This is a genomic window from Bacteroidota bacterium, from assembly GCA_018816945.1.
Taxonomy (GTDB): Bacteria; Bacteroidota; Bacteroidia; order Bacteroidales.
Genome location: JAHIVC010000018.1, coordinates 1 through 57,671, shown reverse-complemented (window position 1 = coordinate 57,671; position 57,671 = coordinate 1). Strand labels below are relative to the sequence as shown.

Below are 57,671 nucleotides of genomic sequence, written 5' to 3'. Positions count from 1 at the left end.
TTGATTGGGATTTCTTGCCCTTAACAATTTCAAACCCTTGATTAGGTTGCCAGTTCTTAAACTCTCTGAAATAATATTTATTTGGGTCTTTTACAAAGTGGAGTATTCGTTCAATGGTTGGAAGAAGCCTGCCTTTTACTGTTTGGGGTTTTTGGTTGGTTTTTCGCCAAATCCACTCGTCAACAAAGAACCAACCATCCTTCATCATTTCAATGGCAAACTTGTAGATTGCCATGCAATTTTTACCATCATTATATGAGTCTGCCATTATCACAAAGAGGCTTCCTGTTTCCTTTAGTTTAGGACGAACGCCACTGAAAACCTTAACCTGATTCCTAACATACTCATCCACATTCTCCTCTTGTCCATGTGGAACCATACCTTCGGGGTTTGTTCCGTCAGGGTAATTTCTTTGACCGAAATAAGGGTTGGATGTCGTAGCACAATCAATACTGTTATCAGGAATATCGGAGAGATTTTCGTTGGTTTTGTTAAATAGTTCAAAATGATTGCCCTTTATATAATCCATAGCTTCAGTAAGGGCGTTGGTTCCCTGTTCAGCTTTATCGGCTTTGTAGGCCTTCATCTTGTCATAGGCTTGGTTGACCAACATTTCCCCACTCTCAAGCCGTTCCATTAACCTAAACCCTTTGGCCTCCTCGTCACCATTCTCTTCAAAATCCCTAATGGCAAAAATTCTTCGAAGCGAGGTTGCCGAGATATCACATCCAATAATCTCACAGGCAATCCCAAACCTATCTTTACCTGCAAGGGCGAAATCATCATTACCAAGCGTTAAATCACCAATAGTCTCACGTTTTTTACCTTGTGATTTTCCCAAAATACCGAGAATGAGTTCCGCATGGTCGCAGAGTTCTTTATATGACCTTTTGGTTCTAAAATTCCTCAGAACTAATTGGTCGTTAATCTGCTCATCGGTGTATTCCAGCACTTCCACACGGATGGTCTTAAATCCCAACTCTTTTGCTGCGTAATATCTGCCTGCCCCATCTATGATGTTCAAGAATTCATCACGTTCGACCACCTTGACAGCTTCAAGTTGTCCGATGACATTCATTGTTAATTTTAAACCCTCAAGGTTTTTGTTCTTATAAACTTCTTTTACTAATGGGTGTAACTGAACCTTGTCCAGTTCTGTATCAAAAATTATTGTTTTCATTTTCTTTTTATTTATATGTTATATTGATTGTTTGACATAGTTTTTAAACATACCAATGGCCGTCAGGATTGATTTCAATCCGTGTATGTCATCACACTGTTATGACATAGTTTTGGGTCAAAAAAAACAGAATTCCTAAGGAACTCGCTTATTGACCTCCGTTTGCCATTTGACTTGTAATCTCACTCCCTTTGGCAGGAATATAGAACTCGATGAATAGTTAAAATTGAAGACCGACACCTCTGAACAATGTTCAAAGCGATATCGAATATCTCCCCTTCTATTTTAAAAATGTAATATGGCATAGTATAAAAATGATATGGTTTTTAAATAAAAATTATATATCTCCCTCATCCCTCCTTCTTAGAAGAGTTTCACTCATTTTACTTTTGGCTAGCTCCTTCGCTTTTATATTCAAAGTATCATCCCCAAAATCAGATGCTTTACCAAGATAAATCTTAACCTCTTTATTCTTGCCCCCAGCTAATGGCCAAAAGGTCTTTGCTGTGAAATACTCGATATCCGTCTTTTTATCCCTTGTTCTGGCGACGTAAACTGTTGGTTCAGCAATTATCCATTCCTGTTTATAGTTCAGAATAGCCTCTTCAATCTCATTCAAAGCCGTTCTATACTTTTCAGCAAGTAATCGCAGATGGTCAAATGCTATGGCAACATTTTTGGGCTTCCTGTTGTAAACAAAACCATCTTGTACAGCAATTAATCTTTCTAACTCCTCAAATCCTTCAAGAATTCCCGGAACATTCGTCTGTGTTTTTTTACGACTCATAATAGATTATTTTTCAAAACTATGGCAAAGATATGTAATGACATACTCATTTCCAAATATTTTTGAAACATTTTTTTACTAAACCTCTAAACAATAGGAATATCAATGAAAACAGAATTTCTATTGGTATTGAAATTTTAGGTTGGAATGCAAGGTTTAACTTTAAATCGTACGACAGGAAGTTGGTTATTCGCGGTTTTTAGAATGGATGGTATAATTCAGTTTTTTTAATGAGATTCAGTTTTTTTTCAATTATGATGTATTTATTATTAGTTAAGGGTTGATTTTTTCGAATATTTTATTTATATTTTACATCAGAGGTAAACCTCAATTATTACGGCTAATGCCAAACAAAATAAAGAATTAATGGTCGGTTAAACGTATGACAGTTGCGTTAATTCTTTCAATCGCTCTACAATGGGACTCATCCAAAGAGCAACCTGAGAACAAAGGGATTTAAGGTAAGGATGACGAGCAACCGAACGGCTTGACAGGTGATTCCAGCCCCCAGCACACGGCGTTGATTAGGGGGAGCAACTCAAAAGACATATTTTGAGAGTTCGTTCTAGCCTTTGGTGATAACTAAAGGACTAGACGAACGCAACAATCTAAAAGCCACTTTTTTACTAGAGCACTAAGTACTAGAAAAGAATACTAGAAAGGAATACTAGAATACAAATACTAGAAATAATACTAGAAAATACTAGCATATATATGACTAGTAGAAAATAAAAAAATCAGATTGTTTTGTTCCGGATATATTATTAATCTTATTCCCATCTTAGCCAGGAAATTATTTAATTATAAGATAACAAACATCAACAATGCCCTCCCAAAATTGATTTTAATGAACTATGTTAGAAGATAAGGAATCAGAAGAACAACACCCTCATTTAACATTAATATCTCTTAAATCATCCTCAAATTGCTCCTTTAATAATGTTTATATGGTTTTTATTCGTGTTTTTTATCGTAGCAGACAATTAGGTGTAAATGTTATTTAATTGTGTCAATTAGTATTATGAAATCCTGCTAGTGTTGTCAATAACTAAAGTATTGTTCGACAATGTGTTACAAAATTTAACAGTCAATTATATCAATAGAAGTGAACCCTTTGATAAAGAAGAACATTTTTTATTAAAAATCGAGATTTTGTAGCACAATCAGATATTTATATGGATATGAAGAATAAGAAAAAAACCAAACACCTGAGCATCCGTCTTACAGTCCAGCAATATCAAAATTTGATTGAGCTGTTAAAAAAGGAACGAATCACTAAATCCGAAGTGGTCAGGCTCGCCTTAGCAGATTACTTAACAAAATAACCATTATAAAATAATAAGAAGATTATGAGCAATAGAAACACTGACATATCAAATGAAAACGATGAAAGAGACCGATTGTATTTCGATTTTGAAGACCATTTCAATATGAACGAGATTTCAGAAGAGAAGATTCAATTCGCTAAATATTATTTAGAAGACAAAATGGGAATTGATTTAGAGGAAGACCCAGTAATCGTATTCTCCTCAATAAATGGTTCAGTGTTCGGGTATTTGGTGGCACATATCGTGGATGAATATTTATTGCAAAAGAAAAAATCTGAAGACGGGATGTGAATCTCCTTCCCGGTTTGTAAAGTATTATAATTATGAAAGATATCATGAATCTATACAAAATCTTACACCAGCAGAGGTGTATTATGGAAGGGCAGAAAGTAAGTTAAGAAAACGAAAAAATGTCAAAGACAAAACTTTAAATGCAAGAAAAAAACAATATCAGAAAAATCAATTAACTTTGAATTAATACTCTCTTAGTTTTTGACTCTAAAAGTTCAAATTTACTTGGCGACGTATATATTAAGAAAGAGGCTGATTTCAATAATGACGGTTATACAGACATATTAGTAGAGATTATTACTGCATGTGGTGGAAATTGCTGTGGTAACAGTTTCAAAATCTTCTGCTATGATGGTCAAACCTTTAGAGAAACTAAGGAAGTTGGTTATGTTTGGGATGGGATTGAAATTGCTGAATCAAGTGTTGGCTACAATTTCATTGTAGAAACAGTTCATGAAGGAATCATGAATACAGATATGTGTAATGATAAAATAGAAGCTATTCCCTATAAGAGTCCTCCGGGTTTCACTCAAATAGTGAAATAGCTGAAAATAAAGAATTATTTTTACGTGAAGTTAATAAGAGTGAAATTCTAGTAATACAATTTAAAAAAAATTATGGCAGATTATTGTAATATTTGTACAAGTCAACTATTATATCGTGACCTTGAATCAACCGACGTTCATGATGTAATGAAGGATTATCGATTATTATCTGGTAGCGATATTAACATTAATGAAATATTTAATAAAGCTATTAAACCAGAGATGGAGGATTTTCTATCAAATGAAAATTTGGTTTTAGAAATAGGTGGAATTTGTGAGTATTGTGGACTCGTGAGATTATCAGTAGAAAAGAAAAATGATATAATTTATCTTGTCGCTTGGTGTTTTAAATACGATGAGAATAAAAATGATAGGCTGGGGAAATACTATATTGCGATTATTAATAATAATGAATTGGATTATCAAGAAAATGAAATAATAAAATACTACGAAGAGTAATAGCAATAATCGATCTTCTAGCTTTAAATAGTCCTATTTATAGGGAGGGCTACAATTCTATAAATAATATCCCTAGCATGTTATACGTCGGACTTGGGTTGACTTACAATATCATAATATTTAGTAGCCCATTTATCTACACCTGTCTTATTCAATATAGAATTCTGGTACTGCTTCAAAACAATTACTTCTGAGGAGAAAAAATCACTACATACCCCATAATCCCTTCCTCTTTTGATTTTCTAGATATAGGCCTTCTATGGTCAATCAGTCTGGCTTTTCCAATTTGATAGCACATATCGTGGTCGAATACGAAAAGTTTATTGAAAAAACCTGAAGTGGATATGGATCTCCTTCCCGGGTTCTCGTGGAAACTAGTATTGCACAGCCTTCAACTTGAAATACACCCCAATTCTATTCGATGTGCAAACTGATCTTCGACAAATAGATCTTCCGGGATCAGGATAGATTTTTTATCCTGTTTAACTTCCTGAAGTGTGATACAAAATATCTTAATAAAAAGTAATGCACTTTTAATTTAAATTAACCAGCTGGATATTAGGCAGAATGGCATAAATGTGTTACATTTATATTAGGATTAAATATAGCACGATATGAAGATAAAATACAATAGAGTTTCAACCATAAATCAGAGTGGAAATAGATTCAATGCTGATACAGATAAATACGACCTCGTACTTTTCGATAAAATAAGCGGCTCCATACCATTTAGGGAAAGACCCAAAGGAAAGGAACTCGTGAAGCTTGTTGAAGATAATAAGGTAAGTGAAATTCACATTGAAGAATTGAGTCGCATAGGTCGTTCAGTAGGGGATTGTATTTCAGTCTGCGAATGGTTAGACTCAAAAGGAGTGAACATAATAGTCCGAAATCTTGGTTTGCAATCTCGTCCAGATGGTAATCCGAATCCTGTGTGGAAGATCATTTGTGCAACCATGAGTTCGCTTTATGCTATGGAATTGGAAAATATTTTAGAAAGGACGAGTACTGGACGCATGGTATATGTTCAGAATGGCGGTGTCCTTGGTAGGCCTCGTGGAACAAACGAATCCGAAAAGGAATTCTTAAACAAAAAGACAAGTGTTTCTGTTGTTAAGTCATTAAAGAAAGGATTGAGCGTTCGTGAAACAAGTAAAGTAAATGGAGTCTCAACTCGAACGGTAATGAAAGTAAAAAAATCTGCACAAAAACATGAAATCTTGGGGTAATCCTAGTTCAAATCTTTAACTCCATAATCCAAATTACCCTTTCCTGCATTTTCCTATCAAAAAAACGGTCTTTTTTTTGGTCTTAGGATCTGCGATCCATCTCGCCTAAATTGTTCCGGATCTCCATCCATACAAATCAAACAGCAAACCATCCTTGTAGATGACTTGTATTTATTGGGTTTACAGACTAATTGTAGGTTACAGGAATGGGGTATATGGATTATTTGCTGTTTGAGTTTCGACTTTTCCCGGTGACCATCCTCCCTCCGCCCCGGCCATGGGCTCCCCACCCGGGCTACCGCCGTACCGCCCCTCAGTATAGTTGTTTCTAGGGGGGGTGATTAATTGGGTATAATCCCGTATGTGAAATAAAAATTTTTGGGCCAGAAATCTCAAAAACCGGTTTTCTTTAGATAATTAAATTGAAAATTTTGGGACATTTTCTTAAAAACTGAGAAGGATTTATAGATTCTTCGTTCGTTTTATTATTTACAGATTAGGCGTTAAGGCAGACAAAATCTATAGCTGGCCTTGAATCTGCTTTGGCATAAAATAGCGACCAGCCATAGAGCAGGAATATAAAACTTTGTCTATTTGAACAAAGCACAATATTCATCCTCAATTTTCATTTTTTCAATCAGAAACTCTGTCCAACCTTTTGTATATCTATATTGTCCCGAAGGTTCATCATAAATACAATATTTGGTATTTGTATTTGAAGGGGTTGCATCACCATTATCAGGTCTTACAGAATATTTTTTCCAACATTTTGTATGTGTATAATGATTGAATTTGTTTTTAATCATTTTGTTCTTGGTTATTTTAGGATTACCTATTCCAAGTTGAACAATTTCCACAACTTTACCTGGCATTAATAAATCTTTACCCGAAACTGGTCGTTCTTTAACTTTTACTAGAGCTGCAATCCTGTTAGCATTTCTTTTTTCTTCTTCTGATAATTCATCATAACGAATAAATTGTATTGGTAATGAATCAGCAGATTTATGATTTACAACTTGTAATAAAAAAGCTTTAAAAGAATACTGACCGCTCTCGAGAATTTCTGTTGAAAGTGAAGAACGATATTGATTGATAAAATCCTTTACCTTTTTTGCATCTGGGTTTGATTTTACAGCATCTACAAGACCACGGGGAGATGGAAATAATTGTAATGAAAACGATAAACTTTCACGTATGCAATAATCAACACCAAATTCCTTTTCAAGAATTTTATCATAATTAAGAAGCATAGCCTGACATTCCGCAAATAAATCAGAATCTATTTCGGGCAAAGATTTGTGTTCAATCTTGTTTCGTAATGGAATGAAAAACTCTAGATTGCTTTTAATGGGATTTTGAGTATCAGATTTAAAATATTCCTTTAAACATTCATTGAGGTTCCAGTAACAGAAGTCATTTTCTATGATTTTAAAGCGATTACTACCTTCCTCCCTTCTGAATGGTTTTATTTTTTTTCTAAAAAATATGGCATGAAATAATGAAGTCCAAGAAATTACCATAAGCACAATATACCCTCCTGAACGGAACTTTATTGCTGGCTTATTGTATGTTTCAATAGCCAACAATGCCGAATCTCTTGATTTTTCAAGGCTTTGTTTTACATTGTATGGTAAACCTCTCGACATTATTCAATGACTCTTATCGTTTCATCCCCACTTATATTCCTTATTTTAATTCGTTTCGGTTTGGTATCACTTACTATTTTACCATCCCAAAACTCTTTTGATTTAACTCCGTCTTTAATGACATAGCCAAGTTTGTTAATCTTTATTTCGGTTGTGCTGTGCCATTGTCCTTCGGTATTTTTACAATCAAGGGCAATGAGCTCAATAAGTTCTAATCCTTCGTTGCTAATATTGATTGGTTCAAATTTTTTGCCTTTGATTACGGATTGTAAATTCCCTTTTTGGTTGAACTCTCCAATTTTTTGAATTAATCGGTCGCTTATCAATTTTGTAATTTCGGTTGTAAAAACACCTTTGGTTTCACTGGTCGTAAACTCAATAATATCTTCAATTACTACGTCGTGAAGCAGGTTTTTAAGGTCTTTTAGTTCAACTTCAATTTCGGTGGCGTTATTGTCTTTTATGAATTTTTCTAATGCTTTTTGGTCGTCAATGTCGATGTAATAAACGATTACTTTTTTTGCATTCACTTCTAAGTTTTGCAATTCCTGATTAATGATGGTATTAATTGTTGGAATATCCAAAACCTTTTCTTGTGTGTTGAGCAAATTAGGAACATACACAGGCACAATTCCTTCTTTGCTCTTGGAAATGGCACCAAACCAAAAATTACTAATTCCTTTTACTCCTTTTTGTAAGCCTGGAATAAGTATTGCTAGTTTATCCATTGTTTGCTGTGGATTACGGAATAAACTCACACCGTCTTTAATTTCAAATATTTGAAAATTTGCCTTTGCTTCTTTTAGCCTATCTCTTACGGTTTGTATACTATTGATGCCAATATCGTTATGAATAAATTTTCTGCCTAAGTCGTTTGCCGATTTTGCGGTTACTCCACTGCCACCAAAAAAATCTGCGATTATCATATTTTTATTGCTACTGGCTTTTATGATTCGTTGTAATAAAGCTTCTGGTTTTTGAGTTGCATAATCCAATCGTTCTTTTGCCATTGGGTTTACAATAGGTATATCAAGCCATAAATTTTGAATTAGTTGACCTTGATATGTATCCGCATAAATTTTTCGATAAATTCTACCTGTACCATTTTCGGGTATTACAAGTTCATTGTTATTAAATAGCTCTTGCATTCTTGTTTTGCTATATAACCAACCATTTTCAGGAGGTTCTATGCCATTAAATACATATTTTAGATTCGGACGGAATAATGAGTTAACAAGAGGTGATTTCATGTATTTTCGACCATCACCATCATCATAAACAAATCTTTCGGCAAGATAATTTTGGGTATTTTCATCTTCTAAAGAATACTCTGCATTAAAAACATATTCATCACCAATGCAGTACCAAAATATTGTATCATTTGTTATTCCAAATTGTTTTGAAGCATAAGAAGTTGCTAATTTTCTTCTCCAAATAATTTCATTAACAAAATTATCCTCTCCAAAAACCTCATCCATCAATATTTTTGCATAATGTGAAATATGCCAATCAAGATGTAAATAAATACTTGCAGTATCACTCATCACGCTTTTTATTGCCATCAGATTTTCATACATCCAATTCAGGTAATCTTCCTTTTGCCAAATATCGCCATACATCTTTTCCTCAAATGCTTTGAGTTCATCAATATCCATTTCTTGTTCGGCTGCTGCTACTTTTTCAGCAAGTTTTGGGTTTTTACGCAAATACACCTTTTTAGCATAATCTGCACCACTAGCAAAAGGTGGGTCAATATAAACCAAGTCCACTTTAATTCCTTTTTCTTTGAGGTAAGCACAAGCTGAAATACATTCGCCACGGATTACCAAATTTTCAGATGGTTCGCCAACGGTCTCCAATTGCTCTACTTCGTAATAGGGCATTCCCCGTTTTATTCGGTCGTAAACTTTGTCGTTTTCGCGGTAACGCAAAACTCGTTGACTACGTGTAATATTGTCTAAAATGGCTTGTCCTTCAACCGTGTTCGGGTAATACGGGATGTATTTTACTGGCATATCTTAATCATTAAAAAAGTTGTTAATTTTATTGTTCAATTTTGTGATGTTGGCTACTATGTTTTTACTATCCTCCAAATAAAGGAAGTCGAAACGATGATACCCGAATTTTTCTTGATTGAGTTTTAAAAACTCAGTTTCCACATAGTTTTTCTTTTTCTGAAAAACCTTGTCTTCTGCATATAAAGCACCTTTGGTTTCAATAAGCAGGGCTTTGTGAATTTTATCTTTTTCGGTTCGCTTTATTATCAAAAAGTCGGTTGTGTATTTTCCTATGTTTTTCCAATACTTACCTTCTTTAGCAAAGCAGTTAATTACAAATTCCGTCAAACCACGTTCGCCATTGTAATAAATTTCTAATTGTTTGTTATTAAAATCAGATAATTGCAAAGCCTTTTGCAAGGTTTCAATTTCAAAACCACTACTTCCGTTACCTCCAAAATTGTAAGGTAAATAGTGAAATGAATTATTTTTTGATTTTACAATTGGCGAAAAATCAAATTGAGTTTTATAGCTTTCAATTGGTGGAACAAAGTTTCCCATTCCCTGCGCTTCCATTGTTGCTTTCATTAATTGATAAGCCTTTTCTACTTCGGACATATCAACTTCAAGGCTTTCGTTTTTGCTGTCTAATTCCAAAATTTTTGCTGTGTCTGCATCATTAGGAAATAGTTTAGGGTTTTTCTCTACATCAGTTAAACGTTCGGCAATCAATAATTCAGCATGTTTTGGAATTACTTCGGTATCGGTTTGCAAATCTCTTTTAATACTGAAAGCAACACGAATTTTTGATTTAATTTGGTGCAAATCGTAAAGTTCGTTGAAAAAGCGGGTTCCGTCTTTTTCAAAAGATACAGTTTCAAATATTTCTATCAATTCACTATTGTACTGATGTAATTGTTTTTCCGAAATTGCACCGAAACTTTCCCGTGAAATTTCAAAAAGCCATTGATTATAATTGGCAAAGGCAATTCCTGTTTCTTTAATAATGTCAATGCTACCAGTATCTAAATTTGATATTTCACTTGTAGTAATCAATGCCGAAGCCTTATAATCTTCCATCTTTTTAATAATGGCTTTCAGCTTTGCTTTGGTATTGGCTGTTTCTTCTTCATCAATACTTTGGTAAGTTACTTTCATTTGGTAAAATTCCACTTTTGGCAATTGCAAAAAATCTAAACGACTGTGGCGTTCTACCATTTCTACATGCCCATTTCGTCTGGTATTATTAAGCTCTTCAATGCTGCTGTTTTGCTCTTGTTTTAGCTGCTTGTTCAATGTGTCGGCATTGTCTTTATTCAGCCAAATCAATGCGGTTTCTACTTTACCTTTGTCAACTTGGCGTAAGCATCTGCAAGAAGTTTGTAAAACCATATTTTGTGGGCTGTCACCTTTTTGAGAAAGGATTACACCCGTCAAACTTGGGCAATCCCAACCTTCCTTACCTACTTGCACCAAAAGAATGTAACGCTTTTTTGAAATAGCCAAATCCAATGAACGAAACTCTAATTCATTTTCTTTGGGTAAAGTATATTTCTTATTTCCACCGTGAAATTTCAGAATTTCAACAGGATTTATTTTTAGTTCAGAAGTTAAATAAGGATAAACTTCTTCTTCCAATACTTCAATGTTACTACAATAGATTGCAATTTTTGCAATTGTTCCATTGTCGTAAACTTTGGTTTTATAAAGTTTATCAAAGTCATCAATTCCCTTTTTGATAATCTGAAAACGGTCAAGGTTTTGCCCGATTTTAACCGTTGGATTTTTAAGAAATTTTTTGATAGCCGTTACCAATGGATAATAATAAACGGTATTGGTAATTTGCGAGAATTTGAAAGCGTAATCTCCCGCTTTAATGGTCTCTGCACCTTGTAAATAAGGCGTTCCTGAAAAACCTAAAACGGTTGTGATATTCCCTTTGCTTTGCCAATAATTTACAGCTTGCCGTAATTTAATATCATCGGTTGCAGCGTGGTGTACTTCATCAATTAAAATTGTAAGGTTCGGAATTTGCCCGAATAATCTTTTTAAATCATTTGCAGTGTCCTTTTCCTCGTCAGTATCATAAACTATTTCTGTTTGAGCATCAAACCGAAAGCTTTCTAATATTACTTTTTCGGCATTTACAACAAAAACTTGCCCAAATGGATTCGGCAAACAAGCATTTACTTTTTGAGCATTTGGATTTCTTGCTTTGTTACTTTTTTTCGCTGATTTCTGTTCGTCCAGCACATCAAATTTCAATAACTTTTTCAGCTTGCTTGCCGAAGGCTCAGGCAAAACCCAAGAAGGGTCAAAATTTTCAATGGTTTTTAAACTGGGAACAATTGAATTTTTTAAACCAGAAGGAATTAACACTAAAAAATTATGGGCAAAGCATTTGTTTTCAGGCTCGTTGTCGGCAAAATACAAATCCAAATATATGAAAGCAGCCATTAGAAACGTCTTACCTGCTCCCATTGGTAAACTCATTAAATAGTCGGCATAGCTTACATTGTAGAAGATGCTTTTAATGATTGTTTCATAATCTAATTCAGTTGGTTTTTCAATAATGAGTTTTTCTAATTCAGGAAGCAATGTTCCTTTTTCATTTTTAGTTCTGGCAAAATCGTAAAGGGCAAAGGCGTATTTGTTTTCAGTTAAAAAATCCCTTGCAGCTTGATTAATATTCAGTTTTGATAAGTCGGTGCCATTGGTAAAAAAGCCCTCTATAAATAGTTGCCAAAGTGGTTTATTTTGTCCTTTAATTTTCAAAAACAAATAGGTCTCAATTGCTTCAATTTGAGTATCTCGCAATTGTCCTTTGTCTCGAATATATTTTACCAAATCAACAATGGTACAGTCGGCAGACTGTAACCACTGGTTTTTCTTTTCATATATGATATTATTTAACATCCTTCTTCTCTATTAATAAGTCCTTTACTTCAACTTCAAGTATTTCAGCAATCTGATATAAAACTTCTAATCTTGGTTGTTGTCTATTTTGCACATATGAGTTTACCATATTGTAACTCTTCCCCAGTTTGTCAGCCAACCAAGTCTGCTTTATTCCTTTTTCTTCAAGTACTTCTTTAATTCTGTTCATTGATTTTAAATTATCAGACCACTAAAATAATCTTTTGTATTTTATATCTCAATTTGCAAGATAAAAACCAATCAGAAACTTATCAACAATGCACAAGATAGATTTTGAAATGAGACAGAAGGACATATTCGAACTCTTGTTTTTTGGGAGGGACTTCCCAAAACCTTGCTCAAACCTTGCGCATAAAAAAAGGTTTCAAGACTTGATGTCTTGAAACCCTTATTGTTGTTGCTCCCCCTTCAGGACTTGAACCTGAGACCCTCTGATTAACAGTCAGATGCTCTAACCAGCTGAGCTAAGGAGGAATGTTTTACTTTTTAACCTCTGATGAACCCTGATCGCTCAGGACCCTAGACAAAGAACGAAAGAGGTACTTTTAAAAAGTGCGGCAAAGATAATATAAGATTTTTAAATCTCAAGCGTAATCTTAATTTTTTTGTCTTTTTTTAAATTAGGAAATCATTTTCAGACGATTAATTTCAAGTTCCTTAAGTAAGCGCCACTTTCCACGGGGAACATCTTTTTTGGTCAATCCGGCAAACGATACCCTGTCAAGCCGGATTACATCGTATCCCAAGCTTTCAAAGATCCTTCGTACGATTCGATTTTTGCCCGAATGAAGTTCTATCCCAATTTGCTTTTTATCCTGCCCGGTCTCCACAAAAGCGATCTTGTCGACCTTTATGAGACCGTCTTCAAGTTCAATGCCTTCAGCAATTTTGATGAAATCTTCCTGCGTTAGGGGTTTGCTCAAAACTGCGTGATATATCTTTTTAATTTCATGTCTGGGATGGGTCAGCTTTTTTGCCAGTTCTCCATCATTCGTAAACAATAATAATCCGGTTGTGTTCAAATCTAAACGTCCAACCGGAAATATTCTTTCCTGACAAGCTTTTTCAACCAACTTCATTACTGTTTTTCTCTCTAAAGGATCGTCGGTAGTTGTGATATAGCCCTTTGGCTTATTGAGTAACAGATAAACAAGCTTTTCCGGTCTGAGGGCCTTATCCTGATATTCGACCTTATCGTAAGGATTAACCTTTGTTCCAAGTTCGGCGACCACAATTCCATTGATTTTAATTTCTCCTTTTAAAATTAACTGGTCAGCATCACGACGTGAACAAATTCCTGAGTTGGCAATATATTTATTCAACCTAATGGGTTCAGGTTTTGTGCTTTTTAGGGTGCCAATAGGTTTAATTTCAGATTTTGGCAGTCTTGCAGCTTTAGTTGGTTTTTCAGATCTCTTTTTGTCGGCCTTGATTCGATCTTTTATTTGCTTTTTGCCAGGTTTCATAAACTTTGAAAAGTCTCCATGTTTCTGTGAACCTTTTGCTTCCTGTTTAGCCATGATAAATATTTTGCTTGCAAAGTTACAACTAATCTAAGGACTGATATTCAACTATTGGTTGATGATTGCATTATATAAGCTTAATAGGTATGTTTTGTGTAAGCATCAAGTTGTTAGTTATTAGCTGTTAGCCTTACCAATAGCTAAAAGCTAATTGCAAACAGCAATTCAAAGTCTTAACGCATAGGGTAAAATGCCTTTTGAATATGATGGATTTCTGCCTTATTGGGAGTAATTACTACAGCGAGGATATCAAATCGACAATCCAGATTAATGTTGTTTTGGATAATATAAGCGTGGGCTGCCTTAATTAAAAATCGCTGTTTGGTTTTGGTAACAAAAACCTCAGGTTCACCATAAAAACGACTACTTCGGGTTTTTACTTCCGCAATCACAAGCGTATCATTATTTTCAGCGATTATGTCGATTTCATTTTTCCCAAATCGCCAATTTTTCTCCCTGATTTTATAATTATTCTTGATGAGATAATTTCGGGCCAGCTCTTCGCCTTTTTCCCCAAGGTCGTTATGTTCTGCCATCATTAAATATATTTAGTTAAAATCAATTTTGACTTTATCCCCGACTATCAACTTAATTTTTCTTCCTAAAATAAGAGCTCGGTTATCAGGAAAATGACCTGACGGAAAGCTATAACATACCGGATAATCATAATCCGAAACATTTCGGCGAATAATTTCATAAGCGGTTTCACCAAAAGAGATTGAATTATCATTCATTATAGTCATGCCCCCAACAATTAATCCTGCTAATTTGCTTAAATGACCGGATCTTTTTAAACTGACCATCATTCGGTCGATATGATAAAGATATTCGTCCAGATCTTCTAAAAAAAGTATCGCTCCTTCGGTATTAATGTCCGATTTACTTCCTTTCAAGGTATGGATGAGTGATAGATTCCCACCAATTAAAATTCCTTTTGCATTACCATTTTTGTTAAATGGATGGGTTTTTATCTCATACTTGAGCGGTTCACCAAAAAGGCCTTTATACAATGTTTTTTTTGATTCTTCGGAGGCCATTTCGAAATTAAGCGGCATGATTCCATGTAATGTCTCGATCCTGAAATTTGAATATACATGTGAATGAATACAAGTAAGATCGCTAAACCCGATCAGCCATTTTGGTTTTTTAACGAAGCCACTCCAGTCAACCTGATCTAAGATTCTAACCGTCCCATAGCCTCCTCTGGCAAAAATAATAGCTTTTATAGAGACATCATTTAACATCGTTTGAAAATCCACAATGCGTTCCTCATCGTTACCGGCAAACTGATTACATTCTTTAAAAAGATTGTTCCCGTAAATAACTTCAAGCCCCCATTCACTAAAAGTTTGAGAAGCTAATGTTAACTCATTTAATTCTATTTTTCTGGCAGTGGCAACTATGCCTATTTTATCTCCCTTGGATAAATAATCAGGTGTGATCATCAAGTGTCGTTTATTTTAAGATTTGAATAAGCTGTTTTTATTCATTATTCACAGGATTGTAAGTATTAAACAAATCCTTAACTTTGCCGAAAGTTACTGGAAAAAATTGAAAATGGAACAAAATCAGTCAAAATTCAAACGCTATACCATTACCTCTGCCTTACCTTATGCGAATGGTCCTATTCATATCGGCCATTTGGCCGGTGTTTATATCCCTGCCGATATCTATACGAGGTATTTACGCATGAAAGGTAAAGATGTTGTCTTTATTGGTGGATCGGATGAACACGGGGTTCCGATTACAATTAAGGCCCAGCAACAAAAAGTTACGCCTCAGCAAATTGTCGATAAATATCATGGGATTATTAAAAAGTCATTTGAAGATTTTGGAATTTCATTCGACATTTATTCCCGGACCTCAAACAAGGTGCACCATGAAACTGCATCCGAAATTTTTAAAACGCTTTATGACAAAGGCGAATTTATTGAGCAAACAACTGAACAGTTTTACGATCACGATAAAAATCAGTTTTTAGCCGATCGATATATTATCGGAACCTGCCCTCATTGTGGCAATGAAAAAGCTTATGGTGATCAGTGCGAAAATTGTGGCACTACCTTAAATGCCACGGATTTGATTAATCCAAAATCTGCATTAACAGGGAACACCCCTCAGCTTAAAGAAACAAAGCATTGGTATTTGCCTTTAGATAGATATGAGGGCTGGTTAAGAAAATGGATTATTGAAGGTCATAAACATGATTGGAAATCGAATGTTTATGGACAATGTAAATCATGGATTGATCAAGGATTGCAAGCCAGAGCTGTAACCCGTGATTTGGATTGGGGCATAAAAGTCCCGATTGAAGGTGCTGAGGGAAAAGTACTTTATGTGTGGTTTGATGCACCTATCGGATATATTTCTGCAACCAAAGAATGGGCAACTGAAAAAGGCATTGATTGGAAACCTTACTGGAAGGACAAGGATACCAAATTGCTTCATTTCATTGGGAAGGATAATATTGTTTTTCATTGTATCATTTTTCCTGCAATTCTTAAACACGAGGGGACTTATATTTTACCCGAAAATGTGCCTGCCAACGAATTTTTGAATTTAGAGGGTGATAAAATTTCGACTTCACGAAATTGGGCGGTTTGGTTGCACGAATATTTGGAAGATTTTCCGGGGAAACAAGATGTTTTGAGGTACGTTTTATGTGCTAATGCTCCTGAAACAAAAGATAATGATTTTACTTGGAAGGATTTTCAGGCAAGAAATAACAGTGAATTGTTGGCCATTTTCGGAAATTTTGCCAACCGTACTTTGGTGTTAACAAAGAAATATTTCGATGGGATTGTTCCGGAACTTGGTGAATTGACCGAATTGGATCATGCTGCTATTAATGAATTAAAGGAATTTCCTGAAAGAATTGCAAACAGCCTTGAAAATTACCGTTTTCGGGAAGCATTGAATGAATTCATGAATTTAGCCAGATTGGGCAATAAATACTTAACCGAAACCGAACCATGGAAAGTATTTAAAACGGATACGGAGCGTGTTAAAACCATCCTTAATATCTCACTTCAGATTTGTGCCAACCTAGCCTTATTGGCAGAGCCATTTCTTCCTTTTACAAGTAAAAAATTGCTTAAGATGCTCAATTTATCTGTTTCGAATTGGGAAGCAGCAGGTGACAGCAAATTACTGTTAGCCGGACATCAATTAAATGAACCGGAGTTTTTATTTGAAAAAATTGAAGACGAACAAATAGAAGCACAGGTCCAAAAACTTTTGGATACCAAAGTTGAGAATAATAAAAATAACGTGAAAATAGCACCACAAAAAGAAGATATCACTTTTGATGATTTTGTTAAAATGGATATCAGAACAGCTACCATTGTTGAAGCAGAGAAGATCACTAAAACAAAAAAATTGCTTAAACTGCTTGTAGATACGGGCATTGACAAACGAACCATTGTTTCGGGCATTGCAGAATATTATAATGCAGAAGAGATTATCGGACAAAAAGTAAGTGTACTGGTAAATTTAGCCCCTCGTATGTTAAAAGGAATAGTATCGCAAGGGATGATTTTAATGGCTGAAAATGCGGAAGGAAAGCTTTGTTTTGTAAAGCCTTCGGAAGACTTTAATAACGGAAGCGAGATTAAGTAAGCGATTATTTTTATTGCTTATTTTTTATTGATATATGTTTAATAGAAGATATGTGAAAATTTTACTAAAATCGCTTAATTTTGCCGCAGATAATAAAATAGATACAAAATTTTCAATAAACATTAATCATTAAAAACGGCCTCATACCTGCCCGAATGAATTCATTCAGGCGGGGTTCAAGGGATACCCGCCCGTTCCGAACGGAACGTTCGGGGTAAATGATTATTTTTTAATGAATATTGATTAATAAAATAAAAGAAATTATTAAGTAGAAATATTTTATTTTTGCCAAGTTGAAAATTATCATTATTCAATCAACATTAATCATTAAAAAAGGCCCCGTAGTTCAACGGATAGAATGGAAGTTTCCTAAACTTTAGATACAAGTTCGATTCTTGTCGGGGCTACTCAAAAGCGAAATCCAATTTAATTTTGGGTTTCGTTTTTTTATGGCTTAACAATAAGAAAGAGAAGTTTATCCTGATAAGCGAAACGAAATTGAGAAGTCTTGGTAAGATTATTTTAAAGCGGAATTCTTTTATTATGGAAGTTCCATTTTTTTGTTTATAAGATTACGGAAGATAAGTTAATCATGTTACGTCATGTAAGAAATAAGAATTCCTATTTGTAGACAAGATATACCTACTCTAAAATGAGATATTATTGATAAAATAATGGTGGCTTGTATCATTACAAAAACTAATTAGTTAAATAAATATTTAAATTTTAAGGGTTACCTTTTTGCTTATTTAGGAATAAACAACTATTCCCCACTTAGTTTTAGTACTTTTTTATAATACTTAAAAGTGATGATTAAACCATTTATTATTATTAAGTCAGAAAAAAAATTGACTAAAGTTTTTCTCGATGACATTTTATATTGTAAAGCCGAAGGATCCTATACGCAAATCGTGTCGAAAAATCTAGTCGCAACATCTTGTAAGGTTCTTAAATTAATCTCTTGTGAACTAGAAGGATATAACTTTTTCAGAATAAATAGAAGTTATTTAATAAACTTTGATAATTGCATTGAAATTAAAAAAAATAAAAGACCAATTATAGTTTTTTCAAATAAAACAGAATTATAAATTAGTATTAACTCAATAAGAAATATTGAAAAAGCATTTTGTCTTTGTATATAAATCATATGCCTTCATATAGCAAACTGCCTGCTCTGCAAAGTCAATTACTATTTCTGCTTTTGATATAAAAAGCTTATATATTTTTATTGATATCTAACCATTTAAACAATTTATACTATGAAAAAATTATTTCCACTCATGTTGTTCGCATTCGTTATTATAATTACGAGTTGCGAAAAAAACGATTTTAAATCTATTAATTCAACTATTTCAGAGAATATTGATGGTCTTAAAAGCATCAACCAAAAAGGTAAATTCTCTCGAGATATAATGGTCTTTGATAAAACCGGAGAAAATTCGGTATGTTTCCGACTATCTTCGAATGAAATTAACCTGATAGATGATTTTATTAATTCAAAAGAATTGACAATAGAGGTTAGTTCCAATAAAATGAAAGAGTACTCATATATACCTAAGGTTATTAAAAATGCAAATAATTTTAATCAAAATTATTCACATATTAATACCAATAAGAGAGAAAAAGAGGCTTATGACTTAGTTTTATCTAAATCGGTTAACCGAACTATTAATAAATTGGTTATCGAGAATATTTCATCAAATTTCAAAGATGGAATTACTGATTTTTCATTGGTTGTGGAACCAAAACCCAATTCGCTTAAAACAATAACATATATAGACGAAGAGTTCTCTACGAGTGGTTATTTCATTGGAATTACAAAATTAGCTTGGGATAATTATCCTATTAATGTAGCATTGGGGCATTATTATTATTCTGGAGGATTTCACCCTTGGCTAGATTCAGAAGAAACGCTAACATTAAGCAGTTATTCAGCCTATAATACTAGGCCATATGAAGGTGGTGACTGGACGGGTCTTTACCTTGCAATTTATAATACAGATTCAAGAGTCAGATATAGTATCGCATATAGTTCATATGATTATAGAGGGCGTGATTGTTCTGGTATAGCTAATACATCTTTTGATGGATCAAATTGTCGGGTAAGTGGTTATTCGCCTAGCGGGACTACACCATCTTGGTATTATGAGGGAACTGGAAACACATATTATCGCGGATATTCATTGCCAAGTAATAATCAATGTGTGTATCCATTCACTATGATTGGTATATATCCTCCTTCTCCAAGTTCACCCCCTCCGCATTGTGAGGATAGAACAACTGAGTACATTGGTTATGTTTCGGTGTTCCAACCTCCAGATGCGATTCCAGATATATTTTTTACATTAGGTAATAAATGGTATGTAAAAGCAAATAATATTCTTTATTAAACAAAGAATTATTGACATTTTTGTTTGAGATTTCCGCATCATCTCCCCTGATTTTTAGGGGAGATTTTGGTGATAAGTTGGCAGGAAATATAAAATAAACAGTTTCCGTTTTTTGGATTTAATTTGTTAAAAAGTTTGGTTGACTGGCTGTTACTTTATGCGTTTGCCTCGATAATAATCAATTTCAAGGTTTTTTTCGATTATAATAATTACTATGATTTAAATAATTCTCATTCAGTTAAATATGATTATAAAACATAGAATTTTACTTAGTATAATAATGATGGCAATTCAATTAACATATTGTACCCATACTGAGCAATCTATTCCACAAATGGAAAGCGTAGCAATAATTGGAAATGATAGTATTAAAATTAATGAAATTGATTCGATTATCGCTGATCAGCTTTTTACATTAAGAAAAGAAGCCTTAAAATCATTAGTAAGTATTCGTCTTTTAGAGGCTGAGGCGAATAAATTAAATATTGATATCAAAGAATACATAAATCGTGAGATTGATAAAAAGATTAAAGAGATATCTCAAGTAGAAATCTCAAAATTTTTATCAGAAAAACCTACTATAGATTCAGCCGAAGCTATTAGATATTTAATATCAAGTAAGAAATATCAAAGACAGAATGTTATTATTGATTCTTTGATGAGAATAAATAATGTTAGATTTTTCCTTAAACCTGATATTATAAAACGAGTTGACCCCCAAAGCTTATATGGCAATAGTCTTACCTCATCTAAGGGAATAGAAGTTTATATTATCTCTGACTTTGAATGCCCATCATGTATTAAAGCTGAAAAAATATTATCTGGACTTTATAAAAAGTATTCAAATAAAGTAAATTTTAAGTACACTTACTTTAGCGGTTATATTGGTTCTTCTGGTTTAGCAAGTGAAGCAGCGGCAAAACAAGGGAAATTTGTTCCAATGCATAATCTTTTATTTGAAAATTCAGAGTTTTTATACAAAGATTCAATTTATTATGAATTAGCAAATAAAATCAGTTTAGACATTCAACAATTTGAGAAAGACATGAAAGATCCTAATATCCTAAAAAACATGATGCTAAATAAGGAAATCTTAAGAAATTTGGGAATTTATTCAACTCCAAGTTTCATTGTTAATGGACTTTTATTGGATGATGAATTTGCAGTAAATTATTTGGAAGATATAATAATTCAAGAATTAGTTAAAAAAGCTGACTTAAGTCGCAAAAATTAATAATAAAGGGTTCTCTTTAAGAGAACCCTTTATTAACAAAAATTCAAGAAAATAAGATAATTTTATATATTCCTGAATAGAATTTAAAAGATACCTACTTCGTTCCCGCACTTGAGCCTATAGTATTCTCTTCTATAGATTTCATACTGGTTACGATAGGTGAAAACCCATCTGAATCGTAGATAATCCGGCCTTCTCCATTTGCTATCCAACCTGGATTTCCATAGTTTTCCAGCATAAAGTTGGCATAATAAAAATTGTTGATTCCACCATCAACCAATGTTCCAGAAATAACCATTAAAAGATCAGCATTAGTTCCACCATAGGTAGATGCAACTTTTGCAAATACTGAAAAACTATTCCCGTCACCACTAATAAAGGCACCAATACCTGAGCCACTTTCTGGACCATTTACATAGCTCAAGCTAATGGAAAGATTGGTATTGTTCTGATTTGAAAGAGTCACCCTATAATCAGAAAAAGATTGCCCGGCATAATCACCGGAACGATTACTGGCTTTTAAGATAAAGGGAGATGCAAGATAAGTGTTTACTAAAGAAGGTGGCTCCGCCCCTGTATTAATGGGCATGCCTAAGGTTTTCATTTCCTGCAGAATTTCGTCAGGAACAATGTTATTTATTGCAGGTGTTAGACCATTTTCGTCTAAAAGATCGCTGTTTTCACCATCTTTTTTGCATGCTCCAAATGCAATGGCAATAAACGCTAAAAAAAGCAGGAGATTTTTTAATTTCATAATTTTTAAATTAGGTTTATAAGATTGTTTGAACTTCACACTAAGTATTATATGAAAGATAAAAATATAAAAAAACCCGCCGAGTAGCGGGTTTTTTCGAAAATATTTTTTATTTTTCTATAAGTTCATACCCATCTTTTTTCCCTTTTTCCATCTGTGAAATACCATATTTCATCCAATATGGCATAGGTTTACCTTGTAGATAGTGGTCAAAAAATTGCATTTTCCTAACCGACAAATCTTTTCGGGCCGGGCGCTTCACTAAGTTATGATCTTCATCATTATAGCTTACCATCCAGGCCGGTTTACCCAATCTTCTTAAAGCAGTAATAAATTCTATTCCCTGATACCATGGAACAGCTCCATCTGCATCATTAGCCATGATCATAACCGGTGTGTTGATTTTGGGCACAAAAAATAAGGGTGAATTTTCAATGTATTGCATGTGTCGATCCCAAAGTGTTCCTCCAATTCGGCTTTGTGTTTGCTCATATTGGAACGCCCGGTTCATTCCTGTTCCCCATCTGATTCCACCATAAGCACTGGTCATGTTAACAACCGGAGCACCCGAAAATGCACAGGCAAACAGGTCTGTTTCCGTGATCAGATAAGCGATTTGGTATCCGCCCCACGATTGACCATCTAGCCCAAGTCGTGCAGGATCAATAAAATCAAATTGATCCAACATCGCGTAAGTTCCACTTACCACTGCATTGTAGGCACTTTGGCCCGGATAACCAATTACGTAAGGAATATCGGGAACAAAAATCAGATAGTCATTACTTACTGCATAGGTACGGTTTATGGTTGAGGCACTTGGTGCCGGAGGCATATATCGATACATTCCATCCGAACTTCTTTCATAAAAGTAAGCGATCATAGGATATTTTTTAGTAGGATCGAAGTCTTCAGGTTTATAAAGCAAACCTTGCAGCATCTGTCCATCAAAAGATCTCCACTCTACTAATTCAACCGTTCCCCAATTATATTCACTCTGTTGTGGATTGGTAACCGAAACTTTTCTGACATTGTTAAAATTTATGTCGCTGATATGCAATTCAGGATAATTAACGTAATCTCCTCGCTGCCATATTAGTCTATCCGCATCTTTAGCTTTATTAATGCTATTATAAGCGTAATTACCCATATTAATTTTTAACGGATCTTTAACCTGATTGGCTTTTATGGTAAATACGCCGGCTTGTTTGGTATAATTGTGAAAAGCGTTCAGATACATGATTTGTTTCGGATCGATTTCTTCCACTTCGCGGGAACCCCTGAATCGCCCTGCGCCTGATGAAGCTTCAAGTGAAAAATACCTGAAAGTTATATTGTTGTTTCGGCCATAGTTATTTGTAAGATTAATTGCTTTATCGACTCCGCTAACATCTATTTTCCAGATATCATACCTGTCGTTAATGAGTACATATCTTTCACCTTTTATCCATCCGGCAATTCCATAAGGAGAGGGTTCGCTTGGAGAGTCATGTAATTCATCATAGAATTGAATATTTAAGGATTTTGTCAGATTAATGGCCTCACCTCCTGCCGTTGGTTTTGCATGCCATGCCTGGCATTTAACACACCAATACAACAAGTATTTTCCATTTGGTGATAGTTCGACAGAAGAGGCTGCTTTCTCGATCAGCAAGTTTGCTTTACCGGTGTTAACATCAACTAAATAGTAATCATTATAACGGCTGGCATCCCATGATGTTTCTTTCTGATATTTCAAGTTAGATGATCCAAGAGCTAAATCTCCATCCTTTTTATGCAATAGTCGAACACTTGGCATATCCGTATTTTCAAGCTGAACCATTTTTGCTTTGTCGATATGGTAAACCGCCTCATAAGTTTTTCGCTGTTCATTTCTTAATTGAACTTTTTGTTGTGGTTGAAGTAAAGGATCGTTCCACGACCAGATATCAACACTGTATTTTTCTTCAGCCAACAAGGTGTCTTTGGGTTCTTCAACAGGTTTTATTGAAGTTCCAAAGAATAGACGTTTACTGTTTTCTGAAAAACTCAAGGTTCCGTTTTCACTAACGGCCCAATCAGCAACCATTCCTGCTGTTTTGGCATTTACAATATTTTTAGCGGTAATTCCATTCGCGAAATATAGATCGTAAACTTTAACTTTTGAAGTATCAGAGCTATAGATAAAGGCAATATTATCACCATCATTATTTAATGTAAGCTTTTTTAATGTTCCAATAGCTTTATAAATTTCTCTTGTTTGTTCAGTTTTTGTATCAAAAGCACTAACAACATAAGTATCATTTTTCGCAGTATCAGTAGTCACTTGCACAAAACAGATAATTTGACCGTTTTTAGCAATTTGATATTCAATTACATCTGTAAAAGAAAACTTTTTATCTGTTATTGGATTTGTAACGACAAGTTCAGTACCCTTAGCTTTTGGGGCACTGCCATCATTAGATACTCCACCAGTTGGACGTTGTCTCACTTGCGGATTTTTGGATGGAGCTTCAGTTGTCGTAGTGTCAGATTTTTTTTCGGGTTTTTTCTCAACTTCTTTTTCCTTGAGATAAGCAAACCAGTTTTGACCTTCTTCAGCTAATTCAAATGATTTTACACTGTCGATTTCAACAATTGCACCAGTTTTTAGGTTTTTTATACCTAATTTATTTACAGGCATTTCTTCTTTCTTCTTTTTATCCACTTTTGCTTTGCGAGTTTCAGCATAGGTTGGTTTTATCAGAAAGACAATAAATTCATTTGTTGCAGAAATTTTTGATCCGGTTCCTCTGGCAATTGAATCTAATAAATTGTTCCTGAAATCGTAAAAATACATCCAACCATCACCTTCCTGGGGATTGATATCGTAATTAACCCAATTCCCATTATTTGATATTTGAGAGCTTCCAATACTCTTCCATTCGTCATAAACGGAATGGGTTAGATGTTTCTTTTGTGAAGATAAGCTTAGGCTTATTAACACAAAAAGCAGCAAAAAAGATCTTTTTAAGTTCATATAAAAATTTTATTTATTATTAAGGAGATAAATATACAAAACCTATGAAAAAAGCAAGATTCACTGGTCGAGAATATTAGGTGTTTAGTCTAAATACCCACTCCATTGTATATAAAGCAAGTAAAGGAATAGAAAAAATATTGCGATTTCAGAATTTTGAGAGGAGGATTTGCTGATGTGTTTAAGTGTTTGCGTGTTAATGTGTTTAGGTGCTTAAGTGTTTTTGATAAGGTTTTTTTATCTATTTGCATAACAAATTTACCAATTCACCAATACTAAAGTTTGTCAACTCCCTTAATGGATTTTTAATTTTAGATAAGCGCTTATTTGGTTGGGGTTTCCTTTTTAACAAATTTTGAAATCCCACCCCCACGGGTTCCAAACCAAATATTGTCATCAGCATCTATTGCTATGGAAGTAACGTAATTTTCAACAAGGCCATTGTCACGATTATAATTTGTGAAAGTGGATCCATCGTATTTGGTCACACCAAAAAGTGTCCCGAACCACATGTTGCCTGATTGATCTTCCGCAATGGCATGCACTTCATTAAAAATTAGTCCAATATCTTGATTATATGTGACCCATGATGTACCATTAAATACTGAAGCCCCACCTAGAGTTCCAATCCATATTTTTTTTTGAGAATCAATAAAAATAGTAAAGATGTAATCGTTTAATGATAGAGAGGATAGGTGTGTGGTCCAATTTTCCCCGTCATATTTTGATAAACCAAATTCTGTTCCAAACCATTTATTGTTGTCCTGATCAATCGCAATTGATTTTACCTTGTTATTGACAAGAGCTATTTCACCTTGTTTTTGGATTGTTGTAAAAGTATTATTGCTATATTTTGATACGCCATTGGGAGTAGCAAACCAGGCGTTAAAATTTCTGTCAACTGCTATAGCATTCACATAATTATCAACTAAACCGTTGGCAGTTGTGTAATTAACCCAGGTATTGTTTCTAAGGTTTGAAACGCCAAGAGGGGTAGAAAACCATTTGGTATTTGAACGGTCGACGTAAACATGATGAACCCGATGGTAAATTAGTCCATCATTCACACGAAAGGCATTCCAGTTCTGTCCGTCAAAGGCCGAAACGCCATATTCTGTCCCTATCCAAAGTACGCCATTTTGATCAAAACTTAAGCTTAAAACTTCGTTACTGATCAAGCCATCCTTGGTTGTATATTTTACCCAACTATCGTCACTTATAGGCGATACAGGTGTTTTTTTCCCGCAAGAAATCAGTAGCAATATAACTGCTAAAACCAGAAATCTTAAAATATTTTTTATCATCAAGTACAATTTACTTTCATTTTTATCGAAATATAACGATTGTAGACTCTTTAACGGATATATTTAAAAATGGTTTTGGTTTTTAAATGATTATTTATCCAACATCGACTTTATCTTGGCCGATAAAATATCAATTGCCACGTGGTTATTGCCACCTTGAGGAACAATAATATCAGCGTAGCGTTTAGTGGGTTCGATAAATTGAAGATGCATGGGTTTGACAAAGGTTTTGTAGTGCTGTAATACTTTTTCAAAAGTTCTTCCTCTTTCCTCAATATCCCTCCAACTTATCCGCATCAATCGATCATCTGCGTCGGCATCAACATAAACTTTGATGTTCATTCGTTTGCGGAGTTCTTCATTGGTTAAAATCAGGATACCTTCAACAATGATCACTTTACGGGGATGAACGGTGATCGTTTCTTTTGCTCTGGCACAAGTAACATATGAGTATGTTGGCATGGGTATCGAGTGTCCGTTAATTAATAAATCAAGATGTTTGATTAACAGATCAAATTCAATAGATGCTGGATGGTCAAAATTGATTTGTGCCCTTTCTTGTGCGGATAAATGCCCATTATCGAAGTAATAGGCATCTTGAGAAATGATCGATACAGAATCCTTTGGGATATCCTTAATTATTTTATTCACAACGGTGGTTTTTCCAGATCCGGATCCACCTGCAATTCCGATAATCAACATTAGGGTATATTTTGTTTTATAATAAAAATCTTTATGCACTAAATTTAGTAAATTCAAAAGAAACAGGCCCTAATTTATTTGATAAATAAACCAAGGCCTGTTAAGCTTAAAAATATTGCTTCTTTTAAATCAGGAAGCTTATTAGAATACCTGCTGCTACAGCAGATCCAATTACACCTGCTACGTTAGGTGCCATTGCGTGCATAAGCAAATGGTTGTTTGGATCAGATTTTAAGCCTTCCATTTGTACAACCCTTGCGCTATCTGGTACAGCTGAAACTCCTGCAGCCCCAATTAAAGGATTTATTTTATCGCCTACGGATAAAAATAAATTCATGAATTTTGCAAACAGAACACCCCCTGCGGTTGCAAACATGAACGAAATTGCTCCTAAAACAAAAATCAGCATCGATTGTGGAGTTAGAAAAACATCGGCTTGGGTTGATGCTCCTACTGTTATACCTAATAGAATGACCACAATGTCAATTAGGGATGTTCGGGCAGTATCAGCTAAACGTCTGGTCACACCGCTTTCTTTTAAAATATTTCCAAAAAACAACATCCCAAGTAAAGGAAGGGCACCGGGAGAAATAAAACAAGTTAATAGGAGCCCGACAATTGGGAATGAAATTTTTTCGAGTTTAGAAACGGATCGTGGGGGTTTCATTCGGATCAATCGTTCGCGTTTAGATGTTAAAAGCCTCATTATTGGAGGTTGAATTACGGGAACTAAAGCCATGTATGAATAAGCTGCGATTGCAATTGGCCCAATTAAGTTTCGGGTTTGAAGTCCGTTAATAATACCTCCATTTGCCAGCTTTGAAGAAAGGAAAATTGCAGTTGGGCCGTCAGCACCACCAATAATACCTATAGAAGCAGCTTCAGGTAAGTTGAATCCTAAAAACAGAGCTCCTAAAAATGTGATGAATATACCAACTTGAGCAGCAGCCCCTAGTAACATTAATCTCGGATTAGAGATCAGAGATGAGAAGTCGGTCATCGCTCCAATTCCCAAAAATATGAGCGGGGGATAAATCCCTTTTGTTACACCATAATACAAATAGTTTAGCACACTTCCATCTTGGTAGATACCAATTTGTAAATTGAGATCATTGGACTGAAAGAAAGGAATATTTCCGATAAGAATTCCCGTTCCGATCGGAACTAATAAAAGTGGCTCATAATCATATTTAATGGCCAGAAAAATAAAAAATAATCCAACCAGAATCATTACCATGTTTCCGGTTGTTGCATTTCTAAATCCTGTATAACTTATAAATTTCCGAACACCTTTTAAAGCCTCATCCGAAGTAGAATATTCATCTGTTTGATTTTGATTATCAATTACAGTTGTGGTATCATTTTCATGATAGGGAATTTTTTCATTATAGCCTGAATTTGCCAAGGTAGCGCTTAACAAGGTCAAAAAGGCTATGATTCCTATTACTGTTAAAAATCGTTTCATCCTTTATGCTATTTCAATAAGTAAGTCGCCTTGAAGAACACTATCCCCATTTTGAACTTTTATCGTTTTTACAATACCTTCCTTTTCAGCTTTGATCATGTTTTCCATTTTCATTGCTTCGTACATCAAGAGTTTGTCGTTTTTAACTACTTTATCCCCTACCTTAACAAATATTTGCATGATATTTCCGGGTAAAGGTGCCAATATCTTAGTAACTGAACTGGTTTCTTTTTGGATTTTGTGTGCACCTTTTGGGTTTATAATATCCTGACGAACTAAAATCGGTGTTTTTGATTCCTGAACAGATTTCTGAACTTCAACCTGATAAGGTGAGCCATTTACTTCTACTTTTGCGACTCCATCTTCAAAATACTTAATTATAACATCGTAAGTATTTCCTCTGATTTTAAAATTAAACTTCTTCATTTTATTTATTAAGATTATCGTTGAAATTTGCTAATATTATCTCGTTTTGCGCCCCATTGTGAATGAGCCCTGGAGATTTTCTTGATGGTAATTATATTACTTTCCTTATCGTGGAGTTCGTTAAACAAGTACAGGGCCATGCTTATTGCTGCTGTTTCTTCGCCGGTGATGTCAATATTAGGTAAGTTGGCAATTTCATGCCTTCCCTCTCTGCGTAATCGTTCACGAACCTTAATGGTTAAAATTTTGGAAAAGGTGTTAAACACGAAATAAAGAATAACCAAAGCACTAAAAACAATTGAATAACCAACCAAGGTTATAACAATTCCTTCAGGCAGGGCTTCGGGTATTGTAATCGATAAAAATGTGTTCATGATTTATGTGTGTTGAAATTATATAATTTATAGTGGAATATTCGAGTGTTTTTTAGGTGGATTTGAATCCTTTTTTGTAGCTAAAATTCTTAATGCCCGAATAATTCTGAACCTGGTATTACGAGGTTCGATTACATCATCGATATAGCCATATTTTGCAGCTTCATAAGGATTGGCAAATTTTGTGCGGTATTCTTCTTCTTTTTGAGCAATTAATTTGGCTTTATCTTCTTCATTTGTAATTCCTGCTATTTCTTTGCCTGCCAGTATTTCAATTGCACCAGCCGGTCCCATAACAGCTATTTCGGCCGAAGGCCAAGCATAATTTATATCTCCTCTTAGCTGTTTCGAACTCATAACATCATGAGCCCCCCCATATGATTTACGTAAGGTTATGGTAACTTTAGGAACCGTAGCTTCACCATAAGCAAACAACAGTTTGGCACCATGAATGATAATGCCCCCATATTCTTGTGAACTTCCAGGTAAAAATCCCGGTACATCTACCAATGTTACGATCGGGATATTGAAAGCATCGCAGAAGCGTACAAATCTGCCGGCTTTTCGTGAAGAATTAATATCCAAAACCCCGGCTAAATAATTTGGTTGATTGGCTACGATTCCAACCGGCATCCCGTCAAATTTTGCAAAACCGATAACTATATTCTGAGCGTAACTGCATTGTACCTCTAAAAATTCTCCATTGTCAACAATGGTATGTATAATATCTTTAACATCGTAAGGCTTGTTTGGGTTTTCCGGAATAATTTGATTTAACAAATCATCCAAACGGTCAATAGGATCCTTACAATCCGTAATTGGTGGATCTTCGAGATTATTTTGCGGAAGGAAGCTCATTAATTTACGAAGAATTAAAATCCCTTCACGCTCATCTTCTGAAACAAAGTGAGCGATTCCTGATTTTTTACTATGAACCTCAGAGCCTCCCAAATCTTCAGTTGAAATTATTTCACCTGTTACTGTTTTGGTAACTTTTGGCCCGGTAACAAACATATAGCTAGTGTCCTTGCTCATCAGGATAAAATCAGTTAAAGCAGGTGAGTAAACTGCTCCACCTGCACACGGGCCAAAAATGGCAGAAATTTGAGGGATAACACCGGAAGCCATAATATTACGTTGGAAAATTTCGGCATAACCTGCCAAACTCCTTACCCCTTCCTGAATTCGTGCTCCCCCGCTATCATTAATCCCAATAACCGGTGCGCCAACCTTCATGGCCTGATCCATAACTTTGCAGATTTTTTGAGAAAAGGTCTCGGAAAGTGAACCTCCAAAAACTGTAAAGTCCTGAGAGAATACATACACCACCCTTCCGTCAATTGTTCCATGTCCTGTTACTACTGCGTCGGATAAAAAATGAAGTTTATCCATTCCAAAATCATGAGAACGATGTGTCATAAACATATCATATTCTTCAAAGCTTCCTTCATCTAACAGAAGATGAATGCGTTCACGGGCAGTAAATTTACCTTTGCTGTGCTGCGAATCAATTCGTTTTAACCCCCCGCCTAATCTGGCTTCTTCTCTTTTATTCAGTAATTCTTGAATTTTATCTTCAATGGCCATTTTTGATTGTTTTATTTGTTTTTATCTTCGCAAAGTTCTGTTAATACTCCCATAGTACTTTTAGGATGAAGGAATGCAATATCTAAACCTTCAGCTCCTTTTCGTGGTGTTTTATCAATAAGTTTGATATTTTTATTTTCAGCTTCAATTAAAGCCTCTTCAATTTTATTTACGGCAAATGCAATATGATGGACGCCCTGACCTTTATTTTCAATAAATTTACCAATCGGTCCTTCCGGGTCCGTTGATTCTAAAAGTTCAATTTTTGTTTGACCAATTTTAAAGAAAGCAGTTTTTACTTTTTGATCTTTTACTTCTTCCAATGCATAGCATTTTAAACCCAATACATTTTCGTAATAAGAAATAGCTTCATCCAAATTTACGACAGCTATACCAATATGTTCAATATGAGTTAGTTTCATTGTTTTTATGTTACTGTGAAATTTTTCACAAAGTTAAATTAATTTTTATACTTTTAAACAATTCAATGTAAATAAATTATCTTAATTTATATTTAAGTTAGAAGAATTAGGTTTTATTTTGTAAGAATCTATCAATAAACGATTTTCAATTAAAAATCGCACCGCATGAGAGTATTAAAAGTACTTCTATTGTCTTGTTTCTTTTATATAGGAGTTAACGCCCAGCCATTTGTGTTTATACATACAAAAACTGAAGGATTAATTCAGAGCAATTCAGCATGGATCGATGTGAACAAAGATGGTTATCATGACTTGGTAACAACAGGAGAAAGGTACAGTGCGAATCAAAAAATCATTGAAACCAATCTTTACATCAATGATAAAAAGGGGAATTTCATTCCTCAAAATTCGGGAATCATGAATATGTACCGTTCAGCTATGGCATGGATAGATATGGATAAAGATGGGGATAACGATTTATTTATTACAGGTGAAAATAATAAGGGAGAAATTTTGACCCGAATATTTAAAAACGACGGACGGGGGCAATTTACTGCCTATAATCCAAACATACTAGGTGTGAGAGATGGAGATATTGATGTAGGTGATTTTAATGGTGATGGTAAGTTCGACATTGTGATTTGTGGCGAAAACAATGGACAAATTTATTCGAAAGTCTACAAAAATATAAATAATACCAGTTTTTCTGATATAGGCGCTAACCTGGTGCCTCTCTATGGCGGATCGGTGAGCTGGGGCGATTACGATAAGGATGGTGACGGGGATATTCTTATTACGGGTGAAACAAGAGAAGGAGATGCCTATTCCTTAATTTACCAAAATGTTAACAACACTGATTTTGTCAGTATTAATGCTCCATTAAGAGGTGTTAAATATGGAAAGGCTGTATGGGGCGATTTTGATAATGATGGAGATCTTGACGTATTTCTTACAGGGGAAAGTAATAATTTTCAACTCGTTTCATATTTTTATCGAAATGATGGGAAAAAAGGATTTACAGAAATTGGAACGTCCATTCTTGGAATGCGTTCGGGTGAAGTACAGGTTATGGATTACGATTGCGATGGAGATCTTGATTTGTTGGTAAGTGGTGAAAGCATATTTGGGCCAACAACGCGAGTTTATCGAAATGATGGAAAGTTTATTTTTATGGATGCAAATGCAGGGCTTCCGGGTGTTTATTTAGGCGGTGCTTATTGGGCCGATTATGATAAAGATTGTGATGCCGAAATATTTATTATCGGAATGGACGACTGTTATGATTTTGAAGCTAAATTATTCAGAAACGATGCTGAAATTGAAATTAAGCCTGCAAAATCAACGGTATCTTCTAGTCTTTGGATAACATCTAGTGTAAGTTATATTGAAAAACCACCCTATTATTATTTTGTTTGGTCATCTTGTTTTTGTAATCCTCCAAACAGGACAATCATTATACCCGGAACTGTTTCAAACAATCATTATAACGTCTTTATCAGTAATGTTCATTATGTTGTTGAACCGTATAAATTACAAGGATCCTTTAATAGTTTAATTGCCCGCGATGTTTATGATTGGGCCGAAGTTATGGGAGGCCATCGCGTATCAATAGGTTATGAAACAAAAAAACAGGCTGAAGATGCAAAACAGCAAATTGTAAGAAACTACCAAAGCGAAAACTTCAGGATTAATTTTGTAAACTGGTAGGTTCTTTATCCTCTTTATTATTTCTTGGTGATCACAATAATTGAGAATTTAATTTGTTCTCAATATTATGGTTTATTTGTATAATTTTGCTCTTCTAAAAAATTATAATATGACAGGGAAAAATATAAGACTGCTTATTTTCTTAATAATAGCAGTATTTGTGATATCAATAGGTGGATGTAAAAAGGATAAAAAAATAGATGATCCCATCATTGAAAACAATGATTCTGTTAACATAGCATCTGAGATTGATCAGTTTATTTGGTATAACATGAATCTTTATTATTTATGGTATAAAAACGTTCCTAATTTAGCGGATAATCGTTTTGCCACTACTAGTGCTTTACTTGCATTCTTAAAAACGTATAGTTCGCACGATGATTTGTTTGAATCTTTACTTTATCAGCCTGGCACAATCGATAAATGGTCGTGGATAGTAGACGATTATGTTGCATTAGAGAATTCATTTCAGGGGGTTTCACTTTCGATGGGATTTGAATATGGATTAGTCAGATATGGTAATGAAGGTGTTTTCGGGTATGTTCAATATGTTGTTCCGGGAACCCCGGCCGCAATTGCCGGAATTAAACGTGGTGATATTTTCATTGCAATTGACTCGCAAAACTTGAATATGAGTAATTATAGAACTTTACTTTTTGATAGGAATGCGTTTGCAATATCATTTGCTAATATCATTAATAATGTAATTACCCCAAATAATCATACCGTATCTTTAACCGCCGTAGAGGTTCATGAAAATCCGATTCATTATACCAAGTTAATTGAATCGTCTGGCAGAAAGGTAGGTTATATGGTTTATAACGCTTTTCGATCAAATTATGATAATGATTTAAATACTGCTTTTGGAGTGTTTAAAAACGCAGGAATCCAGGATTTGATTTTAGATTTTCGATATAATGGCGGAGGTTCCGTGCAAACAGCCGCATATCTGGCAAGCATGATTTATAGAGCTGATTCCACTAAGGTATTTGCACTTACTCAATATAACGATAAATTAGATGATTATTTCCGAGGTAAATATGGGTCTGATTATTTTAAGACCAGATTTGAAGCCGGAATAGCTCAGGAATCTGGTCCAGATAAACCCATCAATTCTTTAAATTTAAATAGAGTTTATATCATTACCACAGGAGGTTCTGCTTCGGCAAGTGAGTTGGTCATAAATGGGCTCGATCCATACATGGAAGTAATTTTAGTTGGAGAGAATACCCATGGGAAAAATGTTGGTTCGTTTACAATTAAAGATTATGATAATAATGGGAATATTAATCCTAACCACAAATGGGCTTTACAACCTATTACTTTGAAAATTGCCAATTCAAATGGAGTAAGTGACTTTGTGAATGGTTTCTCTCCCGATATTGAAGCTGAAGAAGACATTGCTAATTTATTGCCATTTGGCGATGTGAATGAACCTATGTTAAAAGCTGCATTAAATGCCATAAACGGAGTCCCGCAAACCAAATCATACAGCCCAAGCATTTTTAAGAAGGTTGCTGACTCAAAAAGTTTCAAACCTCATTCAAAAGAGATGTATTTTGAGGGTGATATTTTGCCCCCGAATATTCTAAAGAAAAAATAAATGCAAAAAAAACCCACTTCATTTGAGTGGGTTTTTTATTTGTGTTCAAAATATTTGGGCTAATAATAGGTCTGAATTATTGACTGGAAATAAATTTTTGAGTTTTACTTTCTCATTTCTGAAACAAGTACATCGGTTGCCTCCCTAATAAAAGCTTCCATATCTTCTTTATCTGTTACAACCTCATAACCTTCTACTTTTCCTTTTTTGCCGGTTTTTATTTTTTTATTCGAATCCTTTGATGATTCGGTGATTACGCAACCGCCCGTATTTTCATCACAAGGAACCCAATAGAACTTATATAGCCCGGCAAGTTCATTTGAATTTATTAAAACTAGCTTAAATTCAACAGAAGCACCCGCTCTTTGATAAGACTCTGATTTTTCAACCTTTTCTTTACCTTTCTTAGTATAATATTTATTTGTTTCGTAGAGGATGTTTGTTTCTAATTTTGTCAGTTCAATTATTAAATCCGTATCTGTTTTATCTTTTAACTTCTGATAATCAACATCTTTTTCCTGATTGCCAAGAATTTGATTGAACAGTTGTCTGTCTCTAACCACAAATCCATTCGCTAATAATCGATTATCAATCAAGGAGTATAAACGATCATTATTTTCATTGTCTGTGACATTTTGCGAAGTCTTATTAACCCTCAAAACAACCTTGGGGGCATAATTCTCAGCTAAAAATTTTTTTAAAGATGGAGTTGTCGTAACATCCGGAGGTCTGTGCGAAAATTTTAAAATTTTTGTTGAAGAACAACCAAACATCATTGGAATGATCAATAAGATAATTAATTTTTTCATATAAAGTTTTTTAAGTTAGTACTGTTCTCATTTGTTAAATAAGGAATAATTTGATATTTTTCACTTTTATAACTCTCTTGGAATAAGCTCAATTTTTAATTCTTGACTCTTCAAACGTTTATTATAATCAAAGATAAAAATATTTGAATAAATATCAAATGATCTTATTTGTATAACAGATTCATTGTTTGGTATATGATCTAATGATCCATGTCACGTTAATCAAATTTTTAATTGGTTTATTATAAATTTGCAATATCAATTCATGTAAAAAATGGGATTTACTACCATTATAAACCAGATCGTTTTTTTAGGCGTACTCGCCCTGTGCGGAATTATCGCTTATCGATTTAAGATTTTGCAAAACTCGGCCAAGGAAGTTATCGAAAAACTCATTTTCTTTGTAACCCTACCCTTGCTAATTGTTACAAAACTAGCCAGCTTAAATTTAACTTCAGAGATTTTAAGAAATGGTGCAATGGTCATACTGGGCACTTATCTAATCCTTTTTATTCAACTTTTTATCGGGAAACTCACTGCTAAATTATTTAAACTAAAGAAGCCACAGGCAGCCGTGCATGAGCTTCACACTGCATTTGGGAATATTGTATTTCTGGGGTTTCCTTTACTGGATGCATTATTTCCGGGAGGGGAAGCAATTTTATACGCGGCACTTTACCAATTAGCAATTAACACCGTGATGTGGACCTACGGCGTTTTTAAATTAAATCCATCGACTAAAGAAAAAGGGATCAAGAACCTGAAAAAATTGATCAATCCGAATATTATTGCATTGTCATTGGGATTGCTGATGATGGCATTTAGTATTCGTATACCGGATATAATAAATACCCCTTTGAATGGCCTCGGAGGGACTACCCTATATCTGGCAATTATCTATATTGGAGTATTGCTTGCGCAAACAAAAATTAAAAATACCCTTCGGTCGATAAATGTTTATGTACTGAGTTTTAATAAAATGTTTTTATTGCCCGTGGTTTTCATTTTCATGTTTAAGGCAATATTTAATGTCCTGAATATTGAAATGAATACAGTTGCATTTTCTTCGCTTATTCTTGAATCGGCCATGCCTTGTATGGCTATTATGGTTCTAGTGGCAAAAAGGTATGGAGGTGATGATGAACTGGCAATGAAGAATGTTTTTATTTCTCATATTTTAAGTTTGATCAGCCTTCCATTCATACTATCTATATTACAATTATTCCCATAAGTTATCTTAAATGTGATGAAAGGTATGGCACGAATCCTTCTTATAATAAAAGTCAGAACGAAGAAAACATCCGTAAAAAACCCAAGAAGCACTCACTTTTGACTACTTTAGCAACTTACAATTAGAAGCGTGAAGAAAAAGATCATTGGAATATTACTTCTTTTAATACTTATTGCACCGGTTTTTTTAACCTATAACTGGTTGCAATACCAAAAATCCGTGGTCAGAAAAGATATTAAAAAGCGAATTATTGAAGGATTGGATAAAGATGAGTTGGTTTTACTGAAGTTTTCAACAGCGAGTGTACAGAGTGAATTGAACTGGAAGCATTCAAAGGAATTTGAATATAAACAACAAATGTACGATGTGGTTGAAAAGCAAATAGAAGGTGATAGCATTTTTTATTGGTGTTGGTGGGATCATGAGGAAACAAAACTGGAAAAGCAATTAAAAAAGCTTGTTGCTGATGCCTTGGGATTGGATCAACAAAACAGATTGAAACAAAAACAATTGTCCAACTACTTTAAGTTACTCTTTTGTCCTTCCGGATTTGAACAACAGGAATCAACACCACAAATTGCAAAGAATTATTATGGCGGCCAATCAGTTATTTATTCATCTCCTTTATGGCCACCCCCAACGCCACCCCCTGTGCTAATTAAACAAATTGAAATTTTATAATGCTGTTTCATGTTTTCGTTCTATGGTTTAATCATATAGAGGCGGGCAAACATGACCTATTTGTTTAATTAATTTTTTATTTTCATGATGAAACGAGCATATTCGTTTAACGTAAACATGGATGGACATTTCATATGCGAGTTCCATCCGACCTATTTATTAAAATTATTTACGGATGAAAAAAATATTTCTTTTCTGTTTATTGATGGGGATGTCAATTTTTATGGTTTCCCAAACGATAAACATCTCTGATCAGGAATCCGGAAAACCGATAGAACAGGTTGCCCTGATGAGTGAAACGCCTAAAGCTTTTACTACAACAAATGCCATTGGGCGTGCTGATATCTCCGCTTTTAAAGGATCTAAAAGAATAGAAATCCGCATATTGGGTTACAAAACGATCACTAAAAGTTACGCAGAACTTGAAACAGAATCCTTCGAAATACAACTTAAACCACTTTTAATAAACATCGACGAGTTTGTTGTTTCCGCAACAAGATGGAATCAATCATCAAGCACAACTCCTTCAAAAATAATGACCCTTAATGTGAAGGAAGTTGCGCTACAAAATCCTCAAACTGCTGCAGATCTTTTAAGTATCACAGGTAAAGTATTTATCCAAAAAAGCCAGCAAGGAGGTGGAAGTCCTATGATTCGCGGATTTGCCACCAACAGGCTTTTGTACACAGTTGATGGGGTTCGAATGAATACAGCCATTTTCAGGAGTGGAAACCTGCAAAATGTAATTTCTCTTGACCCGATGGCCATCGAGCGTTCGGAAGTATTTTTTGGTCCCGGATCTGTTATTTATGGCAGTGATGCCATTGGAGGGGTGATGAATTTTCAAACGCTTACACCTCAACTATCACTCGCCGATCATCCATTAATTACCGGTAAAGCCATTGCACGTTATTCTTCAGCTAACAATGAAAAAACGGAACATTTCGATGTAAATATTGGTTGGAAAAAATGGGCCTTAATTAGCAGTATCAGTTCAAATGATTATGGCGATTTACGAATGGGAACGCATGGTCCGGATGAATATCTCCGTCCTTTTTATGTACAAAGGCAGAATGGAGTAGATGTGGTAATTACTAATGATAATCCGCTCATTCAGCGTCCTTCAGGTTATTCACAAATTAACATGATGCAGAAAATCCGTTTTAAATTAAATAACAAATGGGATTTTCAATATGGTTTCCATTATTCAGAAACTTCAGAATATTCGCGATACGACAGGCATATCAGATATAAAAACGGATTACCTCGCTATGGTGAATGGAATTATGGTCCGCAAATATGGATGATGAATAATCTTAAAATTACGCATACAGCAAATAATTCTGTTTATGATCAAATGACAATTAATCTGGCGCAACAGTACTTTGAAGAAAGCCGAATAAGCAGGGATATTAATAAAACAGGAAGGGAAACCCGAATTGAAAAGGTGGATGCAACTTCCTTTAATCTTGACTTTGTAAAAGCGCTGAATTCGAAAAATGAACTTTTCTATGGTTTGGAGATTGTTTGGAACGATGTTACCTCTACAGGAATAGACAAAAATATTATCACCGGAATAAGTCAGGACGGGGCAAGTCGTTACCCGCTATCAACATGGGCCTCATATGGTGCCTATATTTCTGATCAGTTTAAGGTTTCAGAAAAGGTTTTATTACAAACAGGGTTGAGATATAATTATTTTAAACTTGATGCAGATTTTGATACCCGTTTTTATCCTTTTCCTTTTACTACAGCAAAAATTGATAATGGTTCGTTGACCGGCAGTTTTGGTGTTGTTTATCGTCCAACGGAAGAGTGGGTTATTAATGCAAATGCTGCAACCGGTTTTAGATCGCCCAATGTTGATGATGTGGGAAAGGTATTCGATTCGGAGCCGGGTGCAGTTACTGTTCCTAACCCAAATCTCAAGGCAGAATATGCTTATAATTTGGATTTAGGAGTTGCCAGGGTTTTTAATGATGTTGTGAAAATAGACCTGACCGGTTATTATACCAAACTTAAAAATGCAATGGTAAGGCGTGATTTTATGTTGAATGGACTTGATAGTATCGTGTATGCCGGAGAACTTAGTCAGGTTCAGGCAATACAAAATGCAGCTGTTGCAAATGTATACGGTATTCAGGCCGGAATTGAAATTAAATTACCATCCGGATTTGGTATTTTATCAGATTTCAATTATCAGGTGGGTGAAGAAGAACTGGATGATGGAACAACGAGTCCTTCTCGTCATGCACCTCCATGGTTCGGTATTTCGCGGTTGATTTATAATAAAAACAAGCTGAATATGCAATTATATGCAATTTATAGCGGAGATCGTAAATATGAAGATTTAGCAGAAGAAGAAAAAGGCAAACCGGAAATATATGCAATTGATGCAAATGGCAATCCTTATTCTCCGGGATGGTACACGTTGAACTTTAAAGCCATGTACCAGCTTACCGAAAAATTGACGGTGAGTGCCGGATTGGAAAATCTAACCGATCAGCGTTACAGGCCTTACAGTTCGGGGATAGTTGCTCCGGGCAGAAACTTTATTCTTTCGTTAAAAGCAATTTTGTAGAAGGATAACTTTGAACATTTCATTCAGGTATTAAATGAAAAAGGAAGGCAAGTGCTTTCCTTTTTTTGTTCAGCATATCCCGCCTTACTTATTGATTCGGATAAGCGGAATTAAATATCAATAAATTTAAAAAGTCACAAAGTAATATTCTCCGAAATGTAGGATGAAAATTCTTAAAAATTTTATATATTTGATTTTCTCTCGAAAAAAGTAACCTATGGTATTGGCAACTACTATGTTATTTGAAAGATATTCCAAGCTAATCATGGAAACATTGGACGCATACACAAGTTAGCGATAAGCTTGAATGCAAGCTTAAAAATGGCAAGAAACCTTAAATGGTTATATTATTAACCTTTAAAAATAAATTGACATGAAAAAAAACAACAGAGTCTGGATTAATTCCATAGTACTGATATTGTTTATTATAATGCTTTCTATTAGTTGTAAAAAGGGTAGTGATGAAAAAACATCAGGTGATACGTTAACCGACAGTGACGGTAATAATTATGGTATAGTTACAATAGGTACACAAGTTTGGATGGCCGAAAACCTTAAAACCACAAAGTATAATGATAACACACCTATCCCGTTGGCTACTAGCAATGTTGATTTGAGCAATTTAGTAAGCCCCGGTTATAGTTGGTATAACAATGATGCTGCAGCCAATAAAGCTACTTATGGTGCATTGTACAACTGGTACACCGTGAATACTGGTAAACTTTGCCCAACAGGTTGGCATGTGCCAACAGATGATGAGTGGAGGACCCTGACGTCCTATTTGGGTGGTGAAGATCATGCAGGTGGTAAACTAAAAGAAGCAGGCACAAGCCATTGGTTCAGCCCTAATTTAGGTGCAACAAATGAAACAGGCTTTACTGCTCTTCCGGGTGGTGCCCGCGACAACGGACAATTTTTGGAACTTGGGAGCACAGGATATTGGTGGAGTTCTACAGAGCACGACGCGACTCGTGCCTGGTACCACGAAATGTTCTACGATGATCATTGGGTAAACAGATTCAATTATTATAAGAATTTAGGTTTTTCTGTGCGTTGTGTTAAGGATTAAGGCATAAATAAAAAAGGAAGACAGATGCCTTCCTTTTTTTTGTGGAGCATATCGGAATCGAACCGATGACCTCTTGACTGCCAGTCAAACGCTCTAGCCAACTGAGCTAATGCCCCCTAAGTTATACAACTTCAAACTTTCTTATTTGGCATTAGCGAAGTTGCCTGTCCCGATGAGTGAAACGAATCGGGAAGCTAATGCCCCAACTTGCGTGCAAATTTAGGATATTTTCCGATAATACCAATAAGGAGAAAATATATCTTGAAACAAGCTTTTATTTTGTTGGAAGAATGATTTCATGAATATCTTTTGCAGCCATATCATACTCTTCGGCTATGGCTTTCAACGTTTTATCTTTGGTTGCAATAATGTTTTTGTCTTTCAGTAAATTAATTAATTCATCAACATCCTTATTGTTTTCAACGGCAATATCTGCAAGGGTTTTTTTACCCATTCCTGCACCCGGCATTCCTGCGCCTGATTTTTTACTTATGATATTGTAAAGCTCATTAGGCGTAATCTTATTTATTGCTGCAATTTCTGCCAATGTTTGGTTTATATTCTCAAATTTTATTTTATTGGCTATCAGTTTTTCTTCAATTTTTTCGATTGGCATATTGTTTAATTGCACGACCAATTCGGTTAAAGTTAGTAGTTCAGCATGTGCGATTGGAGGTGTCGATTCTTCGTTTTCCCAAGAGCTTTTTAAATATTCGCCCAAATCCATGACCGAACTAAAGGGGGGAACTGAAAATAGGATCCCCAAAAATATAGCGATAGTTAGAATAGTTGAAATAAAAAGTTCACGTTTTTTATTTAAACCATTTTGAGTCTTATTTTTCAGATAAGAAACAAAAGTTTTCCAGTTAGCTGTAAATAAGTGAAAAATTGAAAGGATGACAAATAGATAGGAAAAGATGGTATGAATAGCTTGCCATTCATCTTTTGAAAAACCGGCAAACCTCCAATTAACCCATTGTGCTATTCTCCCGGCTGGAGCTAAATAGAGCACAATCCCGGTTAAAAAAATGATGATGAATGAATAAGTCAATCCGAAACTGATAAATGCCCTCCAGCTAAATTTCTTACTTGTATTGGTCATTGTTGTATTTTTATAAGGTAAAAAGTTAGACGTAATTTTTTTTGCAAAAGTACAAATATTAAAATATACAATAAGTTAAATATGTTAAAAGATGCTAAAATCAAAGCGTATATTTCTGGCAATTGAAATTCAACCTCAAACTGATTTTATGAGTGCAATCGAACAATTAAAGAAGGGTTTAAGTCATGAGCGAATTAAGTGGGTGAGACTAATAAATATGCACCTTACGCTTAAGTTTTTTGGAGAAACGCATTCAGAAAAAATTAATTCCATCATTTTAAATCTTGAGAATCTTTTATATCCAAAGACAAAATTTGAATTCGATATTGAAAAAGTAGGGATTTTTGGCTGCATTTATCAACCAAAGTTGATTTGGGCAGGAATATCAAATGATGTAAAACTGAAAGAACTTGAAAAGGATATCAATACGAATCTTGAAAAGATTGGATATGTCAATGATCGCCAGAATTTTGTACCCCATTTAACTTTAGGAAGGATAAAACAACTAAATGATAAAATATTGTTTCAAAAAATTATACAAAAACATCAGGACTTAACATTTCAAAAAGTGGAGGTTGATAAAATTTATTTGTATGAAAGCATATTAAAAAGCACTGGTCCGATTTATACAGTTTTACATGAATTTCCGTTAAAGGCATAAAAAAAGAGGCTCAAAGGCCTCCTTTCTACTTAATTCTGCAGTTTCACTACTTTTCTTCGTTTTTCTTCTCAATGAAGTAATTGATAATTAATCCTGATCCACCGAAAAGGAAAATCATTGAAAAATAAGCTACTTCTTCATCTAAGGGTGTGGCATATTCAAGGATATTCCCTAATAAAATACCAATGGCAACTCCTACAAATAGCATCCCGAATTTAAGGGTTGTTGAACTTGTTTTTTTAGAGATGAAAAATGAGGCATCTACCCCTTTTTCTAATAATGCCATTCTTTCTTTTCTACGTATTCCCAGATAAACGATGGCGAATATAAACCCGAATATTACTGTGAGAATAAATGCTGCTCCTACTTGTTCGCTCATGACTTTAAATTTTTAGTTAAACAATGCGTTTTCTACTCATATGACGCAAGATTATTTATTGGGTTACGAATGGTTCAAAATCAGTATTATTAATGCTAGTAATAAGCTTAGAACTTATATTCCTGAATCCACCATCTTAAAAATACTTTTTACCGATTTCCTATAGCCTAAAAATATTTCTGATTGTATATTGTAACGAATTTCAATTATTGTAGTCTAATCATGTGAATGATGCAACAGAAAGATTTATATTATATAGATAAGGTTCTGAATGGAGAAACCGCAGCTTTTGCCGAATTGATCAATCGACATAAGGCAATGGTTTTCACAATCGCGAACCGAATCTTAAAAAGCAGGGAGGATGCAGAAGAAATTGCGCAAGATGTATTTTTAAAAGTCTTTCAATCTTTAAAAAATTTTAAAAGAGAGGCTAAATTTTCTACATGGGTATACAGAATCGCTTTTAATACGGCTGTTTCTAAAACCAGGAAAAAAAGTCTTGAGGTATTGGCTATTGATGATCACATTATAGAAAATTATACCTTTGATGAAATTCTGGATGAAACTGGTGGTTTGAGCCTAGATGATAAAAAGAGATATTTTGAGATGGCCCTAAAGAAAGTACCTGAAGAAGACAACCTGTTATTAACAATGTTTTATCTAGAAGAACAAACAATAGAAGAAATAAGTGAAATTACCGGCCTATCGGTATCAAATGTTAAAGTTAAACTTCACCGCACCAGGAAGAAACTTTATGAGCATATAAACGTTATGCTTAAATACAGGATAGGCGAATTGATATGAAGGAGGAAATTATGACAAACATGGATTTTTTAAAAGACGATCTATTGAAGAGGATGCTCACAAAAGCTTCATTGGATCAACCATCGGCTGACTTTACAGCAGGGGTAATGAATCGTATTAAATTAGATTTGGCCAGCAAGAATGCAAATCAACCAATTTTAAGTTTAAAATATTGGTTATTGATTGGACTTGGTTTTATTGCAGCGAGTTTTGTACTTTTCGGCCTTGATTGGTCGTTTATAAATGGGATATTTGGTGGGGTAAATATGGAAAATGTTCAACTTCCAAGCCTATCTTTTAATATTTTTAATAGCCTTCAAGCCATATTTAAAGACTTTCATGTATCGCCGATTATAATAATAAGTTTAGTAGCCGTATTTTCATTAATTATTTTGGATAAAATCTTAAAAAAATCATTTTCAACACATATCTTTTTATTGATCTAAAGTATCAGTATTTATAGAAATGTGGTACTTCCTCAAATAATTGAAACTAAAATATCTGAAATCCTGACATCTCAATATCGAAAGAGGTCAGGATTTTTTTTTGTTCGATTTCATGTGTTAATAATTTTGATTTTAATGGTCACATAACTTGTCCCGATTTTTCGGTAGAATATCCATTATTAATATTCGTAGTGAGTATGAACAACGGTAGTATGGATATTTCATGCTTTTTAAAATAAAAGAAGTTGAATTAATAGACATTTAGTACTATTTTTGCCGCCTAAGCTTTTAACAATGAATATGAACCACATCGAAGACGAATCAAAGAAGAAAACATCATTAAACTTTATCGAACAACTGATCGAAAAAAATATCAGCGAAGGTAAAAACGGCGGAAGGGTACATACCCGTTTCCCTCCCGAACCCAATGGTTATTTACATATCGGACATGCAAAATCAATCTGTTTAAACTTTGGTTTAGCAAAGAAATATAATGGACTGACCAATCTTCGATTTGATGATACAAATCCAGCTAAGGAAGATGTAGAGTATGTTGATTCCATTATGAGAGATGTAAAATGGTTGGGTTTTGATTGGGAAGATCGATTATATTATGCTTCTGATTATTTTGATCAATTATACGATTGGGCAGTGTTAATTATTAAAAAGGGAAAAGCTTATATTGATGATCAATCTACTGAAGAAATGAGCTCGCAGCGTGGTACACCTTCTAAGCCAGGTATTGAAAGCCCATATAGAAATAGAAGTATCGAAGAAAATTTAGATTTGTTCCAACGTATGAAAGATGGCGAGTTTCCTGACGGAGCCAGAATTTTACGTGCAAAAATCGACATGGCTTCTCCTAACATGCAATTACGCGATCCGGCCATGTATCGTATAAAGAGAGCGCACCATCACCGAACGGGAGATAAATGGTGCATCTACCCCATGTATGATTTTGCTCATGGACAATCGGATTATATTGAAGGTATTACAAATTCAATTTGTACCCTCGAATTCGAGGTACATCGTCCGCTTTACGATTGGTATCTGGATCAAATTATTGAAGGAGATTATCGACCTGTACAAACTGAGTTTGCTCGATTGAATTTGACTTATACCATAATGAGTAAACGTAAGCTTTTACAGTTAGTTGAAGAAAACTTAGTGAATGGTTGGGATGATCCTCGAATGCCAACAATTACCGGTTTAAGAAGAAGGGGTTATACACCTGAATCAATTCGTAATTTTGCCGATATTATCGGAGTAGCTAAACGTGATAACGTAATTGATGTTGCCTTACTTGAGTATAGCATTAAAGAGGATTTAAATAAAAGAGCTAATCGAGTAATGGCGGTTTTAGATCCCATTAAAATTGTAATTACCAATTATCCTGAAGGTCAGTTTGAAGAACTTGAAGCTACCAATAATCCGGAAGATGAGTCGGCAGGAAAAAGAACATTGTATTTCTCACATGAGTTATTAATAGAAAGAGCGGATTTTATGGAAAATCCCTCCGGTAAATTTTTTAGATTAGCACCTGGAAATGAAGTTAGACTTAGATATGCTTATGTAATTAAATGTAATGAGGTTGTTAAAAATTCGGAAGGTGAAATAATTGAAATTCTTTGTACTTACGATCCGGATACAAAGAGCGGAAGTGGAATACCTCTGACACGAAAAGTTAAAGGAACCATCCATTGGTTGTCGGCCCCACATGCAATTCCTGCAGAAATAAGGCTTTACGATCGTTTATTTCTCAATGAAAACCCAGATCTAGTGGAAGAAGATAAGGATTTTAAATCAAACCTTAATCCTGACTCACTTCAAATTGTAAATGGTTATGTTGAACCTGTTTTAGCCGATGCCATTCACGAATCAAAATACCAATTTGAGCGAAATGGTTATTTCTGCGTTGATTTGGATTCTAAACCTGATAAGCTTGTTTTTAACAGAACCGTTTCCCTAAAAGATTCGTGGGCAAAAATGAATAAAGACCAATAAAGAATCTTTTATTGGAATCCTTATTAGTCTTTATAATGCAAATTTCACTTCTAATTGTAAATTTATCATTGAATGGCTATGGATAATCTAAGCGTTTAAAGTATTTCTATTAATGATGAATAGCACTTTTTCATGACAGAATATTGGCCATTCGGATTTTTAAATATTTGACTGAACTATAATTTTTGCATGCTTGTCCATAATAACCTACCATTAGTATATACAAGTCATTATAATTGAATAGTATTGTTAAATTTATTGATTAAACTTAATAAATTTAGCTATGAAGAAACTTAGTCTTATATTTATTTCCCTGATTTTTATAACATCAGCCGCTAATGCCCAACTCACTGCTTTCACTCCAGAAGATGCTTTATTAGTTAGGTCATACAGTTTGGTCGATTTAACTGATAATGGAAATTATGCTGCGGGTTTTATAAGAACAATGAAGGATCGCCAGAATATTGATCATAAGCGATATGGTGATGCTAATTATATTGCACCGAATTATAGTGAACTGGTTATTATTAATACTGAAACAAAGGAGCAAATATTTCCATTTAAGGAAAAAGGAATTTTTGGTAGTCTAAAGTGGTCTCCGGATGGGACTTGGCTTGCAATTATTAAATACGAAGATCCACTATTTGTTCTTTATATTTATGATATTGAGAAGCAAAAATTACAAAAAGTAAAGCCGGAACTTAAATATCCAATCGCCTCTAACTCGCAATTATTATGGAATAAAAAAGATGAATCGATCATTTTATCGTTACGCGAAAATACTTGGTCTAAAAAAGCTGACTCACTCTTTAAGGAAGCTACCATTGGACCCATTACTGTTTATGATTCAAAACAGCCTTTTTTGAAATGGGATGCTATAAGAATCCATAATAATCTTAAAATTTTGGCAAGCGTGGATCCTAAAAATTCAAAAGTAGAATTCTTAACAAAAGAAGGTACTTATAGTGATATTAGAATTTTGGAAGATGGATCTGATCTGGTTTTTATTCAGAACTACCCTATAAAAACAGTGTATGAAAGAGAAGGTGGTTCTGAATTTGAATTGGTGAAATTGAAGCTTTCAAATAAGGAGAGAACGATCCTTGAGAAAAAATATAAGGCTGCTAAATCATTTAGATGGGATGATAAGAATTTGAAATATGCTTATGCTGATTCTGGGAAGGTTTTTGTGCGAAATATTTATGAAGAAAAAGCTAAACTAATTTCGTTTGATACTACTGAAATTATACTGACTGATACTTCGAAAGTTAAGTTTTCGGTTGAACAGTGGAGTCCTGATAATAAAAATGTTCTTGTTTCTTCTAAAAAGGGTTATTGGCTCATTAATTCAGAGAATAGCCTAACAAAAATGGTTTATGAATTTCCTGAGAATAAAGAAAAGGAAGCAGAGTTAAATATTGTAAGCTGGAGTCCTGATGCAAAATACTGGTTTATGTCTTATTCAGCGAAGGATAAATGGGATAGAGGGCTGTTTAAATACGATATTGTTAATATGAAAATGGAGGAGCTATTTAAGGATTCTAATTTATACTCAAGATGGAAAATGTCCAAAGATGGAAGTAAGTTTTTTTATAATTTTTCGGATGGTGACCAACCAGATAATTTTTTTAAACAGGCAAGTGATTTTAGAAGTCGTACACAATTAACTGACCTAAATCCCTGGATTAATACTAAAAAATTAACTAAAAGCGAACTCGTAAAATATAGGGACTCTGATGGGAAAGAGTTAAATGGAATTTTGTATTATCCTGTAAATTATGATTCTACAAAGAAATATCCGCTCGTTTGTGAGATTTATGAAACTTTTTTCGATAATGGTTATAGTTTGTCTATGAACTTAATTTCAAATGCCGGGTTTTTTGGATTTAAGCCATCCGTTAATCTTGAAAAAGGTTATCCTGGAGAAGCTTGGATTAAAGGAATTACTGCGGGTATAAACAAATTAATTGATCAAGGTCTTATTGATGAAACAAAATTAGGAGTACACGGAACAAGTTACGGTGGTTATGCTACTTCCTTATTGATATCCCAAACTAATCGTTTTGCTGCCGCTATTAATATCTCAGGCAAAGTAAATATTATTAGTTTTCTGGGTGATAGCCCTCGTATTGGAACGAGAAATTATGCAGCCGCCGAAAATGGGCAGGATAGAATTGGAGAAACCCTTTGGGATGCTCCCCTCAAGTATATAGCCACATCTGCTGTATTGTTTGCCGATAGAATTAATACCCCTCATCTTCTTCTCACTGGCGAAGGTGATTGGAATGTTCCTGCGGTTAATTCACGAGAATTGTATTATGCATTAAGGAGGTTAGGCAAAGAAGTGATGTGGGTTAATTACTATAATGGTGGTCATGGAGCTGGCAATGCTAGTAATGAAAGTGATTTTTATGATTATTGGGACAGAATAATCAACTGGTATAATACTCATTTCGAAAAATCAGGAAAAGAAACCAAATAATTAATTAAATACTAAGCCATGAAAAAGTTGTTAGTCTTACTTCTTGCATTACTACTAAATGTTGAAATGTTTTCTCAAAAAAATAATACAAAAGCAAATGAGTATGCGGAAAAAACCTATGCATTAAATTATTTAAGTAATGAAAAAACAATAATGAAATTCGGGAAAATTTCCGATGCCATTTGGTCATACGCTGAATTGGGGATGCAAGAATTTAAATCGTCAGCACTTTTAGCTTCTACCTTGGAAGCCGAAGGATTTACTTTAGAAAGAGGTGTGGCAGGGATGCCAACTGCTTTTGTGGCCTCCTATGGATCAGGAAAGCCTGTTATTGCAATTTTGGGCGAATTTGATGCGTTACCTATGATTTCTCAAAAAGGTAGAGTTTCTAAACAGGAGCCATTAATTAATGGAGCTCCCGGACATGGGTGTGGACATAATACGATGGGCACAGCCGCTACTGCTACTGCAATTGCTATAAAAGAAGCGATGATAAAATTCGGCTTTAAAGGCACGATTCGTGTTTATGGATCTCCTGCTGAAGAAACAATTATAAGCAGACCGTATATGATCAAAGCGGGGCTATTTGAAGACGTTGATTTTGTTATAGATAATCATAGTAGTAGCGAATTCAGTACAGAATATGGGGTAAGTGGCAATGCGATAATTTCTACTTTTTTTACATTTAAAGGAAAAACGGCTCATAGTGCGGGGGCACCTTGGTCAGGAAGAAGTGCTTTAGATGCAGTTGAGATTATGAACGTTTCTACTAATTATTTAAGGGAGCATTTGTTTTACACTGAGCGAATGCATTATGTGATTACTGCCGGTGGTGAAGCCCCTAATGTTGTTCCTGATAAAGCTACTGTGTGGTATTATATTAGAAATAGTGATGATAAAGTTGAGGAAATGTTTGAAAGAGTTTTGGATTGTGCAAAAGGTGCTGCTCTTGCAACAGGAACGGAACTGTTCGAAGTTCGTACTATCGCTGCTGCACATCAGAGGCATTCAAATAAGGGTATGGCTGAACTATTGCAAAGAAATATGGATCTTATTGGAATGCCGGCATGGACCGAAGAAGAAAATGAATTTGCAAAAGCATTACAGAAGGAACTTGGTCAAGAAGAAAATGGAATGCCAACGAAAATTAAAGAATTTAAAGCATCAAAAGAAACATTTGTTGGAGGTGGTTCATCAGATGTGGGGGATGTGACTTTAGTGGCACCAACAGCATCTCTTCGTTTCCCGGGTGGAGTTCCAGGAGGGATTAGTCATCATTGGTCAAATGTAACTGCTAACTTTGGCTCAACTGCATGGAAAGGTTTAAATGCTGGTGCCAAAGTAATGGCTGCTTCAGCGATAGATTTATTTATGAATGAAGAATTAAGAAACGCTATTATAAAAGAGTTTAAGGATTATTCAATAAAACATCCATATAAGTCATTTTTACCGAAAGATGCAAAACCGCCAGTCGATTTAAATCAGGAATTGATGGAAAAATGGGCACTTGAGCTAGCGAAGTATTATATAGAAGTAAAGTAAGAGGATAAATAAATAAATTAAAAAGCCTTCAGAAAATTCTGAAGGCTTTTTTGAGGTCTCGAGCGGATTCGAACCGCTGTGGAAGGTTTTGCAGACCTCTGCCTAGCCACTCGGCCACGAGACCAATTTGAGAGTACAAAGATAATTATTTTCCTATATACATATTGTTAGTTTTTAAGGCTTATTTTGATTCTTTAATTCTTCAATACAATTCGGGCAAAGGCAGTATTCATAATTAGTATTTAATTTTGCCAATTGATTAGAATCTAATCCAATTTCATAACACCAACATTTATTTGATTTAGAGCATGAAAATTTTTTTTTGCATTTGGGACAAATTTCTTTTTCTTCCAGTTCCATTTTATAGTTTAATAGTTAAACTTACGTTTTTAATTTTTCCACCAAGAGGTGGATTTAGCTTTGAAATTTTAACAGTCATATTTTTAGTATTCGGAAAATTATGTTTTAGGGAGCTTAATATTCGTCTCCCGGCATTTTCTAAAAGTTTTGATTTAATTTCCATCTCTTTTTTAACAATCGAATAAACTTCTAGGTAATTTATTGTTTTTGTTAAATCATCTGTTTCTTCAGCAAGACTTGTTTCAGTCTCAATGAAAAGGTCAACAATAAATTTTGTACCTATAATTTGCTCTTCCTTAAAACAACCATGATAAGCAAAAAACTCCATTCCTTCAATTGATATGATTGACATATATGTTCTAATTTATTTGTTGAATTGCTTTTCTAATTCTCCTAACTGTCTCATCTGCAGTTAGAATATGGGCTATTTCAAACACTGATGGACCTTGAGATGAGCCAACTAAAGACAATCTTAATGTATTCAACACTTGTCCCATATTATATTGTTTTTCCTCAATATGTTGTTTAAAAGCACTCTCTAAGGCAATTGGATTGAATTCTTGTATGTTTGATATGAGTAGTATTATTTCTTCTAACATTTGTGGGGTATCCTCTTTCCAGCGTTTCTTAATAATTTGTGGATCATAGCTAATTGGTGCTTGGAAAAAGTAATGGGTCAGCTCCCAAAAATCTGATATGAAAGTTGCCCGATCTTTGATAAGATCTATTATTTTTAGGATTGGAAATTCAATTGAGTTGATGCCTTTTTCCTCTAAGATTGTTGAAAAAATAGAAGCTATTTCTATACTGGATTTTTTTTGTAAGTACTGATGATTAAACCATTTAGCTTTCTCCAGATCAAATTTTGAACCTGATTTACCTATACGATCAAGACTAAATAATTGTATTAGTTGTTCTTTAGTAAATATTTCCTGATTGATACCAGGATTCCAACCGAGTAATACCAAAAAGTTTAAAAAAGCTTCCGGAAAATAACCGGCTTCACGGAAGCCTGAAGATTTTTCGTAAGTGTCTGAATTAACCCAATCTAAGGGAAATACTGGAAATCCTAAACGATCACCGTCACGCTTACTTAATTTACCTTTTCCGTCCGGTTTAAGTAAAAGTGGCAGATGTGAGAAGAGAGGCATTTCTTTCTCCCAGCCAAAGTACTTATATAGTAAAATATGTGAAGGGGTAGAATTTGTCCATTCTGAGCCTCGTATAACATGGGTAATTTGCATTAAATGATCGTCGACAACGTTAGCTAGATGATAAGTTGGCATTCCATCGGATTTAAATAAAATCTTGTCATCTAATTGAGAGGAATGAAAATTAAATTCACCCAAAACCGTATCATTAAAAGTTATAACCTCATCATCAGGTAGTTTTAATCTTATAACATAAGGCTCTTTATTAGAAAGTTTTTGTTCAACAATTTGAGATGAAAGGGTTAATGAGTTTTTCATATTTATACGCGTAATTGCGTTGTATTGCTGAACTGGATTCTTCTCACTTTGTAGTAGTTCACGCATTAGGTCTAGCTCTTCGGAGGTATCAAAAGCATAGTATGCATGACCCTTTTGTATTAATTGATCTGCATATTGTTTATATATGGTTTTACGTTCTGATTGGCGATAGGGACCAAATTGACCGCCTTGCTCTATTCCTTCATTAGGATCAATTCCAAGCCAATGTAAAGCTTGGATAATGTATTCTTCCGCTCCCGGAACGTATCTGTTTTGATCTGTATCTTCAATTCTTAGAATAAAGTCCCCAGCATGCTTTTTAGCAAATAAATAATTAAATATTGCAGTTCTAACACCACCAATATGTAAAGGTCCAGTCGGGCTTGGAGCAAATCTTACACGTACTCTTTTAGTCATCGTGAAATATTTTATTGTGCAAATATATAAATAAACGCTCTTGGCATGCAGTGTTGAGGCAATCTTCTGGGATTTGGATATTTTTATCTAAATATTAATTTAATTTTAAATATTTTTATGACAGAAATAATTTGCATGATCAATAATACTATTGATCGTATTATACACAAAAAGAAGCAGTTAAAGATAAGAGACTACAGAAAAAGATCTTTCTTTAGCAAATCTGGGTGGCATTTTTAAAGAATTTTTTAAATTGCAAGCTAAATAGTGAATCCTTAAGAGTTTCCATTAGCGAAAAATTTAAAAAAATTAGTAACCCTATCAAAAAAAAATAGTATAAACTGATATAAATATTAAAAATTTAAACATAAGTCAACATTCAAGAGAATTATTCGGAATTTTTAAGCTATAGTAAAAATGAGTACAATTGTTTTAAGAAATAGAAACGAGAGTCTAAATCGAATTGAAAGTTTCGTAGAGCATATTTGCGTTGGGTTCAATATTAATGATACGTTTCTGGGAAACATGATTATCGCAGTTTCGGAGGTTGTAAATATTATAGAAGCTAAGAACTTGGGAGTAAAAATCTCTTTCAAGAACGAGCAAAAAGAATTCTCATTTGTCTTTGAAGACTTTTCAAATGAATTAGATCTTACCCTTTTTAGTAATGATCGGGAATTGTTAACTGAAACCCGATCAGAGACGGATAATTCTCTTTTTATGATAAATGCTTTATGTGATGATTTAATTGTTGATAGTATAGAACGAGTGATTGTTTTAACTTTTATTAATGAAGGGGTGGCAGAGAAACTATCAAGACATAGAAAAAATTACCTTAATAATTACTTAAATCAACAACTAAAAGTAAATTGAGCATAACGAAAACTCTGGTACCGAAAATCTATTTTTTTTACGAAAATATCGAATATAAAGTAAAGGGTATTAAAGAGATACGGCTTTGGCTTATTGCATGTGCTGCTTCTGAGAGTAAAAAGATTGGGGAGCTAAATATTATTTTTTGTGATGATAATTATCTATCAAAAATAAATAAAGAATATCTTAAGCACAATTATTTGACTGATGTCATCACATTTGATAATTCAGAAAATAAGGGTATTCTGTCCGGAGATGTTTTTATCAGTATTGAAAGAGCTAAGGAAAATGCAGTATTGTATAAGCAAACAACAACAAAAGAAGTTAGAAGGTTATTGATTCATGGGCTACTTCATTTAATAGGATATTCTGATAAAAGTGCGATTGCTAGGAAATTAATGAGTGAACTAGAAGACGCTTATTTAGATAAAGTGTAATAAGAATTATCCCTCCACAAAATTGCATATTTTAACTTTAAGGTTTTCCCTAATAGTGGTTATAGTGTAAATAAATAAGATTAATATCTGATATATTCTAAAAGAAAATGTTGCATAGTTTCTTAATAGGCAACGGATAGACTAAAATTTAGGATTTGTAAAGTCATATATATAACTTTGAAAAAAGTTATAAAGTTTCACGTGGAACATAATTATGTTTAAAAAATACGATATTATTGTTGTTGGAGCCGGGCATGCAGGTTGCGAGGCCGCAGCTGCAGCTGCGAATTTGGGATCTTCCGTCCTATTAATTACAATGAATATGGAGAACATGGCTCAGATGTCATGTAATCCTGCGATGGGTGGTATCGCTAAAGGCCAAATAGTTCGTGAAATTGATGCATTAGGAGGATATTCAGGAATCGTTACAGATCATACAATGATTCAATTCCGTATGTTGAACAAATCGAAGGGTCCTGCTATGTGGAGCCCAAGGGCACAAAGTGATCGTATGCTTTTTTCAAGAAAATGGAGAGAGATATTAGAAAACCAACCAAATTTAGAATTTTGGCAGGATATGGTTACAGAGATAATTGAAAAGGATAATCGTATAGTAGGCGTTAAGACAGGAATGGGTCAAGTGATTAATGCATTGGCTGTCATTCTGACCAATGGTACATTTCTAAATGGCAAAATTCATATTGGAACAAAAACTTTTGGTGGCGGTAGAATAGGAGAAAGAGCTTCAGTTGGGTTAACTGAATCGTTGATAAAGATGGGATTTGAATCAAGTAGAATGAAAACCGGAACTCCTGTTCGTGTAGATGGAAGATCCCTTGATTTTGAGAAAATGGAAGAACAAAAGGGGGATGAGATTCCAGGTAAGTTTTCATTCACCAACACTCCAAAACTTCAAAAACAAAGAAGTTGTTATCTTACCTACACAAATACTTCTGTTCATGATACACTAAGACATGGCTTTCATGAATCCCCAATGTTTAGTGGGAGGATTCTGGGAATTGGGCCAAGATATTGCCCTTCCATAGAAGACAAAATTGATCGATTTTCTGATAAAGATAGACATCAATTATTTATTGAACCTGAAGGGTGGAATACGATTGAATATTATGTGAATGGGTTTTCATCGTCATTACCAGATCATATCCAATATAAAGCTCTCAAAAAAATTCCGGGATTTGAAAATGCAAAAATATTTAGACCAGGTTACGCTATTGAATATGATTATTTCCCACCTATTCAGTTAAAATATACTTTAGAAACAAAATTGATTGCAAATTTGTTTTTTGCAGGACAAATAAATGGAACAACCGGTTATGAAGAGGCCGCTTCACAAGGGATAATCGCGGGCATAAATGCACACCAGCTCACTTGTGAAAAAGAGCCTTTCATCTTAAAGAGATCAGATTCCTATATTGGGGTGTTAATTGATGATTTAATTACAAAAGGTGTAGATGAGCCCTATAGGATGTTTACATCAAGGGCTGAGTATCGTTTATTGCTTAGGCAGGATAATGCAGACATCAGATTGACAGAAAGAAGTTATAAAATTGGTTTAGCTGATGAGCAAAGAATGGAGGCTGTAAATAATAAGAATGAAAAAATAGCTGAGATTATTAATAAATTAAAGAATGTAAGCCTTGATCCTGACGATATAAATCCATATCTCATATCGAAGGATACAAACATTATTACACAAAAGACAAAAATTGCAACACTTGTTTTACGCCCTCAAGTCAATTTACCTGAATTAATTGAACATAGTAAAAAAGCAAACGATATAGTGATTAAATATGAAAATTTAGATCCAGCATTGATAGAATCAATAGAAATCCTAATTAAATATGAAGGTTATATCGTTAAAGAAAAGGAATTGGCTGATAGATTTGAGAAGTTTGAAAAGATGAAGCTGGATACTGACTTTGATTATCATAAAATAAAAGCTTTATCTTATGAGGCTCGAGAAAAACTGAATAGAATTAAACCAACTACTATTGGCCAAGCAGCTCGTATTAGCGGTGTTTCGCCATCAGATATTTCTGTTTTGGCAATACATAATGGAAAATGAAAATTGTTTCACGTGAAACGTTAGCGTATGGAAAAACTTAAAAATTGCTTGATTTGTGACTCAGATCAGAATATGATTTACTTAAAATGCAGAGATTATTTAGTTACAAAAGAAGAGTTTATATTAACTCAATGTAAAAATTGTGGTTTTGTTTTTACAAATCCTCGACCAACAATTGAAGAAATACCTCCATATTATAAATCAGAAGATTATTATTCTCATAGTGATGACAATAAGTCAATTATTTCAGGAATTTACAATATTGTAAGAAATATAAATATTAAGAATAAATTGAACCTTATTCATAAGGTTACTAAAGTACGAGGAACACTTTTAGATTATGGTTGTGGAGCAGGCTTATTTATTAAGTACGCAAGTAGCCAAGGTTGGTTAGCTAGTGGGATAGAGCCAAATAGTGATGCAAGAGCTGTAAGCAAGAAATTGGGTTTAAGTGTTGAAGCTCCTGAATTCTGGACCACAATTACTGAGCGAAAATTTGATGTAATCACCTTATGGCATGTACTTGAACATTTGCATGACATCGAATTTGTAATCCCAAAATTGAAGTCTACCCTAAATATTGATGGAATTCTAGTAGTGGCGGTCCCGAATATTGATTCCTGGGATGCAATAAAATATAAGGAGAATTGGGCAGCTTATGATGTGCCAAGGCATTTGTATCATTTCAATCCTAAAACAATTGAGAAATTATTTGGCAAATTTGGTATGAGTATTGTTAGTATTCACCCAATGAAGTACGATGCTTATTATGTGAGTATGCTAAGTGAGGGTAAGTCAGTTTTAGCTAAAGTTAAAGCAATAGTAAATGGGCTAAGATCCAATATGCATGCAAAATCTGATATGAATTATTCGAGTCTAATTTATTTTATTAAATAAAGTATCGTTAGATCTAGATTATGGAATCCTTAATGAAAAACAAGAATGTTGCTAGACGCTCCTTTTGGGTTCACCTGATAAGTACACTTTGTTCAGCAATAGTGTTGTTTTTATTGATGTTTTCATTTAATGAACAGCAATCCGATAAACATATAAAAAAGCTTTTTGAGAAAGAAATACATGAAAAAGGTGAGGTTTTAAACAAGATTGCGGATGAGATACTTGAAGCGTATTTAAATAATCAGATAAAATCATCTGAGGATTGGTCAGCTCAATTAAACACAATCAATGGAATGGTTTATCTTTTTGAGAAAGATTCATTGATTTATTGGTCGTCAAATTTAATTGATCCATCAGGTATTATCGCTCGAGATGAACAACCCATTGTGAAACTATCCAATGGCTGGTATAAAATTTCTCAGAAAAAAATTAATGATATTAGATTGATAGTAGCTCTTTTAGTGAAAAATGAGTATGAATACCATAATGAATATTTAATCCCAAATTTTATTAGTAGTGCAGCACTTAATGAGAATTATGCAATATCTGTTGAACCTAATGATCTAAATATTCACGATGATAATGGAATATTTTTATTTTCAATCATCCGAGGAAATCAAAAAGAAATTAAATCTACGCAAGCTTTAGTACTATTTATTTTCTATCAGTTATTGATTGTTTTATTACTGAGTTTAATAATTAAATTCTACAAAGCATATGGTTTCCTTGTTAGGAGAACATGGCTAATACCTTACCTGATCTTATTCGATTATTTATTAATATGGACATTCTTAAAATACGTACAAGTACCTTCTGAATTATTTGAATCTTATCTTTT

48 protein-coding genes and 4 tRNA genes (1 of these 52 running past the window's edge) are annotated in these 57,671 nt (G+C 34.2%); 25 read left to right on the top strand and 27 right to left on the bottom strand.

Features of this window, described 5'->3' with window-relative positions; genetic code table 11:
* Both KKG99_03540 and KKG99_03535 read right to left on the bottom strand, forming a co-directional pair.
* A protein-coding gene (locus KKG99_03540; protein MBU1012051.1) for a ParB N-terminal domain-containing protein crosses the window boundary here: on the bottom strand, positions 1-1,180 show its 5' portion. It extends 422 nt beyond the left edge of the window; only the first 1,180 of its 1,602 coding nucleotides appear in the window; its start codon is at positions 1,178-1,180; the stop codon falls past the left edge of the window.
* Positions 1,181-1,517: 337 nt separating this feature from the next.
* Positions 1,518-1,967 (bottom strand): hypothetical protein, encoded by a 450-nt coding sequence (locus tag KKG99_03535; GenBank protein MBU1012050.1) that lies wholly within the window; start codon positions 1,965-1,967, stop codon positions 1,518-1,520.
* Positions 1,968-3,316: 1,349 nt separating this feature from the next.
* Here KKG99_03535 and KKG99_03530 point away from each other — a divergent pair.
* The 3 genes from KKG99_03530 to KKG99_03520 all read left to right on the top strand — a co-directional run bounded on the left by KKG99_03530 (position 3,317) and on the right by KKG99_03520 (position 5,819).
* Entirely contained in the window at positions 3,317-3,586 is a 270-nt protein-coding gene (locus tag KKG99_03530; protein MBU1012049.1) for a hypothetical protein, read from the top strand.
* Positions 3,587-4,203: 617 nt separating this feature from the next.
* The gene (locus tag KKG99_03525) at positions 4,204-4,590 is read left to right on the top strand and encodes a hypothetical protein (GenBank protein MBU1012048.1); all 387 of its coding nucleotides are present in this window, start codon (positions 4,204-4,206) and stop codon (positions 4,588-4,590) included.
* A 614-nt stretch (positions 4,591-5,204) separates the two neighbouring features.
* A complete protein-coding gene (locus tag KKG99_03520) occupies positions 5,205-5,819 on the top strand; it encodes a recombinase family protein (protein MBU1012047.1) in 615 nt (204 codons plus the stop codon).
* Between the two features lie 590 nt (positions 5,820-6,409).
* Here KKG99_03520 and KKG99_03515 read toward each other — a convergent pair.
* The 8 genes from KKG99_03515 to KKG99_03480 all read right to left on the bottom strand — a co-directional run bounded on the left by KKG99_03515 (position 6,410) and on the right by KKG99_03480 (position 15,367).
* Complete coding sequence (locus tag KKG99_03515; GenBank protein MBU1012046.1) at positions 6,410-7,465, bottom strand: DUF3644 domain-containing protein; 1,056 nt, start codon at positions 7,463-7,465, stop codon at positions 6,410-6,412.
* A complete protein-coding gene (locus KKG99_03510) occupies positions 7,465-9,480 on the bottom strand; it encodes a site-specific DNA-methyltransferase (GenBank protein ID MBU1012045.1) in 2,016 nt (671 codons plus the stop codon). The genes KKG99_03515 and KKG99_03510 overlap by 1 nt, the downstream gene beginning before the upstream one ends.
* Before the next feature lie 3 nt (positions 9,481-9,483).
* Positions 9,484-12,378, bottom strand: coding sequence for a DEAD/DEAH box helicase family protein (locus tag KKG99_03505; protein MBU1012044.1), 2,895 nt, complete (start codon positions 12,376-12,378; stop codon positions 9,484-9,486).
* The gene (locus KKG99_03500) at positions 12,368-12,568 is read right to left on the bottom strand and encodes a helix-turn-helix domain-containing protein (protein MBU1012043.1); all 201 of its coding nucleotides are present in this window, start codon (positions 12,566-12,568) and stop codon (positions 12,368-12,370) included. Before KKG99_03500 ends, KKG99_03505 begins: the two co-directional genes overlap by 11 nt.
* Before the next feature lie 231 nt (positions 12,569-12,799).
* Positions 12,800-12,873, bottom strand: a tRNA-Asn gene (locus KKG99_03495).
* Between the two features lie 146 nt (positions 12,874-13,019).
* Positions 13,020-13,919, bottom strand: coding sequence for an rRNA pseudouridine synthase (locus tag KKG99_03490; protein ID MBU1012042.1), 900 nt, complete (start codon positions 13,917-13,919; stop codon positions 13,020-13,022).
* Between the two features lie 176 nt (positions 13,920-14,095).
* Positions 14,096-14,458, bottom strand: coding sequence for a YraN family protein (locus tag KKG99_03485; protein ID MBU1012041.1), 363 nt, complete (start codon positions 14,456-14,458; stop codon positions 14,096-14,098).
* Between the two features lie 12 nt (positions 14,459-14,470).
* Complete coding sequence (locus KKG99_03480) at positions 14,471-15,367, bottom strand: LD-carboxypeptidase (protein MBU1012040.1); 897 nt, start codon at positions 15,365-15,367, stop codon at positions 14,471-14,473.
* Between the two features lie 112 nt (positions 15,368-15,479).
* Between KKG99_03480 and metG the strand changes: the two genes are divergently transcribed.
* The 5 genes from metG to KKG99_03455 all read left to right on the top strand — a co-directional run bounded on the left by metG (position 15,480) and on the right by KKG99_03455 (position 21,164).
* On the top strand, positions 15,480-17,540 hold the full coding sequence (gene metG / locus KKG99_03475; protein ID MBU1012039.1) for a methionine--tRNA ligase: 2,061 nt from the start codon (positions 15,480-15,482) through the stop codon (positions 17,538-17,540).
* Between the two features lie 335 nt (positions 17,541-17,875).
* Positions 17,876-17,947: transfer RNA gene (locus KKG99_03470), tRNA-Arg, on the top strand.
* 402 nt (positions 17,948-18,349) lie between these two features.
* Positions 18,350-18,628 (top strand): LytTR family transcriptional regulator, encoded by a 279-nt coding sequence (locus KKG99_03465; GenBank protein ID MBU1012038.1) that lies wholly within the window; start codon positions 18,350-18,352, stop codon positions 18,626-18,628.
* Between the two features lie 171 nt (positions 18,629-18,799).
* Entirely contained in the window at positions 18,800-19,930 is a 1,131-nt protein-coding gene (locus KKG99_03460; GenBank protein ID MBU1012037.1) for a hypothetical protein, read from the top strand.
* Between the two features lie 280 nt (positions 19,931-20,210).
* Entirely contained in the window at positions 20,211-21,164 is a 954-nt protein-coding gene (locus KKG99_03455) for a thioredoxin domain-containing protein (protein MBU1012036.1), read from the top strand.
* Between the two features lie 94 nt (positions 21,165-21,258).
* Here KKG99_03455 and KKG99_03450 read toward each other — a convergent pair whose 3' ends face one another.
* The 9 genes from KKG99_03450 to mce all read right to left on the bottom strand — a co-directional run bounded on the left by KKG99_03450 (position 21,259) and on the right by mce (position 31,193).
* The gene (locus tag KKG99_03450; protein ID MBU1012035.1) at positions 21,259-21,918 is read right to left on the bottom strand and encodes a hypothetical protein; all 660 of its coding nucleotides are present in this window, start codon (positions 21,916-21,918) and stop codon (positions 21,259-21,261) included.
* Between the two features lie 109 nt (positions 21,919-22,027).
* Entirely contained in the window at positions 22,028-24,913 is a 2,886-nt protein-coding gene (locus tag KKG99_03445) for a prolyl oligopeptidase family serine peptidase (GenBank protein MBU1012034.1), read from the bottom strand.
* Positions 24,914-25,236: 323 nt separating this feature from the next.
* Positions 25,237-26,217 (bottom strand): hypothetical protein, encoded by a 981-nt coding sequence (locus KKG99_03440; GenBank protein MBU1012033.1) that lies wholly within the window; start codon positions 26,215-26,217, stop codon positions 25,237-25,239.
* Positions 26,218-26,307: 90 nt separating this feature from the next.
* The gene (udk, locus tag KKG99_03435) at positions 26,308-26,919 is read right to left on the bottom strand and encodes a uridine kinase (GenBank protein MBU1012032.1); all 612 of its coding nucleotides are present in this window, start codon (positions 26,917-26,919) and stop codon (positions 26,308-26,310) included.
* 124 nt (positions 26,920-27,043) lie between these two features.
* Positions 27,044-28,384 carry a sodium ion-translocating decarboxylase subunit beta gene (locus tag KKG99_03430; protein ID MBU1012031.1) on the bottom strand — a complete coding sequence of 447 codons (1,341 nt, stop codon included), beginning with the start codon at positions 28,382-28,384 and terminating at the stop codon, positions 27,044-27,046.
* Between the two features lie 3 nt (positions 28,385-28,387).
* Complete coding sequence (locus KKG99_03425; GenBank protein ID MBU1012030.1) at positions 28,388-28,810, bottom strand: acetyl-CoA carboxylase biotin carboxyl carrier protein subunit; 423 nt, start codon at positions 28,808-28,810, stop codon at positions 28,388-28,390.
* A 14-nt stretch (positions 28,811-28,824) separates the two neighbouring features.
* Positions 28,825-29,184 carry an OadG family protein gene (locus KKG99_03420; protein ID MBU1012029.1) on the bottom strand — a complete coding sequence of 120 codons (360 nt, stop codon included), beginning with the start codon at positions 29,182-29,184 and terminating at the stop codon, positions 28,825-28,827.
* Positions 29,185-29,211: 27 nt separating this feature from the next.
* Complete coding sequence (locus KKG99_03415) at positions 29,212-30,771, bottom strand: acyl-CoA carboxylase subunit beta (GenBank protein MBU1012028.1); 1,560 nt, start codon at positions 30,769-30,771, stop codon at positions 29,212-29,214.
* Between the two features lie 11 nt (positions 30,772-30,782).
* Positions 30,783-31,193 carry a methylmalonyl-CoA epimerase gene (gene mce / locus KKG99_03410; protein ID MBU1012027.1) on the bottom strand — a complete coding sequence of 137 codons (411 nt, stop codon included), beginning with the start codon at positions 31,191-31,193 and terminating at the stop codon, positions 30,783-30,785.
* Positions 31,194-31,358: 165 nt separating this feature from the next.
* On the opposite strand from mce, the gene KKG99_03405 reads away from it, so the two are divergent.
* Together KKG99_03405 and KKG99_03400 are read left to right on the top strand one after the other, a co-directional pair.
* Positions 31,359-32,900: a VCBS repeat-containing protein gene (locus KKG99_03405; GenBank protein MBU1012026.1), complete on the top strand. Its 1,542-nt coding sequence runs from the start codon at positions 31,359-31,361 to the stop codon at positions 32,898-32,900.
* A gap of 109 nt (positions 32,901-33,009) precedes the next feature.
* Positions 33,010-34,503: a hypothetical protein gene (locus KKG99_03400; protein ID MBU1012025.1), complete on the top strand. Its 1,494-nt coding sequence runs from the start codon at positions 33,010-33,012 to the stop codon at positions 34,501-34,503.
* A 104-nt stretch (positions 34,504-34,607) separates the two neighbouring features.
* Here KKG99_03400 and KKG99_03395 read toward each other — a convergent pair whose 3' ends face one another.
* Entirely contained in the window at positions 34,608-35,312 is a 705-nt protein-coding gene (locus tag KKG99_03395; GenBank protein MBU1012024.1) for a hypothetical protein, read from the bottom strand.
* A 274-nt stretch (positions 35,313-35,586) separates the two neighbouring features.
* Here KKG99_03395 and KKG99_03390 point away from each other — a divergent pair, with 274 nt between their 5' ends.
* The 4 genes from KKG99_03390 (at position 35,587) to KKG99_03375 (ending at position 40,874) form a co-directional block, all read left to right on the top strand.
* Positions 35,587-36,543 carry an AEC family transporter gene (locus KKG99_03390; protein MBU1012023.1) on the top strand — a complete coding sequence of 319 codons (957 nt, stop codon included), beginning with the start codon at positions 35,587-35,589 and terminating at the stop codon, positions 36,541-36,543.
* A 129-nt stretch (positions 36,544-36,672) separates the two neighbouring features.
* Positions 36,673-37,224 (top strand): hypothetical protein, encoded by a 552-nt coding sequence (locus KKG99_03385; GenBank protein MBU1012022.1) that lies wholly within the window; start codon positions 36,673-36,675, stop codon positions 37,222-37,224.
* Between the two features lie 175 nt (positions 37,225-37,399).
* On the top strand, positions 37,400-39,805 hold the full coding sequence (locus KKG99_03380; protein MBU1012021.1) for a TonB-dependent receptor: 2,406 nt from the start codon (positions 37,400-37,402) through the stop codon (positions 39,803-39,805).
* Positions 39,806-40,178: 373 nt separating this feature from the next.
* The gene (locus KKG99_03375) at positions 40,179-40,874 is read left to right on the top strand and encodes a fibrobacter succinogenes major paralogous domain-containing protein (protein ID MBU1012020.1); all 696 of its coding nucleotides are present in this window, start codon (positions 40,179-40,181) and stop codon (positions 40,872-40,874) included.
* 42 nt (positions 40,875-40,916) lie between these two features.
* On the opposite strand, the gene KKG99_03370 is transcribed toward KKG99_03375, so the two are convergent.
* Both KKG99_03370 and KKG99_03365 read right to left on the bottom strand, forming a co-directional pair.
* Positions 40,917-40,990, bottom strand: a tRNA-Ala gene (locus tag KKG99_03370).
* Between the two features lie 158 nt (positions 40,991-41,148).
* Entirely contained in the window at positions 41,149-41,976 is an 828-nt protein-coding gene (locus tag KKG99_03365) for a DUF4405 domain-containing protein (GenBank protein MBU1012019.1), read from the bottom strand.
* A 91-nt stretch (positions 41,977-42,067) separates the two neighbouring features.
* On the opposite strand from KKG99_03365, the gene thpR reads away from it, so the two are divergent.
* The gene (gene thpR, locus KKG99_03360) at positions 42,068-42,637 is read left to right on the top strand and encodes an RNA 2',3'-cyclic phosphodiesterase (protein ID MBU1012018.1); all 570 of its coding nucleotides are present in this window, start codon (positions 42,068-42,070) and stop codon (positions 42,635-42,637) included.
* Between the two features lie 46 nt (positions 42,638-42,683).
* Here the strand turns inward: thpR and KKG99_03355 are convergent, their stop codons facing one another.
* Positions 42,684-43,016, bottom strand: a complete 333-nt coding sequence (locus tag KKG99_03355; GenBank protein MBU1012017.1) for a hypothetical protein — start codon at positions 43,014-43,016, stop codon at positions 42,684-42,686.
* Positions 43,017-43,244: 228 nt separating this feature from the next.
* Between KKG99_03355 and KKG99_03350 the strand changes: the two genes are divergently transcribed.
* From KKG99_03350 to KKG99_03330, 5 genes are all read left to right on the top strand, one after another.
* On the top strand, positions 43,245-43,820 hold the full coding sequence (locus KKG99_03350) for an RNA polymerase sigma factor (protein ID MBU1012016.1): 576 nt from the start codon (positions 43,245-43,247) through the stop codon (positions 43,818-43,820).
* On the top strand, positions 43,817-44,266 hold the full coding sequence (locus KKG99_03345; GenBank protein ID MBU1012015.1) for a hypothetical protein: 450 nt from the start codon (positions 43,817-43,819) through the stop codon (positions 44,264-44,266). The genes KKG99_03350 and KKG99_03345 overlap by 4 nt, the downstream gene beginning before the upstream one ends.
* A gap of 294 nt (positions 44,267-44,560) precedes the next feature.
* Entirely contained in the window at positions 44,561-46,270 is a 1,710-nt protein-coding gene (locus KKG99_03340; protein MBU1012014.1) for a glutamine--tRNA ligase/YqeY domain fusion protein, read from the top strand.
* 283 nt (positions 46,271-46,553) lie between these two features.
* Positions 46,554-48,752 carry a prolyl oligopeptidase family serine peptidase gene (locus tag KKG99_03335; protein ID MBU1012013.1) on the top strand — a complete coding sequence of 733 codons (2,199 nt, stop codon included), beginning with the start codon at positions 46,554-46,556 and terminating at the stop codon, positions 48,750-48,752.
* Between the two features lie 18 nt (positions 48,753-48,770).
* Entirely contained in the window at positions 48,771-50,294 is a 1,524-nt protein-coding gene (locus tag KKG99_03330; GenBank protein ID MBU1012012.1) for an amidohydrolase, read from the top strand.
* A gap of 53 nt (positions 50,295-50,347) precedes the next feature.
* Here KKG99_03330 and KKG99_03325 read toward each other — a convergent pair.
* From KKG99_03325 to KKG99_03310, 4 genes are all read right to left on the bottom strand, one after another.
* A tRNA-Cys gene (locus KKG99_03325) sits at positions 50,348-50,418 on the bottom strand.
* A 50-nt stretch (positions 50,419-50,468) separates the two neighbouring features.
* Entirely contained in the window at positions 50,469-50,654 is a 186-nt protein-coding gene (locus KKG99_03320; protein ID MBU1012011.1) for a cysteine-rich CWC family protein, read from the bottom strand.
* 1 nt (position 50,655) lies between these two features.
* Positions 50,656-51,006 carry a dihydroneopterin aldolase gene (folB, locus tag KKG99_03315; protein ID MBU1012010.1) on the bottom strand — a complete coding sequence of 117 codons (351 nt, stop codon included), beginning with the start codon at positions 51,004-51,006 and terminating at the stop codon, positions 50,656-50,658.
* Between the two features lie 7 nt (positions 51,007-51,013).
* Positions 51,014-52,540: a glutamate--tRNA ligase gene (locus KKG99_03310; GenBank protein ID MBU1012009.1), complete on the bottom strand. Its 1,527-nt coding sequence runs from the start codon at positions 52,538-52,540 to the stop codon at positions 51,014-51,016.
* 417 nt (positions 52,541-52,957) lie between these two features.
* On the opposite strand from KKG99_03310, the gene KKG99_03305 reads away from it, so the two are divergent.
* From KKG99_03305 to KKG99_03285, 5 genes are all read left to right on the top strand, one after another.
* On the top strand, positions 52,958-53,413 hold the full coding sequence (locus KKG99_03305; protein MBU1012008.1) for an ATP-binding protein: 456 nt from the start codon (positions 52,958-52,960) through the stop codon (positions 53,411-53,413).
* A 14-nt stretch (positions 53,414-53,427) separates the two neighbouring features.
* On the top strand, positions 53,428-53,850 hold the full coding sequence (gene ybeY / locus KKG99_03300; protein MBU1012007.1) for an rRNA maturation RNase YbeY: 423 nt from the start codon (positions 53,428-53,430) through the stop codon (positions 53,848-53,850).
* A gap of 214 nt (positions 53,851-54,064) precedes the next feature.
* On the top strand, positions 54,065-55,936 hold the full coding sequence (gene mnmG / locus KKG99_03295) for a tRNA uridine-5-carboxymethylaminomethyl(34) synthesis enzyme MnmG (GenBank protein MBU1012006.1): 1,872 nt from the start codon (positions 54,065-54,067) through the stop codon (positions 55,934-55,936).
* 27 nt (positions 55,937-55,963) lie between these two features.
* A complete protein-coding gene (locus tag KKG99_03290; GenBank protein ID MBU1012005.1) occupies positions 55,964-56,833 on the top strand; it encodes a class I SAM-dependent methyltransferase in 870 nt (289 codons plus the stop codon).
* A gap of 32 nt (positions 56,834-56,865) precedes the next feature.
* Positions 56,866-57,671: hypothetical protein (locus KKG99_03285; protein ID MBU1012004.1), on the top strand; the 806-nt coding region annotated here is incomplete at its 3' end.

Coding starts and splice junctions, on each gene's coding strand:
- KKG99_03535 (MBU1012050.1), bottom strand. CDS start 1,967: ATGAGTCGTAAAAAAACACAGACGAATGTTCCGGGAATTCTTGAAGGA.
- KKG99_03530 (MBU1012049.1), top strand. CDS start 3,317: ATGAGCAATAGAAACACTGACATATCAAATGAAAACGATGAAAGAGAC.
- KKG99_03525 (MBU1012048.1), top strand. CDS start 4,204: ATGGCAGATTATTGTAATATTTGTACAAGTCAACTATTATATCGTGAC.
- KKG99_03520 (MBU1012047.1), top strand. CDS start 5,205: ATGAAGATAAAATACAATAGAGTTTCAACCATAAATCAGAGTGGAAAT.
- KKG99_03515 (MBU1012046.1), bottom strand. CDS start 7,465: ATGTCGAGAGGTTTACCATACAATGTAAAACAAAGCCTTGAAAAATCA.
- KKG99_03510 (MBU1012045.1), bottom strand. CDS start 9,480: ATGCCAGTAAAATACATCCCGTATTACCCGAACACGGTTGAAGGACAA.
- KKG99_03505 (MBU1012044.1), bottom strand. CDS start 12,378: ATGTTAAATAATATCATATATGAAAAGAAAAACCAGTGGTTACAGTCT.
- KKG99_03500 (MBU1012043.1), bottom strand. CDS start 12,568: ATGAACAGAATTAAAGAAGTACTTGAAGAAAAAGGAATAAAGCAGACT.
- KKG99_03490 (MBU1012042.1), bottom strand. CDS start 13,919: ATGGCTAAACAGGAAGCAAAAGGTTCACAGAAACATGGAGACTTTTCA.
- KKG99_03485 (MBU1012041.1), bottom strand. CDS start 14,458: ATGGCAGAACATAACGACCTTGGGGAAAAAGGCGAAGAGCTGGCCCGA.
- KKG99_03480 (MBU1012040.1), bottom strand. CDS start 15,367: ATGATCACACCTGATTATTTATCCAAGGGAGATAAAATAGGCATAGTT.
- metG (MBU1012039.1), top strand. CDS start 15,480: ATGGAACAAAATCAGTCAAAATTCAAACGCTATACCATTACCTCTGCC.
- KKG99_03465 (MBU1012038.1), top strand. CDS start 18,350: ATGATTAAACCATTTATTATTATTAAGTCAGAAAAAAAATTGACTAAA.
- KKG99_03460 (MBU1012037.1), top strand. CDS start 18,800: ATGAAAAAATTATTTCCACTCATGTTGTTCGCATTCGTTATTATAATT.
- KKG99_03455 (MBU1012036.1), top strand. CDS start 20,211: ATGATGGCAATTCAATTAACATATTGTACCCATACTGAGCAATCTATT.
- KKG99_03450 (MBU1012035.1), bottom strand. CDS start 21,918: ATGAAATTAAAAAATCTCCTGCTTTTTTTAGCGTTTATTGCCATTGCA.
- KKG99_03445 (MBU1012034.1), bottom strand. CDS start 24,913: ATGAACTTAAAAAGATCTTTTTTGCTGCTTTTTGTGTTAATAAGCCTA.
- KKG99_03440 (MBU1012033.1), bottom strand. CDS start 26,217: ATGATAAAAAATATTTTAAGATTTCTGGTTTTAGCAGTTATATTGCTA.
- udk (MBU1012032.1), bottom strand. CDS start 26,919: ATGTTGATTATCGGAATTGCAGGTGGATCCGGATCTGGAAAAACCACC.
- KKG99_03430 (MBU1012031.1), bottom strand. CDS start 28,384: ATGAAACGATTTTTAACAGTAATAGGAATCATAGCCTTTTTGACCTTG.
- KKG99_03425 (MBU1012030.1), bottom strand. CDS start 28,810: ATGAAGAAGTTTAATTTTAAAATCAGAGGAAATACTTACGATGTTATA.
- KKG99_03420 (MBU1012029.1), bottom strand. CDS start 29,184: ATGAACACATTTTTATCGATTACAATACCCGAAGCCCTGCCTGAAGGA.
- KKG99_03415 (MBU1012028.1), bottom strand. CDS start 30,771: ATGGCCATTGAAGATAAAATTCAAGAATTACTGAATAAAAGAGAAGAA.
- mce (MBU1012027.1), bottom strand. CDS start 31,193: ATGAAACTAACTCATATTGAACATATTGGTATAGCTGTCGTAAATTTG.
- KKG99_03405 (MBU1012026.1), top strand. CDS start 31,359: ATGAGAGTATTAAAAGTACTTCTATTGTCTTGTTTCTTTTATATAGGA.
- KKG99_03400 (MBU1012025.1), top strand. CDS start 33,010: ATGACAGGGAAAAATATAAGACTGCTTATTTTCTTAATAATAGCAGTA.
- KKG99_03395 (MBU1012024.1), bottom strand. CDS start 35,312: ATGAAAAAATTAATTATCTTATTGATCATTCCAATGATGTTTGGTTGT.
- KKG99_03390 (MBU1012023.1), top strand. CDS start 35,587: ATGGGATTTACTACCATTATAAACCAGATCGTTTTTTTAGGCGTACTC.
- KKG99_03380 (MBU1012021.1), top strand. CDS start 37,400: ATGAAAAAAATATTTCTTTTCTGTTTATTGATGGGGATGTCAATTTTT.
- KKG99_03375 (MBU1012020.1), top strand. CDS start 40,179: ATGAAAAAAAACAACAGAGTCTGGATTAATTCCATAGTACTGATATTG.
- KKG99_03365 (MBU1012019.1), bottom strand. CDS start 41,976: ATGACCAATACAAGTAAGAAATTTAGCTGGAGGGCATTTATCAGTTTC.
- thpR (MBU1012018.1), top strand. CDS start 42,068: ATGCTAAAATCAAAGCGTATATTTCTGGCAATTGAAATTCAACCTCAA.
- KKG99_03355 (MBU1012017.1), bottom strand. CDS start 43,016: ATGAGCGAACAAGTAGGAGCAGCATTTATTCTCACAGTAATATTCGGG.
- KKG99_03350 (MBU1012016.1), top strand. CDS start 43,245: ATGATGCAACAGAAAGATTTATATTATATAGATAAGGTTCTGAATGGA.
- KKG99_03345 (MBU1012015.1), top strand. CDS start 43,817: ATGAAGGAGGAAATTATGACAAACATGGATTTTTTAAAAGACGATCTA.
- KKG99_03340 (MBU1012014.1), top strand. CDS start 44,561: ATGAATATGAACCACATCGAAGACGAATCAAAGAAGAAAACATCATTA.
- KKG99_03335 (MBU1012013.1), top strand. CDS start 46,554: ATGAAGAAACTTAGTCTTATATTTATTTCCCTGATTTTTATAACATCA.
- KKG99_03330 (MBU1012012.1), top strand. CDS start 48,771: ATGAAAAAGTTGTTAGTCTTACTTCTTGCATTACTACTAAATGTTGAA.
- KKG99_03320 (MBU1012011.1), bottom strand. CDS start 50,654: ATGGAACTGGAAGAAAAAGAAATTTGTCCCAAATGCAAAAAAAAATTT.
- folB (MBU1012010.1), bottom strand. CDS start 51,006: ATGTCAATCATATCAATTGAAGGAATGGAGTTTTTTGCTTATCATGGT.
- KKG99_03310 (MBU1012009.1), bottom strand. CDS start 52,540: ATGACTAAAAGAGTACGTGTAAGATTTGCTCCAAGCCCGACTGGACCT.
- KKG99_03305 (MBU1012008.1), top strand. CDS start 52,958: ATGAGTACAATTGTTTTAAGAAATAGAAACGAGAGTCTAAATCGAATT.
- mnmG (MBU1012006.1), top strand. CDS start 54,065: ATGTTTAAAAAATACGATATTATTGTTGTTGGAGCCGGGCATGCAGGT.
- KKG99_03290 (MBU1012005.1), top strand. CDS start 55,964: ATGGAAAAACTTAAAAATTGCTTGATTTGTGACTCAGATCAGAATATG.